The 57297-nt window shown below is 73.8% G+C and carries 50 protein-coding genes and 2 pseudogenes (1 of these 52 cut by a window edge); 22 read left to right on the plus strand and 30 right to left on the minus strand.

Annotated features, from left to right (window positions below; translation table 11 throughout):
- Positions 1 to 33: 33 nt before the first annotated feature.
- Positions 34 to 183 carry a hypothetical protein gene (locus tag ACFV0G_RS00605; RefSeq protein ID WP_380539222.1) on the minus strand — a complete coding sequence of 50 codons (150 nt, stop codon included), beginning with the start codon at positions 181 to 183 and terminating at the stop codon, positions 34 to 36.
- A 763-nt stretch (positions 184 to 946) separates the two neighbouring features.
- Positions 947 to 1480 (minus strand): ferritin-like domain-containing protein, encoded by a 534-nt coding sequence (locus tag ACFV0G_RS00610; RefSeq protein ID WP_380539225.1) that lies wholly within the window; start codon positions 1478 to 1480, stop codon positions 947 to 949.
- A 421-nt stretch (positions 1481 to 1901) separates the two neighbouring features.
- Between ACFV0G_RS00610 and ACFV0G_RS00615 the strand changes: the two genes are divergently transcribed.
- Positions 1902 to 2066, plus strand: a complete 165-nt coding sequence (locus tag ACFV0G_RS00615) for a hypothetical protein (RefSeq protein ID WP_380539228.1) — start codon at positions 1902 to 1904, stop codon at positions 2064 to 2066.
- 347 nt (positions 2067 to 2413) lie between these two features.
- On the opposite strand, the gene ACFV0G_RS00620 is transcribed toward ACFV0G_RS00615, so the two are convergent.
- Positions 2414 to 2647 carry a DUF6296 family protein gene (locus tag ACFV0G_RS00620; RefSeq protein WP_380539231.1) on the minus strand — a complete coding sequence of 78 codons (234 nt, stop codon included), beginning with the start codon at positions 2645 to 2647 and terminating at the stop codon, positions 2414 to 2416.
- Positions 2648 to 3006: 359 nt separating this feature from the next.
- Between ACFV0G_RS00620 and ACFV0G_RS00625 the strand changes: the two genes are divergently transcribed.
- From ACFV0G_RS00625 to ACFV0G_RS00645, 5 genes are all read left to right on the plus strand, one after another.
- Positions 3007 to 3501, plus strand: a complete 495-nt coding sequence (locus ACFV0G_RS00625) for a hemerythrin domain-containing protein (protein ID WP_380539234.1) — start codon at positions 3007 to 3009, stop codon at positions 3499 to 3501.
- A 1244-nt stretch (positions 3502 to 4745) separates the two neighbouring features.
- On the plus strand, positions 4746 to 5531 hold the full coding sequence (locus ACFV0G_RS00630; RefSeq protein ID WP_380539237.1) for a hypothetical protein: 786 nt from the start codon (positions 4746 to 4748) through the stop codon (positions 5529 to 5531).
- A gap of 133 nt (positions 5532 to 5664) precedes the next feature.
- A complete protein-coding gene (locus ACFV0G_RS00635) occupies positions 5665 to 6288 on the plus strand; it encodes a sigma-70 family RNA polymerase sigma factor (RefSeq protein ID WP_380539240.1) in 624 nt (207 codons plus the stop codon).
- A 132-nt stretch (positions 6289 to 6420) separates the two neighbouring features.
- On the plus strand, positions 6421 to 6630 hold the full coding sequence (locus ACFV0G_RS00640; RefSeq protein WP_380539243.1) for a heavy-metal-associated domain-containing protein: 210 nt from the start codon (positions 6421 to 6423) through the stop codon (positions 6628 to 6630).
- Between the two features lie 415 nt (positions 6631 to 7045).
- On the plus strand, positions 7046 to 7738 hold the full coding sequence (locus ACFV0G_RS00645) for a GNAT family N-acetyltransferase (RefSeq protein ID WP_380539246.1): 693 nt from the start codon (positions 7046 to 7048) through the stop codon (positions 7736 to 7738).
- Here ACFV0G_RS00645 and ACFV0G_RS00650 read toward each other — a convergent pair whose 3' ends face one another.
- The 12 genes from ACFV0G_RS00650 to ACFV0G_RS00705 are packed head-to-tail and all read right to left on the minus strand — an operon-like array spanning position 7739 to position 25118.
- On the minus strand, positions 7739 to 9778 hold the full coding sequence (locus ACFV0G_RS00650; RefSeq protein WP_380539249.1) for a hypothetical protein: 2040 nt from the start codon (positions 9776 to 9778) through the stop codon (positions 7739 to 7741).
- Positions 9779 to 9801: 23 nt separating this feature from the next.
- On the minus strand, positions 9802 to 11556 hold the full coding sequence (locus tag ACFV0G_RS00655) for a carbamoyltransferase (RefSeq protein ID WP_380539252.1): 1755 nt from the start codon (positions 11554 to 11556) through the stop codon (positions 9802 to 9804).
- Positions 11553 to 12947, minus strand: a complete 1395-nt coding sequence (locus ACFV0G_RS00660) for a hypothetical protein (protein ID WP_380539255.1) — start codon at positions 12945 to 12947, stop codon at positions 11553 to 11555. Before ACFV0G_RS00660 ends, ACFV0G_RS00655 begins: the two co-directional genes overlap by 4 nt.
- Complete coding sequence (locus ACFV0G_RS00665) at positions 12934 to 14592, minus strand: ABC-F family ATP-binding cassette domain-containing protein (protein ID WP_380539258.1); 1659 nt, start codon at positions 14590 to 14592, stop codon at positions 12934 to 12936. Before ACFV0G_RS00665 ends, ACFV0G_RS00660 begins: the two co-directional genes overlap by 14 nt.
- A gap of 31 nt (positions 14593 to 14623) precedes the next feature.
- Positions 14624 to 16006 (minus strand): hypothetical protein, encoded by a 1383-nt coding sequence (locus ACFV0G_RS00670; protein ID WP_380539261.1) that lies wholly within the window; start codon positions 16004 to 16006, stop codon positions 14624 to 14626.
- A gap of 39 nt (positions 16007 to 16045) precedes the next feature.
- Positions 16046 to 16609: a DUF5825 family protein gene (locus ACFV0G_RS00675; RefSeq protein ID WP_380539264.1), complete on the minus strand. Its 564-nt coding sequence runs from the start codon at positions 16607 to 16609 to the stop codon at positions 16046 to 16048.
- 11 nt (positions 16610 to 16620) lie between these two features.
- Positions 16621 to 18552: a RiPP maturation radical SAM C-methyltransferase gene (locus ACFV0G_RS00680; RefSeq protein ID WP_380539267.1), complete on the minus strand. Its 1932-nt coding sequence runs from the start codon at positions 18550 to 18552 to the stop codon at positions 16621 to 16623.
- On the minus strand, positions 18549 to 19853 hold the full coding sequence (locus ACFV0G_RS00685) for an MFS transporter (RefSeq protein ID WP_380539270.1): 1305 nt from the start codon (positions 19851 to 19853) through the stop codon (positions 18549 to 18551). Before ACFV0G_RS00685 ends, ACFV0G_RS00680 begins: the two co-directional genes overlap by 4 nt.
- Before the next feature lie 16 nt (positions 19854 to 19869).
- Positions 19870 to 20952: a ThiF family adenylyltransferase gene (locus tag ACFV0G_RS00690; protein ID WP_380539273.1), complete on the minus strand. Its 1083-nt coding sequence runs from the start codon at positions 20950 to 20952 to the stop codon at positions 19870 to 19872.
- A 23-nt stretch (positions 20953 to 20975) separates the two neighbouring features.
- Positions 20976 to 22904 carry a B12-binding domain-containing radical SAM protein gene (locus ACFV0G_RS00695; protein ID WP_380539276.1) on the minus strand — a complete coding sequence of 643 codons (1929 nt, stop codon included), beginning with the start codon at positions 22902 to 22904 and terminating at the stop codon, positions 20976 to 20978.
- 1 nt (position 22905) lies between these two features.
- Entirely contained in the window at positions 22906 to 23667 is a 762-nt protein-coding gene (locus ACFV0G_RS00700) for a 2OG-Fe(II) oxygenase (protein WP_380539279.1), read from the minus strand.
- Entirely contained in the window at positions 23664 to 25118 is a 1455-nt protein-coding gene (locus ACFV0G_RS00705; protein ID WP_380539282.1) for an ABC transporter substrate-binding protein, read from the minus strand. The genes ACFV0G_RS00700 and ACFV0G_RS00705 overlap by 4 nt, the downstream gene beginning before the upstream one ends.
- A gap of 540 nt (positions 25119 to 25658) precedes the next feature.
- Here ACFV0G_RS00705 and ACFV0G_RS00710 point away from each other — a divergent pair.
- Positions 25659 to 26048, plus strand: coding sequence for a hypothetical protein (locus ACFV0G_RS00710; protein ID WP_380539285.1), 390 nt, complete (start codon positions 25659 to 25661; stop codon positions 26046 to 26048).
- A gap of 21 nt (positions 26049 to 26069) precedes the next feature.
- Here ACFV0G_RS00710 and ACFV0G_RS00715 read toward each other — a convergent pair whose 3' ends face one another.
- On the minus strand, positions 26070 to 28589 hold the full coding sequence (locus tag ACFV0G_RS00715; protein ID WP_380539288.1) for a glycoside hydrolase family 65 protein: 2520 nt from the start codon (positions 28587 to 28589) through the stop codon (positions 26070 to 26072).
- 162 nt (positions 28590 to 28751) lie between these two features.
- On the opposite strand from ACFV0G_RS00715, the gene ACFV0G_RS00720 reads away from it, so the two are divergent.
- From ACFV0G_RS00720 to ACFV0G_RS00730, 3 genes are all read left to right on the plus strand, one after another.
- Positions 28752 to 31481: a GNAT family N-acetyltransferase gene (locus ACFV0G_RS00720; protein ID WP_380539291.1), complete on the plus strand. Its 2730-nt coding sequence runs from the start codon at positions 28752 to 28754 to the stop codon at positions 31479 to 31481.
- A gap of 117 nt (positions 31482 to 31598) precedes the next feature.
- Positions 31599 to 32294, plus strand: coding sequence for a CBS domain-containing protein (locus ACFV0G_RS00725; protein WP_380539294.1), 696 nt, complete (start codon positions 31599 to 31601; stop codon positions 32292 to 32294).
- A 168-nt stretch (positions 32295 to 32462) separates the two neighbouring features.
- Complete coding sequence (locus tag ACFV0G_RS00730) at positions 32463 to 33158, plus strand: response regulator (RefSeq protein ID WP_380539297.1); 696 nt, start codon at positions 32463 to 32465, stop codon at positions 33156 to 33158.
- 18 nt (positions 33159 to 33176) lie between these two features.
- Here the strand turns inward: ACFV0G_RS00730 and ACFV0G_RS00735 are convergent, their stop codons facing one another.
- Positions 33177 to 34892 carry a GAF domain-containing protein gene (locus tag ACFV0G_RS00735; protein ID WP_380539300.1) on the minus strand — a complete coding sequence of 572 codons (1716 nt, stop codon included), beginning with the start codon at positions 34890 to 34892 and terminating at the stop codon, positions 33177 to 33179.
- 211 nt (positions 34893 to 35103) lie between these two features.
- Here ACFV0G_RS00735 and ACFV0G_RS00740 point away from each other — a divergent pair, with 211 nt between their 5' ends.
- Positions 35104 to 36144, plus strand: a complete 1041-nt coding sequence (locus ACFV0G_RS00740) for a zinc-dependent alcohol dehydrogenase family protein (protein WP_380539303.1) — start codon at positions 35104 to 35106, stop codon at positions 36142 to 36144.
- A 25-nt stretch (positions 36145 to 36169) separates the two neighbouring features.
- A complete protein-coding gene (locus ACFV0G_RS00745; protein WP_380539306.1) occupies positions 36170 to 36850 on the plus strand; it encodes a helix-turn-helix domain-containing protein in 681 nt (226 codons plus the stop codon).
- A gap of 105 nt (positions 36851 to 36955) precedes the next feature.
- Here the strand turns inward: ACFV0G_RS00745 and ACFV0G_RS00750 are convergent, their stop codons facing one another.
- Entirely contained in the window at positions 36956 to 37636 is a 681-nt protein-coding gene (locus ACFV0G_RS00750; RefSeq protein WP_380539309.1) for a CBS domain-containing protein, read from the minus strand.
- A gap of 335 nt (positions 37637 to 37971) precedes the next feature.
- Here ACFV0G_RS00750 and ACFV0G_RS00755 point away from each other — a divergent pair, with 335 nt between their 5' ends.
- A complete protein-coding gene (locus ACFV0G_RS00755) occupies positions 37972 to 38640 on the plus strand; it encodes a DUF4389 domain-containing protein (RefSeq protein WP_380539312.1) in 669 nt (222 codons plus the stop codon).
- Between the two features lie 204 nt (positions 38641 to 38844).
- Entirely contained in the window at positions 38845 to 39858 is a 1014-nt protein-coding gene (locus ACFV0G_RS00760) for an Acg family FMN-binding oxidoreductase (RefSeq protein WP_380539315.1), read from the plus strand.
- 98 nt (positions 39859 to 39956) lie between these two features.
- Here the strand turns inward: ACFV0G_RS00760 and ACFV0G_RS00765 are convergent, their stop codons facing one another.
- Positions 39957 to 40517 (minus strand): hypothetical protein, encoded by a 561-nt coding sequence (locus ACFV0G_RS00765; protein WP_380539318.1) that lies wholly within the window; start codon positions 40515 to 40517, stop codon positions 39957 to 39959.
- A 197-nt stretch (positions 40518 to 40714) separates the two neighbouring features.
- Here ACFV0G_RS00765 and ACFV0G_RS00770 point away from each other — a divergent pair, with 197 nt between their 5' ends.
- The gene (locus ACFV0G_RS00770) at positions 40715 to 41338 is read left to right on the plus strand and encodes a hypothetical protein (protein WP_380539321.1); all 624 of its coding nucleotides are present in this window, start codon (positions 40715 to 40717) and stop codon (positions 41336 to 41338) included.
- Positions 41339 to 41397: 59 nt separating this feature from the next.
- Positions 41398 to 45243: a hydantoinase B/oxoprolinase family protein gene (locus ACFV0G_RS00775; RefSeq protein WP_380539324.1), complete on the plus strand. Its 3846-nt coding sequence runs from the start codon at positions 41398 to 41400 to the stop codon at positions 45241 to 45243.
- 42 nt (positions 45244 to 45285) lie between these two features.
- Here the strand turns inward: ACFV0G_RS00775 and ACFV0G_RS00780 are convergent.
- From ACFV0G_RS00780 to ACFV0G_RS00795, 4 genes and pseudogenes are all read right to left on the minus strand, one after another.
- Positions 45286 to 45822, minus strand: a pseudogene (locus ACFV0G_RS00780) (ABC transporter permease); the annotation flags it as partial.
- The gene (locus tag ACFV0G_RS00785; RefSeq protein WP_380539327.1) at positions 45819 to 46817 is read right to left on the minus strand and encodes an ABC transporter ATP-binding protein; all 999 of its coding nucleotides are present in this window, start codon (positions 46815 to 46817) and stop codon (positions 45819 to 45821) included. The pseudogene ACFV0G_RS00780 and the gene ACFV0G_RS00785, both read right to left, overlap by 4 nt.
- 49 nt (positions 46818 to 46866) lie before the next feature.
- Positions 46867 to 47094: a hypothetical protein gene (locus tag ACFV0G_RS00790; protein ID WP_380539330.1), complete on the minus strand. Its 228-nt coding sequence runs from the start codon at positions 47092 to 47094 to the stop codon at positions 46867 to 46869.
- A gap of 8 nt (positions 47095 to 47102) precedes the next feature.
- Positions 47103 to 48014 carry an SPFH domain-containing protein gene (locus tag ACFV0G_RS00795; RefSeq protein ID WP_380539333.1) on the minus strand — a complete coding sequence of 304 codons (912 nt, stop codon included), beginning with the start codon at positions 48012 to 48014 and terminating at the stop codon, positions 47103 to 47105.
- Between the two features lie 268 nt (positions 48015 to 48282).
- Between ACFV0G_RS00795 and ACFV0G_RS00800 the strand changes: the two genes are divergently transcribed.
- The 5 genes from ACFV0G_RS00800 to ACFV0G_RS00820 all read left to right on the plus strand — a co-directional run bounded on the left by ACFV0G_RS00800 (position 48283) and on the right by ACFV0G_RS00820 (position 51208).
- The gene (locus ACFV0G_RS00800; protein ID WP_380539336.1) at positions 48283 to 48729 is read left to right on the plus strand and encodes a universal stress protein; all 447 of its coding nucleotides are present in this window, start codon (positions 48283 to 48285) and stop codon (positions 48727 to 48729) included.
- Between the two features lie 209 nt (positions 48730 to 48938).
- Positions 48939 to 49388: a CBS domain-containing protein gene (locus ACFV0G_RS00805; RefSeq protein WP_380539339.1), complete on the plus strand. Its 450-nt coding sequence runs from the start codon at positions 48939 to 48941 to the stop codon at positions 49386 to 49388.
- A 12-nt stretch (positions 49389 to 49400) separates the two neighbouring features.
- The gene (locus ACFV0G_RS00810; protein WP_380539342.1) at positions 49401 to 50000 is read left to right on the plus strand and encodes a CBS domain-containing protein; all 600 of its coding nucleotides are present in this window, start codon (positions 49401 to 49403) and stop codon (positions 49998 to 50000) included.
- A gap of 95 nt (positions 50001 to 50095) precedes the next feature.
- Positions 50096 to 50800: a response regulator gene (locus ACFV0G_RS00815; RefSeq protein ID WP_380539345.1), complete on the plus strand. Its 705-nt coding sequence runs from the start codon at positions 50096 to 50098 to the stop codon at positions 50798 to 50800.
- 132 nt (positions 50801 to 50932) lie between these two features.
- Positions 50933 to 51208: an SHOCT domain-containing protein gene (locus ACFV0G_RS00820; RefSeq protein ID WP_380539348.1), complete on the plus strand. Its 276-nt coding sequence runs from the start codon at positions 50933 to 50935 to the stop codon at positions 51206 to 51208.
- A gap of 46 nt (positions 51209 to 51254) precedes the next feature.
- On the opposite strand, the gene ACFV0G_RS00825 is transcribed toward ACFV0G_RS00820, so the two are convergent.
- The 7 genes and pseudogenes from ACFV0G_RS00825 to ACFV0G_RS00855 all read right to left on the minus strand — a co-directional run.
- Positions 51255 to 51716 (minus strand): hydrogenase maturation protease, encoded by a 462-nt coding sequence (locus ACFV0G_RS00825; protein WP_380539350.1) that lies wholly within the window; start codon positions 51714 to 51716, stop codon positions 51255 to 51257.
- A complete protein-coding gene (locus tag ACFV0G_RS00830; RefSeq protein ID WP_380539353.1) occupies positions 51713 to 53059 on the minus strand; it encodes a Ni/Fe hydrogenase subunit alpha in 1347 nt (448 codons plus the stop codon). The genes ACFV0G_RS00825 and ACFV0G_RS00830 overlap by 4 nt, the downstream gene beginning before the upstream one ends.
- Entirely contained in the window at positions 53056 to 53889 is an 834-nt protein-coding gene (locus ACFV0G_RS00835) for an oxidoreductase (RefSeq protein WP_380539356.1), read from the minus strand. Before ACFV0G_RS00835 ends, ACFV0G_RS00830 begins: the two co-directional genes overlap by 4 nt.
- Before the next feature lie 2 nt (positions 53890 to 53891).
- Positions 53892 to 54689: an FAD/NAD(P)-binding protein gene (locus ACFV0G_RS00840; RefSeq protein ID WP_380539359.1), complete on the minus strand. Its 798-nt coding sequence runs from the start codon at positions 54687 to 54689 to the stop codon at positions 53892 to 53894.
- Positions 54686 to 55141: a Crp/Fnr family transcriptional regulator gene (locus tag ACFV0G_RS00845; protein WP_380539362.1), complete on the minus strand. Its 456-nt coding sequence runs from the start codon at positions 55139 to 55141 to the stop codon at positions 54686 to 54688. Before ACFV0G_RS00845 ends, ACFV0G_RS00840 begins: the two co-directional genes overlap by 4 nt.
- Positions 55138 to 56325 (minus strand): 4Fe-4S dicluster domain-containing protein, encoded by a 1188-nt coding sequence (locus tag ACFV0G_RS00850; RefSeq protein ID WP_380539498.1) that lies wholly within the window; start codon positions 56323 to 56325, stop codon positions 55138 to 55140. Before ACFV0G_RS00850 ends, ACFV0G_RS00845 begins: the two co-directional genes overlap by 4 nt.
- A gap of 222 nt (positions 56326 to 56547) precedes the next feature.
- Positions 56548 to 57153, minus strand: a pseudogene (locus tag ACFV0G_RS00855) (hypothetical protein); the annotation flags it as partial.
- Between ACFV0G_RS00855 and ACFV0G_RS00860 the strand changes: the two are divergent.
- Positions 57079 to 57297, plus strand: partial view of a DUF6092 family protein gene (locus tag ACFV0G_RS00860; protein WP_380539365.1) — the 5' portion only. The gene runs 105 nt beyond the window's last position; only the first 219 of its 324 coding nucleotides appear in the window; its start codon is at positions 57079 to 57081; its stop codon lies off the right edge, out of view. The pseudogene ACFV0G_RS00855 and the gene ACFV0G_RS00860 overlap by 75 nt on opposite strands.

The raw sequence follows: 57297 nt of genomic DNA on the forward strand, positions 1-57297 counted from the left end.
GGGGGCGCGCCCGGCGCCCCCCTCGAGGGGCACCTATTCTCGATACACCTGCACCACATGGGGGGCGGCCGCGCCGGCCGCCCCCGGGACCACGACGTTCACGCCGTCGCCGGCGTCGGGCCCGTTGCCGAGACTGTGGACGCCCGGAACCTCGCGCGCGGCCGTGCCCACGATCTTCGCCACGACCTGCTGCGAGAAGGTGGTGGCACCCGTTCCCCTGGCAACAGGGTCCCCCGCGACCTCCCGAGCCGCCGTGCCGGGGGACGACGGACGCGGTCGGCGGGTTGCCCCGGGCGGTTCGTTCGTGCTGCGGCCGGGCACGGCCCGGCCGGGGCGGTCGGCCTCCTCCGGCCGATGCGCGGATCCCGGAGGTGTCGTGTCCGGCGCTCTGCGGGGGCCCGTGAGGTCGGCGGGTTCGGTGGTCATCGTTCTCACCTGCCTGTGCTCGGGTGGCTGACCGCCCGGGTCAGCTGGGGAGCGCCTGCCCGGCGGCGGCGACACCACACCCGAACGAGGTGTCGGGGACGCGGCGCGCCGCGCCCGCGCCGGGGCCGGGGCGCGAGGGCCACGGGGGGCCCCGCCGCCCGGCGGCGGGGGGGCCGCCCGCCCGGGCGGCGCCCACCCCACACCCTCCCGGTGTGTGGGGGTCGCGGCGCGCCGCGCCCGGTCCGGGCCGGGCGCGATCGGCAACGGTTGGTCCGCGTCCTCCCGGGCACACCACCCACGCCCGACCGTGCTACCGCCCCCACCCGTCGAGCGGCTGGGCTGCCACCCTGCGTACTCCGGGCCGCGCGGGCTGCGTCTGCACGCCACCGGCCCCGCGTCGACCCGGCGGCGGCGACGTTGCGGCAGGGACGTGTACGCGGCCGGTCAACGAGGGGCCCGGCGGGGGAGTCAGTGATCGCTCACGCCGACCGTGCAGGCTCCAGGCACATGGGCGCCCGGGTCACGTGGCCAGCAGGTCGCTGAGGTCGTCGGCGTGCTCCTCCTCCTCTTCGAGGATCGTCTCGATCATGCGACGGGTGGTCGGGTCGTCGTCGCCGAGCCAGCGGGCGATCTCCTGGTAGGTCGAGATGACGATTCGCTCTGCCAGGAGGTTGTGCTCCAGCATCGCCTTCAGGTCCTTGCCGTCCGGCGTCGTGTAGTCGGTGTGGGCACGCGCGGCCAGCGAGGCCGGGTCGAAGTCGGGCTCGCCGCCGAGCTGCGAGATGCGCTCGGCGGCCCGCAGCGCGTGCTGCATCTCCTCGGCGGCGTGCTCGGTGAACTCCGCCGCGACCTGGGCCCGGTCGATGCCGGTGGCGGAGATGGCGTGCCGGGTGTAGCGCAGCCAGCACACCACCTCGGTCGCCACCACGTCGTTGAGGACGGCGATCACCTTCTGCGGGTCGAGGCCGTAGGTGTCGGTGACGGGGCCCTCCGACATCTTCTGGCGGGCCTCGTCGCGGATCCGGGTGACGTCGATGACGAAGTCGTCGGCCATGGCCGTTCCTCCAAACGGTCGGGAAGGGGATCTCGCCGCGCCTTCCCCACCCGCCGGACGGCACGCATGGAATCCACGTGCCAACCGGTTCGGACCGGCCTCGGGACATGGCCTGCCGTCGGGACATCGGCCCGCCGTCGGCCTCGTGTCGTCCGGCGCCGTTCGGGTGGCCGCGCCGGGATCGACCGGGCGCGACGGGTCGGGGCGGCCGGGTTCACCGCCCGCCTCGACCTCCGGCCGCTTCCGTCCCTGGAACGGTGCCCGGGCGGCAGTCCCTTCGTCCGGTCGGTGATCGGGGCGCTGTCACAGGCCGTCGACCGCGCCGAGGCGCAGCTCGGTACGTGACGCCCGATCCGCGGTTGCCGGCCGATGCACTGGGCAGGCGCGAGCGTGGCGACGGCCCGACGAAGGGAGCACTGCCGTGAGCACTCCGGAGAAGAAGGACGACCCGCAGCACGACGAGGAGGCCCGGGAGCGGTCCTCCGAGCAGCGGAACATCACCGCGCCGACCCCGCCCGATGTGCGGGCCAAGGCCGACCACGACGAGGAGCCCGAGCCGCCGGCGGCCGATGCCGCGGCACCGTGACGCCCGGGGCAGCGGGGTGCCGCCGGCGGGGTCGAGGGCCTCGCCGGCGGTCCGATGAACTGGAGGGAGAGCGAGGAGGGTGGAGACGGGTGGCGTCTCGGCAAGCCCGATCGGACGGCCGACGGGGGCTGCCCGCCACGTGGGCTTCCGGGCGGCAGACCGGGCCCGGACCACACATCCGGCGCCTGTTCGACCTCACCGGGGCCGGTGAGGTCTTCACCGTCCGCACCGACGGCCGCCCGGCCCTGGCCGGCGGATCCGGCTGAGACCGGCGCTCTGTGCGTGCCACTGCTGCGGCCCGGTACCCCGTACACGCGGGAGCGCCGTGCGGCAGGGAACAGCTCGCCCTACCGGCCGGTGACCGGATGGGCGTGCAGCAGGACGGCCCCGCCGGTCGGCAGGGCCATGTTCTCGGGCGTGATCTCCACGACCAGTTCCCCAGTGGCGTCCGCGAACAGTGGATGGCCGTGCGGGCCGGCCTCCCCGGTCGGCCGGACCTCGACGCGCCGCTGCGGCGCGTGGCAGCCCACCTGCCCCGGCAGGGTCACCAGGTAATGCGTCGTCCTCATCGTGGTGGCCATGCCGCACCTCCGTACACACCTCGGTGCTGCGGTCTCCAGCACCTGACGGGCTCCTGCCCAATCGCCGAGGCCTTGATCAGTGATCCTCGGGCCAGTCGCGGCCTGATCCTTCGGTGCTGCCGTGACCGGGGCAGACCCCCGGCGGAGCGGGTGAGCGGGATGATCGAGTCCTGTGCCTTCGGGCAGAGGCCGATTCGGCCAGCGCGTTCCGTGCATGGAACGACTCCGACCTGGGCAGCCGCCTGTGCGGGCGGACCGGTCGGCCCGCCCGGTCGTGCTCTCGCGGCTCCGCGCACTCCCGGCAGGCCGGGGCGACGCGGAGGCGGAGGGTACGGAGGTTCACCCAGCGGGAGGTAGCTGTGTCCACCGATGCGATCGTGCTGCTGAAAGAGGACCACAAGGAGATCAAGCGCCTGTTCCGGGAATTCGAGCGGGCTGACGACGCCCGGTCGCGCAGCGAGAAGGCCGACGAGATCGTGCGGGCCCTGACGGTCCACACCTACCTCGAGGACGAGGTCATGTACCCGCGCATCCGCGCAGAGGTACCCGACCTCGCCGAGGAGATGGACCAGGCGCACCAGGAGCACCACGTTGCCGACCTCCTGTGCGCGGAGATCGCCGACATGGACGGCGATCACCCCGAACTGGTCGCCAAGGTGGCCGTGCTCGCGGACGCGGTCACCCGACACATCGACACCGAGGAGCACGACTGGTTCCCCCGGGTCCGCGAGGCGCTGGGCCGCAAGCGCCTGCAGGACATCGGCGAGCGGCTCCTGACCGTCGGCCGGACCGCGCCCCGCAGGCCCGAGCGCCCCACCGTGCTGCAGAAGGTCGCCGACGCACTCAGCCAGTGACGCTCACCCGGGCCCCGACTCGACAGCGGATCCGGAGCGTCGGCGACGGCTCCGACGTGTCCGTCGGAGTGGAGTCCGGCAGGCGCGCTGCGGTGCGGCGCGCCCTTCCGGCAGTAATGCGGCGCGGCTGTCGTTCGCGGGTCCCCGTCTGCCGCGTTGGCCTTCGCGCAGGTCGGCACGGCGGCCCCGCGGGGGGGGGCAGGCGGGGGGGCGGCGCGGGGGGGGCGGGGCGGGGGTTGTATTGGGGGGGGGGGGGGGCGCGGGGGGTGTGTGGGGGGGAGCGGCCGCCCGCGCGGGCGGCGGGGGGGGGGCGGGGGGGGCGGGGGGGGGGGGGGGGGGGGCGGGGGGGGGGGGGGGGGGGGGTGGGGGGGGGGGGGCCCCCCCCCGACCTCGCGGCCCAGCAGGCCGGCGACCCACAGGATGAGGCCGATGACGGCGAGCACGATGCCGATCGTCCAAAGGATCGATATCCCGGTGACGAAGCCGATGATGAGCAGAATGACGCCGAGGATGATCACGGCGGCCTCCCTGGGATGTGCAGTGGTGCTGTGGAGGAGGACGGTCGGGGAGACGAGCGGTCCCGAACCGCCTCCGCAGAGGGTGTTCCGACCGGCGTTCCTCACCGCAGCAGCGCGTATACCGCCTGGTCAGTGCACCAAACGGGGGCTGAAGGATTCGTATGTCCCGGGCGCGGTTGCCCAGGTGGCGGTCCGGTTCTGCGCTGAACCGCGTCGGGGTGGCCGCGCCCGGCCGCTCGGCCCGGGAAGGTCGGGACCGTGCCACTCCCGGCAGGCGAGGTCGATCTGGACGGCGTGCTGTGGAGCTGCGTCCGTGTGGTGCGCCGCGGACGGTCGACACGGCGGGCGTGGACTTCCGCGAGTCCCCTGCTCTGAACGCCCTGCTGAAGGGGCGTACCCGCGCCGTCGTCCGGTGGGCAGGAGGGCGAGGCCGAGCCGGAGCACCGCCCCGGTCCTGCGGCTGAGCGCCGCCACGGCCGGCAGCGACGACGCGGCCGCGAGCGCCGTGGCGAGCGCCAGGGCCGACCCGGCCCCGCAGGGCACCGCGGCGGCCAAGTCCACCACCGGCAGCGACTCCACGGCACGGGGCACCGCCGGGATCCTCGCTCGGTCGGCGGGCGGTCCGAGTCCCGGCGAAACCATCCCGGTCACATGCCGTCCGATCGGTCGAAATCGTGGCGGCGGGCGTCGCTGAAGACCCGTCAGGGATGCGACGATGGGCCCGTCATGGGAACGGGACGAGCTGCACGGACGGGGCGGGCCGCGGTGTTCGCGGCTGCCTGTGTGGTGCTCGCGGCCATCGGCCACGTCCTGATGTCGGGCGAGCCCGTGCCCGGCTGGGCGCTGGCCGCCGCGTTCGCGGGCGTCGGGGGGCTCGCCTGGCCGGCGGCCGGCCGGGAGCGCGGACCGCTGCTGGTCGCCGGGCTGACCGTCGGCGTTCAGGCTGCCCTGCACGCCGTGTTCTCCTTCGGCCAGGCCGCGTCCGCGGCGCCCGCCCCCGGCGAATTCGCCACCCGATGGGCGCAGTTGCTGCTGTGCGGCTCCGGGCCGCTGACCGAGGCGCAGGCGGTGCAACTGGTCGAGGCCGCCGGCCTCGATCCGGGGTCGCCCCCCGGTGGCGGACCTGCCGTGCTCCCGCCGGACCTGCCCGACACCTCTGCGATGGCGGACCTGCCGCGCACGGTGATGCCCGGCACCGCGCTGCCGCACGACGCCCTGGCGATGACGGCGCACCAGCACGGCGGCGGCATGCTCGGCATGCTGGCCGCACACCTGCTGGCCGCCGTGCTGCTCGGCCTGTGGCTGGCGGCCGGCGAGCGCGCCGTTCACGGGCTGGCCCGCACGGTCGCGGCCCGCCTCTTCGCTCCCGTGCTCCTGGTGCTCGGGGTCGCCGGGCCGACGCAGCCGCCGCGGCGGCGTCGCCTGCGTTCGGTGCGGCGCCGCCCCCGGCGGTGGCTGCTCGTGCGCGCCCTCACCACGCGGGGACCGCCGGTGGTGACCGCCGTCCACTGACGGCCCGTCACACCGGGGCAGCCCCTCCGGCCGACGCCGTGCCCGCCCGGGCAGCGGTGCCGCCGCCGCGCGCCCCGGACCGGTCCCGCGGCCCGCCCGGCCGCCCCTGTCTCCCGAGCAAGGACACCCGGCGATGACCCCTGCCCTGCCGTCCTCGCGCACCGTCACCCGGAGCGCACGGCCCGATGACCCGACCGTGACCGCCTGGGCGCTGGCCGCCCGCGGCGGCGACCCGGTCGCGGTGGAACGCTTCGTCCGCGCCACCCGCGCCGATGTGTGGTGCTTCGTCGCCCACCTCAGCGGCGAGCCCCAGGCCGCCGACGACCTCACCCAGGACACCTACCTGCGGGCGCTGCGCAGCCTGCCCCGGTTCGAGGGCCGTTCCTCGGCCCGCACCTGGCTGAGGTCCATCGCCCGCCGCGCCGTCGTGGACCGGATCCGCCTCGCCGCGGCCCGGCCCCGCCTGATCGACACCGACGACTGGCAGAGCGCCGTCGAGAAGGGCCAGTACGGCGACCTGCCCGACTTCGTGGACGGCATCGCGCTGACCGGGCTGCTCGACGCGCTGCCCGCCGAACGCCGCGACGCCTTCCTGCTGACCGCCGTGCTCGGCCTGCCGTACGGGGAGGTCGCCGAGCTCACGGGCTGTCCGATCGGCACCGTCCGCTCCCGGGTGAACCGGGCCCGCGGCGCCCTCATCCGCCGGCTCGCCGACGCCGAACACGCCGACCGGGCCCCGGTCGGCCGGGCGGCCTGATCGGTTCCCCGTTCCATTCGAAAGGGGCACCGGGCGGCGCGTCCCGGTGCCCCGCCACCGATCGTGCGCTGTCGTGGACGCGCACCACGGTCCGTGCCGCGGGCCGTGCACCACCTTCCCGAGGAGTCAGACATGTCCAGCGCCACCGTCTTCGCCGTCGAGGGAATGAGCTGCGGCCACTGCGAGCGGACCGTCAGCGGCGAACTCTCCGCCCTTCCCGGTGTCACCGCCGTCACGGCCGACGCCGGGACCGGACGGGTGACCGTCACCGGTGAGGTCGACGAGGACCGGGTCCGGGCCGCGATCGACACGGCGGGCTTCACGATGACCGGCCGGCTCTGAGCGGTCGCCCCGACGGGGTTCGCCACCGGGTGGCTCCGGTCGGGCCGTCCGTTCGCGCCGGCCGGCCCGAGCCGTCCGGGTGGTGGCGACGCTCACGGCGGGAACTCGGCCACGGTCCGCCACGACCGGCGGGCCGTGACCACGGCCGGGCCCGTTCCCCGGCCCCTGCTCCTGGTAGGCCTGCCTGCAGTCCCGGACCGCGGGGAAGCTGCACACCGCCGTGCTCACCCTGCACGTCTCCTGACATCCCGGTGTGCGGCGGGGAGTGCGGCCAGCGCTCCGTCCGCCGCGAGGTCGCCCGGTGGCGCCTTGGTAGGCTGCCGCGGTGACAGCCACGACTCTTCGGCGTGTGTCGGCCTTCCGTTCGGCTCTGGCCCGACGGCAGGCAACCTCCGCGACGGACATCTCCGGCGGGGTGGTTGTGCTGGATCCGGCGTTCGCGGCCTCCCATGAGAACAACCAGGTCATCGTCGACGGCGAATCGATGCCTGCCGGGCTCGTCGAGGTCGCGGACCACTTCCTCGGTCACCTCCCTCATCGCCGGATCACCGTCCTCGACGACACCGTCGGCCGGGCCTGCGCCCCCCTGCTCGACGCGGCCGGGTACGTCCATGAGATCGAGTTGATCATGACCTACTCCGGTCCGGACACCGTGGTCGACGAGCGCGTGGGACCGGTCTCGCTCGACGACCTGCTCCCCGCGGTGGAGCACCAGCTCCGGCTGTGGATGCCCGATGCGGAGGAGACGGTGATTCGGCACCTGGCCGGTCGGCGAACGGCCCGGCTCCGCAGCGCCGATCAGGTCCACTTCCTCGCGGCACGGGACGAGAGCGGTGCGATCGCCTCCTGGGCCGATGTCTACCTCGACCCCGAGCGGCAGATTGCACAGATCGAGGACCTGGTCACCGCCGAGGCGCACACGCGCCGCGGCTACGCGGACGCCGTCCTCGCGGCCGCCCTGACCCGCGCCTCGACCTACGAGCTTCGGTTCCTCCTCGCCGCGGCCGCCGACTGGCCCCGGCAGTGGTACGCCCGAAGGGGATTCGTCGAGATCGGTCGCTCCCATGTGTTCACCCGTGTCGACGCGGCCGCCCGCGCCGAGCGGTGATCAGAGACGCACCTGCGCCCGGAAGATCTCACCGAACACCGGAAGCATGACGGGCGACCTGCCCGTCCTCAGCGCGTGAACCGACTCCTCGCGCCACGCGGACTCGCTCTGCTCGGCGGAGGGCCACCGCACTGCCACACTGTTGAGGTCCCGCGCGTCTGCGGTGACCGTCACCTTCGTCCAGGTCCTGCTCGGTGGGAGCGGAGCGGCGAACTGCCCGTTGACCTCCAGCCGGCCGAGCACGGGGGTCCGGGCCGGGTGGGGTGTCCGATAGTGCAGGTCGAGGCGGCACCTGCCGGGTGCCTTCGCACGGAAGCCGGCACGGAAGACCGGGGTCGCGGATCGGAAGAAGGAGGAACGCGCAGCCTGGCTCAGCTCCGCCGCGTCGTCCCGGCGTCCGGCCAACAGGTCGATCACGTCGTGCTGTTCGTCGGCGGTGCCGGCAGCTCCCTGTGGCATCGGGACCGCCAGCAGTTCCGCGAGCACCCTCGGGAGGGCGGTACGGGCGAGCGTCAGCGGGGCTCGGACCGCGTTGGGGCTCAGATACCGTTCGGCATGAGGGAAGTAGCAGAGATCACTGAACCGTCCGGTGGCCCAGCCGGGGATCGAGGTCGTGAGCCACCCGAGCAGTGATTCGGCCGGCTCACGGCCTCCGCCGAGCCGCAGGGCCGCGGAGATGTGCCGGCGAAGGGTCTCCTCGGGCTGGCCGTGCCAGGCGTTGTGACACGCGGCCAGCAGGTGTCCCACTGCCTCCTGCTCGGGTGCCGCGGCGGTGGCAGGGGCACCGCTCCTGCTGCCCCCGGCCGGGACGGACGGCAGGCTCTGCCGACTGTTCTCCGACGCCGGCGGGGCACCGGCGACGACCTGCTCCGCCACGGCATGGGCCAGGACCGTCATACCGGCCGTGCTCAGGTGGCAGTAGTCGAGGAAGTGGGCAGGGTCGGGCAGCCCGCTGTCAGGCGCGGCCAGCTCGCGCCGAAGGTCCACCAGCCCGTACTCGTTCTCCGCGGCGAAACGGCGGAGCGTCTCCTGCAGCCGTGCGGTCACCCGCGGTGTATGGGCCAGGAGCTGGCCGGTGACCGCGTCCCGTGACGCCTCCCAGCTCCGCCGGGCGCCGGCGTGATCGCCGAGGGCCGTGAGTGCGAGTCCGCGCAGCCGTCCGGGCTCCGGGCTGCTGCCGTCGTCGAGCTCGGCCATCCGGTCGCAGAGCTCGATGGCCCGCTGCCAGTGCCGCTTCCCGATCTCGGCGCGGGCCAGCGCGCCGAGCCGGTGCCACTCGGTGCTCCGCTCGCCGGGGAGCACGCCCACGGACCATGTCTCCTCCGGCGTCCACTCCACCAGGTTGAACTCGGGTACGACCACGACGACCTGCATGCCGCCCGACCGTGCCACCGACTGCACCCTGCGCAGCAGCGCCGCGACCGTCGGCCGAACGATCCGGTCCTCGAACACGGCGCGCAGGCCTGCGACGCCGCCCTCGGCCAGGGCGTCGGCGAGCAGATCCCCATCGGTCAGACTCAGCTGCTGCAGGCTCCAGTTGTTCCCGGCCAGCAGGACCAGGACATCGACCTCCAGCTGCGGCAGAGCGGAGACCACCCGGGCGAGGTCGAGCACCCCGGCGCCGGTCCGGGCAAGGTCCACGCACTGGTAGCTGCCGGCCCCGGCCATGTGGTCCAGTTGCTGCTGGAGCACGCCGGTGGGGGTCACCACGGGGTCGAGGAGGTACCCGCGTGCGGTGGACTCGCCGACCACCGCGACCCGGCGGGCCCCTGCCTTGCCCGGGACACGCTCGACGTCCGCCCACAGCCGACCGGTCTGCGGGTCGGCGGTCCGTGCGATCAGCTCGCACCCGGCGGGGCCGGGCACGGCCTCCCAGACACCGACGCGCCGGTCCTCGGGGGAGGACGCGACGGGTGCCGTGGCCGGCGTGCGTGCCCGGGCGACCTTCTGCACGGCGGCCAGAATCTGTGCACCCCGTTCGTCCGAGAGCAGTGCGGCGAGGTGGTCGGCCCGGTCGATCGAGTCCTTATCGATGGTCATGCGTGGGGCTTCCAATCGACATGTCAGAAGAAGGTGTAGACGGCTTCGCTGGCCGTGGGCGTCCGGTAGGGGGAACTGTTCAGGAGACGTTCCCTGAGCGGGGCGGGCACGTCCTCGCGGCGGATGATGCAGTCCTCGATCACCAGAACGTCGAGATCGGAGCGCACGAAGCACGCCAGTGCGTCCTCCGCCGAGTTGACGATCGGCTCGCCCCGCATGTTGAACGACGTGTTGAGCAGGACAGGGATACCGGTCCGCTCGCCGAAGGCGGTGAGCAGGGCGTGGAAGGCCGGGTCGTCGGAGCCGTCCACCGTCTGCACGCGGGCCGAGCCGTCGACGTGGGTGATCGCCGGCAGTCCGTCCACGATCACCTGGGCCGTCTCCAGCATGAACGGCGACGGGATGTCGAGGTCGAAGAACTCGGCGCAGCGCTCCGCCGCCACTGCGGGCGCGAACGGCCGGAACGCCTCGCGTTTCTTCACCAGCGCGTTGATCCGGTCGCGCATCCGGTCGTCGCGGGGATCGGCGAGGATGGACCGGCTTCCGAGCGCCCGGGGGCCGAATTCGGCGCGCCCCCGGAACCAGCCCACCACGGCCCCGCCGGCCAGCGCGGTCGCCGTGGTGGCGACCAGCCCTGCCCGATCACCGTCGAAGTCCCGGAAGGCGATGTCGCTCTCGGCGAGCAGCGCCCGGACGCGTGCCGGGCGTTCGGCGTATCCCAACCGGGCGTCACGCAGCCGCTGCCTCGGGAACTGCCCGGTCTGCCGGTGGTGGACCAGCGCCGCGGCCCCGATCGCGCCACCTGCGTCACCGGCCGCGGGTTGCACGAAGATCTCGTCGAACGGCCCCCGTCGGCGCAGAACGGAGTTGGCCACGCAGTTCAGCGCAACACCACCCGCATAGCACAGCCGGCCACTCGGCACGATCGTGCTCAGGTGGGTCAGGTTCTCCAACAGGACGGATTCCAGCAGGGACTGGAGGCTGGCCGCGATGTCCTCGTGGAGCGAGGAGAGGCTGCCTTCGGGCGACCGCGCAGGGATCCCCAGTAGGTCCGGCAGTGCATCGGTGAACATCCGCCGGCCGCCGCCGAAGTCGAAGTAACGCAGGTCCAGCCGGAACTGGCCCCCGCCTCGCCGAGCGAACAAGGACTCCAGGCGGTCGACGAACCGCGGCTTGCCGTAGGGTGCGAGCCCCATGACCTTGTACTCGTCGCTGTTGACCTCGAAGCCCAGATAGTTGGTCACTGCGCTGTAGAGCAGTCCGAGGGAGTGCGGGAACCTCACCTCCTCCACCAGGTGCAGGCCCTCGGCCGTCCCCGACCCGTAACTGGTGGTGGCCCACTCCCCGACCGCATCGGCGACGAACAGCGCAGACTCCTCGAAGCCGGAGCAGTAGAAGGCGCTCGCCGCGTGTGACTCGTGATGCGTGACGAAGTCCACCGGGCCCTCGTATCCAAGGAGTTGGCGGATCTCACGGAGCGGACGGGTGGCATCGAGCTTGAGCAGCGCCCCCCTGCTGCCCATCCCCCCGGTGGGCAGCAGCGTCCACAGCTGCCGAGCCAGCTTGGCGCTCGGGTCCTCGTAATAGGCAAGGCAGTCGATGTCGTCGATGCCCACGCCGGCCCGGTCCAGGCAGAACCGGAAGGCCTCCACGGGCATCCGGGCATCGTGGCGGCGACGGGTGAACCGCTCCTCGTGCGCGGCGGCCACCAGCTTGCCGTCCACGAGGAGGGCACAGGCCGAGTCGTGGTAGAGCGCGGACAGGCCGACGGTGATCATGCAGTCGCTCCAACCTCGTGACCGGCCGGCCGGCCGGGGCCGGGAGATCCCTGCAGGGGATCCCACTCGGCAATGAATCCAGCCATGGCAAGCGGCCTCGCAGCGGACAGGAGTTGGTCGCCGGACAGGAGTTCGTTGCACCGCTCGAACCAGATCCGGACCTTGTCCAGGGCGTTGCCGTCGAGCGGCGTCAGGCCCGCCAGCTCCCGGTACTGCACGTACTCGTTCAGCAGGAGTTCCACACAGCGCAGGCGGAGAACTGCCGTCACCTCGGCGGACAGGGGGGTTCCGGCCGCCGCCCGGCCACCGGCCGAGTCTCCTGGGGGAAACAGGTCGTCCACCGCGGCGGCGAGCTCGGTCCGTCGGTTGCTGGCCACCGGCACCTCTCGATAGCCCGCCGAGAGGGGGAAGGGCTGGAACCGGCCCAGTGCCGACCGGATGAAGACCCGGGGCCTGTCGGCCAACTGCGGATTGCAGATGATCCGGGCGAGTCCCAGGCTCCGGAAGACGGGATGCACAACCGTGCGCCGGGACACCGTCAGACTCTCGTTGACGTCCCGGAACGCCCGGAATCGCTCCCAGGAGCGGGGATACGGCGGCGACTGCACCTTCACGGCGGCCACCTTGCCGGCGACCTCCGCCACCTGGACGCTGAGGTCGAACGCGTCCGGGGGGACGTCCAGGCCACCCATGTAGTGGAAGCGAGACAGCTCGTCGTAGTCGGCCAGGGTGCCGCGGCGGACGGTGATCCGGTCCGCGAAGGGCGTGCGGGCACCCCGGTCGGGCCGCTCGCCGGTGTGCTGTCCGTTGTAGTCGAGCGTGATCAACAAGTCCGGGCCGAGTGCGTCGGCAAGATCCGCATGGGCGGTGGCGACCACGGCACTCACCTTGTTGCGCCGGCAGAACCGCTGAAATCCGTAGGCGGCGATCTGCGCACTCGTCCGGTCGAGGGTGGACAGGAACTCGTCGATCACCAGCAGCCGGTGGTCGCCCGCGTAGGCCAGAGCGATCCGTGCGCGCGTGCGCTGACCGTCCGAGAGCTGCCGGTACGGCGTCAGATAGCAGAACGCCTCGCCGAGTCCTACCTGACCCAGGAGATGGAGTGCCTCCGGCAGCGGCAGGTCGAAGAGCTCCAGCAACGGGCGATCGTCCGTCGGAGCGCTCGGAACGTGGGCCTCCGGATGGTCGGCGAGGAAGAGTTCCAGGAGCTTGCTCTTGCCCGCCCCCGAATATCCGGTGACATAGGTGAGACCACTGCTCGGTACGGAAACGCCGCTGAGCACGGGGACCGCCGCGAACGCCTCCGCCCCGAGGCCGAAGATCTCCTCGATGGAGCGGGAGGCCTGCCCGCCGCTCGACAATTGCGGCCGGGACCAGTCATACGCGCGCACTGGACTCCTCCCCCCAGTAGGGCTTGTCGGAAAGGGCGACCGTGCCGTCCGCGTGAACGATGAGGAAACGGTCGAAGCTGCGGGCGAACCAGCGGTCGTGTGTGACTGCCATGACCGTTCCCCGGAAATCCGCGAGGCCGTCCTCCAATGCCTGCGCACTGTGGAGGTCCAGGTTGTCGGTGGGCTCGTCGAGGAGCAGCAGGGTGGCGCCCTCCAACTCCAGCAACAGGATCTGGAAACGTGCCTGCTGACCGCCGGAGAGCTGCTGGAAGGTCTGGTCGGCCTGGGCCTGGAGCTCGTAGCGGCGCAGCGCCCCGATGGCGGGCCCTCGCTGCAGGCCCTCCCGGTTGTCATCCCCTCGGCCAAGGATCGCCACCAGGCTGCGGTCCGTGAGGTCCCGGCGCACGTGCGTCTGCGCGAACCATCCGGGTCGGACCCGCGCGCCCAGCCGGGCCGTGCCGGTGTGTGCAACGGCAGGACCGTGGACCACCTCGTCGTGGCGCGCGCCCGCGCTGCCGCCGGCGGCGAGCAGCCGGAGCAGGTGCGACTTGCCGGTCCCGTTCGCGCCGAGCACGGCGATCCGTTCCCCGTACTGGATCTCCAGGTCGAACTCCTTGGTGAGGCCGTCCAGTTCGAGCCGTTCGCAGATGATGGCCCGCTTGCCGGTGCGGCCTCCGGCCAGACGCATCCGCACCCGCTGCTCCTCCGGTCGCTCGGGCGGCGGACCGGCGGCCTCGTAGCGGGCCAGCCTGGTCTGGGTCGCGCGGTACTTGGCTGCCATGGCAGAGGAGATCTTCGCCTGCTGCTGAAGGGTCCGCACGAGGTCCTTGAGCCGCTGGTGTTCGTCCTCCCAGTCCCGGTGGCGCTGTTCGAGCACCTCGATCCGGCGCTGCCGGGCCTCGGGGTAGCTGCTGAAGCCCCCGCCGTGGACCCAGGCGCCGTGGCCCTCGATGGTGACGATGTGGGTCGCCGCCCGGGCCAGCAACTCCCGGTCGTGGCTGACCAGCAGGACGGTCTTCGAGCTGGCCCGCAGGGCCTCCTCCAGCCAGCGCTTTCCCGGTACGTCCAGGTAGTTGTCCGGCTCGTCGAGCAGCAGGACATCGGACGGACCGCGCAACAGGCTCTCCAGGGCGAGCCGCTTCTGCTCGCCGCCCGAGAGCGATCGGATCTCGCGGTGCTGCGCCTCCTGGAAGGGCAGGCCGAGCGCGGCGGAGCAGACGATGTCCCAGGTGATCTCGGTTTCGTAGCCGCCGAGTTCGCCCCATTCACAGATGGCGGCCGCATAGGCGAGCTGGGTCGGCTCGTGGTCGTGCCGGTGCAGGTCCCGTTCGGCCTTCTCCATGGCACGGAAGGCCGTGCGAAGGGCCGGTGGTTCAAGATCCGCCAGGAACTCGCGGATCGTGGTGGCGTCATTGATCGATCCGATGAACTGCCTCATCACACCGGGCGTGCCGCCGATCCCCGCCGATCCGGACTTGGCCTGCCGGACGCCGGCCAGAATCTCCAGCAAGGTCGTCTTGCCCGTTCCGTTGGCACCCACCAGTGCGGCCTTCGCGCCGTCGCCGACCCGGAACGAGGTGTCGGCGAACAGCCGTCGGCCTCCGGGCAGCGTGAACTCCAGGTTTGCTACTTCGATATGACCCACTGCGTCCTCCCCGCACGGCCCGCCTGCCCGCTCACCGTGGTCCGGGCCACGGTGCGCTTGTCTCGCCGATCCCCAGATTCCACTCGCGCTCCGCGATCCGACAGGCCAACGCCGCATCGGCTCCGATGATCCCGCCTCGGCCCGGAAAGGACGGCCCTGCTATCAGCAGCAGCTTGCCGGCGCCACCCGATGGCGTGTGGACCAGAGAGCCGACACTGCGGGATCTCGGCTCGGCCACCTGCAGCAGGCCGTCCTTGCGGGTCAGCCATCGGCTCCGGGTGCCGGAGGGCGGAGCGGCCGGTGTCTCCACCACCAGCACGGAGCCCCGATCACGCTCGACCGCGGCGGCCAGGACGGCCTCCAGCTCGGTCGGAGTCAGCTCGGGCGAGAAGCCGGAGATCAGGGCGGCATTCAGCAGTTCGAGGCAGAGTCCGGGAACCTTGGACTCGAAGAACGCATGGACGAGACCGCCGCCCAGGGCCAGGTCGACGGGGACGAATGCGTCCCCGACCAGCAGGCCGCTCATCCGGTACGGCCCCCGGTAGCCCAGCTTCCCGTCGAGCCGCTCGCCGATCGCGCGGGCCATCGCGACCATGCCCGAACGTGCCTCCGGGGACGGCTCGAAGAAGGTGGAGCACCCCAGGCTCGACACTTCTCCGTTCCGTTCAAGCACGATGTCCTCGTACGGGGGGAGCACCGCGGCGCCGCCGGGCAGCACGAACCCGGTGATGCCGACAGCCAGGCCGGGCACCACCGGCGAAACCCGAGCCCGTTCGCAGGTCGCCGAGAACCTCGACGCCGCCCGGACGGCATCCTGGCCACTGCGGACGAGATGGGTGTGTGCTGCCGGTGGCCCCTCGGGATCCCGAGCGATTCCCTGCCACAGGGTCCCGTACCCGAGATCGCGCCGCGCGGCGGCCTCGGCGAGCGCGGCGTGGCTGCAATCGACCGTGTCGTACGGCAGCCGGCGCGATCCGACGGCGTCCCAGAGCGCGTCGAGCTCGTCCAGAGTGCCGAGCATGCCGTGCCGGCGGTGGCCGCTGCCGGCCACCGCGCGGCCGTCCATGGTGGGCGGCACCGCGCCGGTCGGCGTGAGTACGAGTGCGGAACCCTCGGGGTCGTAACCTGCCAGAGCGGCGCGCACCGCGTTCGGCGGATCAGCGACGAGGCGGACCAGATCGCGCGTGTAGGTCCGTCGCGAGGCCATGTCCGCACGGACGACGTGGAAGCCTGCCAGACCCCGGGGCGGCCGTCCGGGCTCATTCGCCAGCAGGAACGGAGCCTCGGCACCCATCGCCAGCAGGGCCTCCACCAGTGGTCCCACCTGGCCGAGCGGTCGGCCGACCAGCACGACCCGGCGCCCCCGGTACCAGGGTGCCAGCGTGCGGTGGATCAGGTCGGCGCCGGTCAGCATGCGGCCCCCGCGGACCGGGCCGGCATCGGGGCCGGAATCTCAGGATGTGGCATGACGGAACCTCACCGGTAGCCGGACCCAGAGGTCGCCGACCGCTGTGAACAGCTGTCGCTCGGCGAGCGCCCCGACGGCGGCGGAGTCCTCGGGGGAGAGCCGATCGGCGGCCACGTACCCGAGGTCCGCTGTGGTGAGCATCCGTACCTGAGCGGGGTCGTCGAGGAAGACACGGCGCACCGCTCCTTCCCGCCGGTCCTCGACCAGCACGAAGCCGGGGCCGAGGCGCATCAGCAGCAGGGCGGTGCGCGGGATCGGCCACGCGGTGACGCCGTCGCGCCCGCGTGGTGGATCCAGGTGGCACAGGGGCTGCCACGGGATACCGGCGATCTCACCCCGCCAGGACACGCGCAGACCCACCCCGGCCGCCTCGCAGAGCATGGTCAGGTGCTGCGCGGCCGCCTTCGGGTCGCCCGAGTCGAGCGTCGTGAAGTCGGTCAGCCGCAGGCCCCGCAGTCCGGAGCGGGCGAGTGCGACGAGCCGGGCGCGGTCGCACGGCCGGCCCGCCTCCCAGGGCTCGAAGAGACCCCGGGCAGTCGGCACTGCCATCACGTCGGGTTTCACGACCACCCCATTCCGGTGGCCAGGGCCACGTAGTGCGCACCGTCCCGGAAGACGAGTCCGTCCTGGTGCCAGTCGGTGAGCAGCGCCTCGATGCGGCCACCGCCGGCGTCGCGATGCCCCGCGTCCGTCAACCGTCGGCGCAGCACATCGGCCGTCCGGCCCTTGAGGAGTTCGCGGTAGGCGGCACTCTCCATCGGTGTGTCCAACAGGTGTTCCCGGGGCGAACGTCGGTCGCGCTCATCGACGATCCGCAGCCGGTCGCCTTCCTCGAGCGCCACCAGTCGGGCGCCGACGTGCCGCTGCTGCCAGTCCCGGATCGCCAGGTCCAGGCCGGCACCGCCCTCGTCGTCGATGCCGGCCGGCGTGCTGTCGAAGACGTAGACCAGGTCGCGGAGTTCCTCGGTGGGAAGCCGGTAGATCGCGGAGAGCAGGGCGGACGGTCCCTGGTTGTCCAGCCCCAGTGTCGGGTCCGTGAAATACGGGCTGAACCGGGTGAGCCTGATCCTGGCACTGAGGTCGGGCGGCGTGAGGTGGGTCAGATGGCCGATCCGGTCGATGATCGGCCGGTAGTCGGACCAGGATTCGCCGGGGAAGCCGTAGAGGACGTTCCAGCTCGGAAGGATGCCGAGGGAACGGCAGTCGCGCAGCAGCCGGACGTTCTGCCAGCCGGTAACGCCCTTGCGCATGAGCTCCAGCACCCGAGTGCTCAGGTTCTCGATGCCGGGCTGAATCTGGGTGACGCCGCCGTCGGCCATCTGCAGCAGTTGCCGGTAGTTGAGGTTCGACTTCACCTCGAAGAAGAGCCGGAGATCCCACCCGAGCGCTCCCAGCCGCGGAAGGAGCGTGCTCAGGTACCTCATGTCCAGGATGTTGTCGGCGAACAGCAGGTCCAGCGTCCGATGCTTGCCGACGATGTCCACGATCTCGTCGAGAACCCGCTCCGGCGACTTGGATCGGAAGGTCATCAGGGTCCCGTTCAGGCCGCAGAACGTGCAGTGGTGCTTCTGGCCCCACCAGCATCCCCGGCCGCCTTCCAACGGCACCTTGGGCAGGAGGTGCCGGCACGCCTCGCTGGCCTCGAAACCCTCGAAGTAGGCGCTGAAGTCAGGTGTGGGGACCGCGTCCATGGTCACCGTGCCACCGCGCGCCGCATTGACCCGCGCACGGCCGCTCCCGTCCCGCCAACAGAGTCCGGCAATCTCGCGCAGTCGGCTCGCGCGGGCCTCGCCGTGCAGGCCGGCAGCGCACTCGGCCACGATCTGCAGGAGTTCGGACAGCGGCTGTTCGGCCTCCCCCCGGACCACGTAGTCGAGGAACGGGAAATTGCGGTGCAGCGCCGCGCCCTGCTCGCTGTCGCAGTTGGCGCCGCCGAGAACGGTGACGAGCTCGGGTTTCCGGAGCGACAGCTGGCGGAGAAGCGCGAGCGAGGCGATGTTCTGGTCGAAAGTGGTGGTCAGACCCACGAGATCGTAGTCACCACTCGCGATCGTCCGCGCCAGCTCTCGAACGAAGCCCGGAGCGAGCGAGTACATCTCGGCCGGCGCCGCCAACTCGGCACCCCGGGAGGCGGCCAGGCCGTAGAAGGGAGTGTCCTCGGGTGCCGTTGCCTCCTGCGGGGAGTCGTAGAGCGCGGAGGAGAACACCCATTCGCCGGTGCCGACGAAGTCACCACGGGCGATCCGGTTGAAGTCCGCCTCGCCGATGCGCCCTTCGGTGTGGGTGTACACGTAGTCCGCCCACTGCAGATTGGCGTAGAGCACATCGACCGACGCCACCGCCGCATGGTCGCGGACCAGCGGCGTGAGCGTGCTCAGCGCGAGCGAGGGCATGTCCAGAGATGCCCACGGCATGCTGACCAGGAGCACGCGCAGCGGCACGACCCGGCCGCTGCTGCTCGGTGGGGGCGGACCGATCTCGACGAACGTCACTGCGTGACCTCCTCTCGAGTGGACGGGGACGGCGATGCGGACATGCTGAGATCGGTCGGGACCGAGGCGACATCGCCCAGTTTCCGCACCCTGCTGAAGGCCACCCACAGGGCCGAGGGCACGATTCCGAGAGCAGCCAGCGTCATGGTGCCGCGCAGCCCGAGGGCGCTGGAACCGAGAAGTCCGCCGAGCAGTCCCCCCAGGGGCTCGATGCCCCACGCAATGAAACGGAACGTGGCGCTGACCCTCCCTCGGAACTCGTCGGGCACCAGCCGCTGCCGCAGCGACATTCCGGTGATCAGCAGGATGACCACGCAGAAGGACCAGAAGAAGGTGGACGCCGTGAGGCAGGCCACCGCGACCGGGGTGCCGAACGAGGCCGCGACCGGCACCAGCAGACCTGCCGTTCCCGGGATTGCGTAGGCAGCCATCATGGTGCGGCCCGCGCCGAATCGCCGCGAGAGCTTGCCGGCAGCGGTGGCGCCCAGGAGGCCGGCCACGCCCCCGACGGTCGTGACCAGACCGAGCAGGAACGGGCTGAAGTCGAGCACCTTGACGGCGTAGAGCACGAAGAGGGCGAAGAACATCGAGGTGAACAGATTGAAGTGGGCCGCTGCCACCGCGAGGGGGCGCAGGATCCGGTTGCTCCAGAGCAGCTTCAAGCCCTGCGCGATTGCCTGCCGGTGGGACTGGTCCGGACGGTCGTGGCCGGTCTCCGGTGGTGCGGCGGGGAGCGTGAGGAGCGAGATGCTGCTCACCAGGTAGCTGACGCTGTCCACCAGGATGGTCACCGGTGCGCCGAGCACCTGGACCACGATGCCGGCAAGTCCGGGGCCGCCCACGTCGCCGACCGACTCGGTGGCCTGGATCCAGGAGTTCGCGGCGGTGAGCTCCTTGTCGCCCACGAGACGGGGAAGGTAGGCCGACATGGCGCTGTCGAAGAGCAACGACATGGCACCGACCGTGAAGGAGACCACCAGCAGGACGGTCAGATCGAGTTCGTCGAACCAGTACAGCACCGGCACGGACAGCAGAACGACACCGCGTACCGCGTTTGCTCCGAGCATCACGGCGCGCCGATCGTACTGGTCGGCCCACACGCCCGCAGACAGCCCCAGGAGCAGCACCGCCAGCGAGGCCGATGCCGTGAGCAGTCCCATCTGCCAGGCGGACGCACGCAAGGTCAGCACGGCAACCAGCGGCAGGGCGAAGACAGTGATCTGTGATCCCACCATGGAGACCGATTCCGCCGTCCAGAGGCGGAAGAACCCTGTCGCGGCGAGGGCTGACTTACGGGACAAGGCAGTTCATCCTTTTCTAGTGCTGCTGTTCTGTGGTCGGCCGGGGGCTGTCCGCAGCCGTTTCGCGAAGAACCGTCCGGCACGTGCACGCGCTTCCCTCGAGGAAGGACGTCCTGCTGTCGGCGAAGCGGATGTGCCCACGTCGGTTGAGCACGGCGCAGGTGCCCACGGCGAGAAATCTGAGGAGCTCCTGGGCGCAGAGCGCCGAGACCGCCGTGTTCGCCGGGCCGAAGGAGTACGGCGTGGGCCGGTCGGCCGCTTCCTCCGCCGCTGCCTCCTCGGTGGAGAGCAAGGACCTCCTGCCGGCCTCGAAGCACTCCCAGCAGTGCCCCCGGTCGGGCACCAGTAACGGCCCCCAGAAGCCGACCCCGAGTCCGACAGCTGCCGTGCACACCGGAACACCCCGCGACCGCGCCCATTGCCAGGCGATGTCGACGATGTTCGAGGGAGTGTCGGCGGCGACCATCAGCAGATGGACCGGCCCGGTGAGCTGCTGGAGGTCGGTCGGCGAGGCCACGCGCAGGTCGAGGGGGTGGATCCGAAGGCCGGGGGCGAGCCGTGTCAACGAGTCCGCCGCGACGTCGATCTTGGCTCTGCCGACGTCCTGGCGGCCTCCCAGGAACTGGCGGTTCAGGTTGTGCAGGCTGAGCCGGTCGTGGTCGATGAGCCACAGTTCGCCCACCCCGGCCCCCGCCAAGTGCTGCGCGACGATGCCGCCGACGGCGCCGACACCGAGGACTGCGACCCGTGCCTTCGAGATCCGCTGCTGCATCGCGGCGGCGTCACTTCCGAAGAGCGTCAGATAGCCGATCTGCCGCTCGATCGGCGTGCCCCGGCCATACTCGGGATCGTGTCCGGCCAGCCAGCCCATGCTGCCGAGGCGCGCCACCAACTGCCGGAGGACGGAACGCGGCTGCCCGGCCGCGGCTTCCTCGCGGGACAGTCCCGTGCGCAGGCGTTCGACGTCGGTGAACAGCGACGCCGCCTCGCCGCGGACCCTGAGCACCTCATGCCCTCGAATCAGCCGAACGCCGTCGGCGTCCGCGACGGTCACCACCGACTCGACCAGGCGCAGTCGCTCCGGCTGATCGTCGCTCACGGTCGCCCCGTTGTCGGTCGGCCTCACCTCCCCGACCGTTCCACGGGCGGTGCCTCGACGAGCAGCCGGACGGACAGCAGCTGCCGGACCGCGTCCGGCACCCCGTTGCGGTCCCCGGGGGAGGCCGCACCCGCGGCGAACGGTCGTCCGTCGAGGTACGGACGGATGATCGGTGCTGCGGAGGGCGGGACGGTGAGTCGCTGCCTGGTGCCCATGTGCGTGCAGACCAGCCTGTCCCCGAGGTCCATCACATCGAGGTTCTCAACGGGCAGCCGAAGCATGGTGTCCGGCGCCGGGGCAGGTTGCTCGTCGGGCTGCGGGGCGTGCACGGCCTCCACGTGGCGGGCGAACTCCCGATACCTGCGATGGGCGTCCCGGCGCTCCTCGGGTGTCATCGCGGGGTCCGAGTTGTGGAGGTGGTTCAGCGCGTACTGGGACTGACCCACGGCATTCGAGTCGAGCAGGGTGAGCAGGCCGAATTTGTCCGGAGCCCGGCCCACGTTCGACGAGCGGGTGGCCTCGAACGGGAAGACCGACACCGAGTCCAGGCAGTGGGCGAGTGCTTCCATGTCCTCCAGGGCCCGGAGTGATTCCTCGTAGGTGGTCGAGGGGAGGTCCGGGATGAGGTTGACCTTCAGGCGCATCCCTGCCTGATGGGCCTCGGTCAGGAACCGGATGTTCTCCTCCCGGTCCGCGGACTTGTGCACCAGCTTCAGGACCCGGGTGATCATGGTTTCGAGGCCGATCACCAGGAACTCGCAGCCTGCCTGCACCATGAGGTCGAGCACCTCGCGGTCGAAGCGCCGGTCGACCATGGCGAAGGAGCTCCAGGTCACCTTGAGCTCGCGCTCCAGGAACAGCCGGCTCATCCGTCGCGCGAAGGCGGGCGGTATCGACTCGGTGACGAAGCTGAACCGGTTGATGCCGAACTCCGCCGCCAGCCACTCGACTTCGTCGGTGAAGGCGTCCGGGTGACGCCCCCTGAACGGTGCACTGCCCTCGTACAGCTCCACGAAGTCGCAGTAGTCGCACTTGCCCCAGTAACAGCCGCGCGCCTGAGTGATGCTCAGGGTCGGGCTCGCCAGTCGGTCGAGCAGTTCCTTGACGTAGCGGGGACGCGGCAGTCGGTTGAGGTTCGGGCCGGCGCCCGGTGGAACGTGCCGGGCACCGCCGGCCGTACGCGTCGACACGCCGGGAACGCGCTCCGGGTGCCACTCCTTCCGCAGGGCCTGTTCGGCCAGCGCCAGCAGCGGGTGTTCACCGTCGTAGCGCACCACGCCGTCGACCGCTCGGTGCGAGCTCAGCAGCAGGTCGAGTTCCGGTTCCGCCATGAGGCTCACTGCCGGGCCGCCGAGCACCACGCGCACTCCGGGAAGCGCACGCTTCACGTGGTGCGCGAGGGCGAGTGCCGGCAGGAGCTGCGGACCCATGGCCGTGGAGATGCCGACCAGGCGGGCCTCCCCGATCCGGGCGGCGATCCCGATCCGCTCGTAGAAGTCCAGGTAGTACGCGACCTCTCGGGAGGTCCGGTCCAGTGGCTGCAGGACGGCGGCGTCCGGGTCGACCGCGAACGGCTGCGCAAGGATCTCCATGACCCAGCCGTACTGGCTGTCCGGGCCCAGGAGGTGCCGGCCGTCGTCGTCGATCAGCTGCGACCGATGGAGGGACACCCAGCGCGCGACCGCCGCGCACCGGGAGTCGGCCGGAACACCGGGGACGGCGCCTGCCCCGAGGGCGGAGCAGATGTCCCTCTCCAACAGGTACTCCGCGAACTCCTCGTTGAGGTCGTGCTGCCCGCAGTCGACCCCGTTCGCCTCCAGATAGCCCGCGAGCACCGCCGGAGCGGGGTAGACACTCCCGAAGTTGGACTCGACCAGCGGCGGGAAGAGCAACTGCACCGGCCGGCCGCCCGCTTCGGTGCCGGGGGAGGTCCTGCTGTCCGGTCGGTCCACGTCACGACACCCGGTGCAGGCCGATGCTGACCGTGTAGCGCCCGATCGTCTCCGGCTCGAACGGCTCGACCCAGTGGTAGCCGTCGGCACGGATCTGGAAGAGCGAGAGGGTGTTGAAGAGCGGATCCACCAAGGTCTCCGCTCCGCCGTCGACGCGGTAGCCCAGCCGGCCGCCCTGGCCGACCCGGTAGTCCTGGTCGAGGTAGAAGTTGCCTCCCAGCACCCGGTTCGGGAAGAGATCCTGATGTGGCCTGATCTGGTCGCCGCGTCCGTAGGCGGCGAGTTCGACACTTGCCTCCTTCGGGTTGAGCGGGACGCCCGTGGCGAGGGAGATCCAGTCACGGAACCGGTTGGTGATCACCGCGAACGAGAGGAACCGGCGCAGGCTGTCCTGGTGCTCCGCCGCCATCGCGCCGGGCTCCAGAGCCGCGGTGAGCGGCTGGGCAACGAAGTGACACGCCGCCCGCTCGGGGTGCCCCGGCCAGTCCCGCTCGTCGATGGCCTCGGTCTCGGTGAGGTTGCGGTACGCCGTGACGTGGCGCGCCCATACCGGCAGCGCCCGCATCGCGGCCGCCGTGGCCTCTGCGGCCTCCTGGCGCAGGAAGTTCCGGAACACCATCGGCCGGTCGGACGGCTCGCTCAGCCACGTGGAGACCGACTCCAGGGTCTGCGCGGTCAGGTGCTCCGGTGCGATGAGGGCAGCGGCACGGGAGAGGACCTCGGCGCGGTACGTCTCGTCGGAGAACACGGTTTGCTCTGTCATGGTGCGACTGCCTCGTTTCCGTGGGGCGCTGCGGGAGGAGAGTGCGGGGAGAGGGCCAGCCGGCCGAAGTCGATGAGGCCACCGGCCGAGAGCCGGACATCCGAGACCCGGTCGCTGTGGACGCAGTGGGCGCGGACCTGGACGAGCGGGACGCGCGGCATCAGGGTGAGCCAGCGGAGATCGGCCAGCCGCCAGAGCTCGTCGGCCCGGTCGATGGCTGCTGATGCCTCGTCAATTGCTCCGTCCAGAGCAGAATCCGCAAATCCGGACCGCCGTGCATGCGGGCTGTCGGAGCGCCAGGGCAACAGCAGCGCCGCGGGATGGGGAAAGTCGGCGGTGGTGAGCGTGTAGAGCAACGAGTGCCGCTGCGACAGGACGGTCCTCACGTACGTGCGATAGCTCACCGGCCGGGGGGCGGCGGTGATGCCGAAGAGGTCCGCGAGTTGTCGGCAGACCTCCGAGACGATGGCACCGTTCGGGCTGAAGTCGGCGTAGGGAATCTCGAGCTCGCGGCCCAGGGCCGCGCGTATCCCGTCCACCTGTGCGCCGGACGGCACCACGGGCGCGCCGGGGGAGACGACCTCGGCGGGACGCTTCCACGGTCCCGTCTGCTCCCAGAACTCGCTGACCAGGCCGGGGCACGACTCCACGAGGCGCCGGCGGTCCAGGGCCGCACCGAGGGCGTGGCGCAGGTCGGGCCGGCTCGCCAGCCCCGGAGCCTCTGCGCCGAACTCGAGGCTGCCGAATATCGAGATGTTCCTCGACAGCAGATTCTTGTGACTCCCGAACGCGGCCAGCTCCGCCCGGCCGAAGCTGGTGGTCGGGGAAATGTCCACGAGACCTCGGGAAAAGGCGCCCATGGCGTCGGCGAGCTGCGGGTGGACCCGGAATTCAAGGGACTCCGGATTCCTCCCGGAAGGTTCCTGGGCATATGCGTGGCGAGTGACCCGAATGATGTTCTCGGTCATCGCCGCCAGCTCGTAGTCCCCGAGCGAGGGAGCCCCGATCTGCCCGCCCGCCGAATGGACGGGAGCCAGCTGCGGGAGCGTGAGGAGTTCTCTGGCGAAGGAGAGCGGACGGGCGAACGTGAATTCCAGAGTGGCATCGTCAACGGCCTGCACCGGGAAATCCCGGTCGGCGCCTCCGAACAGGAGTCGGAACGCGGTTGAACGTGGATGTTCCGCAATCCGGGAGGCCGAGCGGAGGACGTCCGCCGCCGACAGCCCGGTCCCGTCCGACCAGTGCAGGGACTCGTCGAGGCGGACGCGCCAGCAGCCGTCACGGTTCAGTCGCTCCACGGCTGTGGCCGATCCGCCGGTAGGAATGCCGACCTGTCCGGGGTCGCTCGCCGCAGGGACCAGGGTGCGGATGAGTGACTCGCCCACGAGGCGGGCATCGTAGTCCGCCGGCCAGTGCCTGTCGCTGCTCAGCGGTGCCGAGTCGAGCGCCACGATTGCACCGGAATGCATAGAGTCCGTCCGTCCCAGCAGGAGTGGAACCGGTATGCCCCGGCAAGGCGCACCGGAGCATACCGGCGATTTCAGCAGCGGTGCGAGATTGCCAGGTAGTCGCTCAGAAGCTCCTGGTCGAACTCGAGCTCCTCGACCTCCAGGGCCTCCTGGACGTCCTGCGCGGACGCGGTGGTTTCCTGCATGTCTAACCTCCCCTCAGGTGTCGACTGGCATGGACGCTACCTGTGCCAACCAGTGGGGGCAAGGGATGTGCACGACTTTCCGTCGGCGACCCACGAGCCGGAATGCCGAGTTCCGGGTCGGGCCGCAACGATGGTTTGTGGGAATATTTTCCCCTTGTTTGCCGATAATGGCAGGAGATGTGCGACCTAATTGGCTTTGGTTGATATGTCCAGGTCACGTGCGGTTCGCGCGTCGGACGGACGGTGGCCGGAGCCGGCGCGGCCTCCCGAGTGTTTCTCGTGTGACCGGGTTCACAGTGGCGGTGCCCTCGGAACCACCGAACACACGGGAGATGCCATGAACCCCACGGCGCTGGACCTCGTCACGGAGCTCGGCGGGGTCGACTACCTCGCCTTCACCGCCCCCGGCCCCGCCCCGCACGCCGGCCCCCGACCCGACCTGCGCGCCGAGCAGCTGCGCCGGGCCGTGGCGCTGCAGCGCCTGCGCCGGTGGGTGGAGGACCGCCAGGTCGACCCTGCGCACCGTCAGGAGGTACGCGAACTCGCGGACGAGAGCGCCGAGCGCCTGCGTGATCACGATGCCGTGCACCGCACCGGACGCGGCCCCGTGCCGGCCCTCGACGAACGCTGGCGGGGCAGCGCCGGCGCCGCGGCGTACGTCCGGCAGGAGCGGGCGCAGGACCTCGGCAGCCTCCGCCGGAGCCTGCGGGCCGGAACCCGGGTGTGATCCGCGGCCGCCCGGCGCGGCTCACAGCGAGAAGTACCGGGTCTCGCCGGGCCGGACGGTGGTCGTCGTGCCCCGGAAGCGGACGGCGATCGGGTCCTGGCGGCTCTCCTGAAGGCCGACCGAGACCGACCGCCGGTCGACCGAGACGACCACGCCCCAGTGCCCCCGGTAGCGGAGGTCCAGTTCCAGTCTGCCGAGTGCGGACGGCAGCCGCGGCTCGAGCCAGAGCGCGTCCTCGCGGATCTCCAGCCCGGTGTAGCACCGCTGCAGGAGGTCGACCGCGCCGGCCATCGCGCCGAGGTGGATGCCCTCGGGCGTGGTGCCGCCCTGGACGTCGTGCAGGTCGCCGTCGAGCGCGTCCCGGAAGAACCGCCAGGAGGCGCGGCGGTCGGTGCGGGTCAGCACCCAGGCGTGCACCACCGAGCTGAGCGTCGATCCGTGCACGGTGCGCCGCAGGTAGTGGTCCACGGTGCGGTGCAGCAGGTCGTGGCCGGCCGGGTAGCCCAGGCGGCGCAGCAGGTCCCGCACCTCGCGGGCGGAGAACAGGTAGAGCAGCATCAGGACGTCCGCCTGCTTGGACGCCCGGTACCGGTTGACGGTGTCGCCCTCGGCCTCCAGGATCCGGTCGAGGCGGCGCAGGTCGCGGTGGCGGGCGCGGTACCGGTCCCAGTCGAGTTCGGCGAGGCGCTCGTAGCCCTCGAACTGGGAGATCACCCCGTCGTGGAACGGGACGTGCAGCCGCCGGCCGATCTCCTGCCAGGCGTCCGTCTCGGCGGCGTCCAGGGCCAGGCGGTCGGCGAGTTCGTCCCGGCGGGGCGGCGGCAGCAGGTCCAGGGTGTCCAGCGCGCGGGCCAGCACCCAGGAGGCGAGGACGTTGGTGTAGGCGTTGTCGTCGAGGCCGGGCCGGTCGGACCAGGGGTAGGCGTCGTGGTACTCGTCGGGACCGACGACGCCGCGGATCGAGTACCGCTCCCGGGCCGGGTCCCAGCGGGCCAGCGACGCCCAGAACCGGGCGATCTCCAGCAGCATCTCCGCCCCCGTCGAGGCGAGGAACTCCACGTCCCCGGTGGCCTGGTAGTGCTGCCAGACGTTGTAGGCGACCGCCGAGCCGACGTGCCTCTGGAGGTGGCTGTGGTCGGGCAGCCAACGGCCGGACAGCGGGTTGAGATGCCGCTGCTGGGACTCCTCGCGGCCGTCGCTCGCGCTCTGCCACGGGTACATCGCGCCGCGGAGCCCGGCCTGCCGGGCCGCGTGCCGGGCCGCGTCCAGTCGGCGGTGGCGGTAGCCGAGGACGGCGCGGGCCAGCTCGGGGAAGCGCAGGTTCAGCAGGTGCAGCACGAAGAGCTCGTCCCAGAAGACGTGGCCGCGGTAGGCCTCGCCGTGCAGTCCGCGGGCCGGGACGCCGACGTCGAGGTCGGCGGAGTGCTCGGAGTAGGTCTGCAGGAGGTGGAACAGGTCGAGGTTCACCGCCGCGGCGCCCCCGAAGTCGGCCTCGATCCGCATCCGCCGCCAGAGCGCGGCCCAGCGCGCCGCGTGCCGGTGGGCGAGGGCGTCGAACGATCCCGCCCGGCGAGCCAGCCGGCGCGAGGCGGTCAGCGGGTCGCCGATCGCCCGGTCGCGGCCGGTGTGCACGGCGACGGTCTTCTCGACGGTGACGGGCACGCCCCGGGCTGCGTCCACCGCGAGGACCTGCTCGGGCCGGCCGTCGCCGAGGTCCTCGCGGCGGTCGGCGGCGAGCGGGCCGTCGCGGCCGCGCAGCCTGGTCCGGGCGGCCATCGCGATGTGCAGCGGCGACCCGGCGCAGCGGACCACGAGCCACAGGATGCCGTCGGCGTCGGCTCCCTGCCCGACCGGGAGGAGGTGGCGGGCGGCCAGGTGCCGGTAGCGGGCGACGCCGGTGTTGGCCACCGTCCCGTCCAGCGCGGAGCGGACCTCCAGGCGGCCGTCCCAGTTCTCGGGTGTCAGGGTGGTCTCCAGGGCCAGCAGGTGCGGCTGGTCCTGGCTGGCGAGCCGGCGCTGGACGATCCCGGTGCGGCGGCCGTCCGGGTCGACGGCCGTCCCGCGCCGGGTCAGCACGCCGCGCCGCAGGTCGAGCACGAGCTCCTCGTCCTCGGCCGGGCCGTGCCACCACGCGCCGCCCTCCGCACGGAAGGTGAGCGGGAGCCAGTTGGGGCAGTTGACCAGGTCCTCGTTCTCCACGGTGCCGCCGGGCACCGCCGACACGGCCCGGTCGTAGACGCCGGCCAGGTAGGTGCCCGGGTAGTGCACGCCGTCGGCCCGCGACTCCGGCGCCGCGGCCCGGCTCACCAGGTACCCGTTCCCGACCGCGCAGAGCACCTCGCGCAGGCCCTCCTCGGCCGCGTCGAAGCCGCGGTAGCGGAGCGTCCAGGCGTCGTCCCGGTGGCCGCTGCCGCGCCGGTCGGCACGGGCACGGTCCGCCGGTGCCGCCGCGGCACCGGTCGGGCCCGCCCCGCGGGGGCCGGCCGCGGGCGGCCCGGAGCCGCCGTCCGGCCCGTCCGCCGTCCCGGGGGTCCTCGTCACCGGTGACGCCTCCCGTCCGCCGCGTGCCGCGGCCCGGCACACGCTTCCACTGTCCATGGTCGGCCGGACCCGGTGCCCGCGGCAGGGCCGACCGGCCCTGGCCCGCCGCCGGGCTCCGGCCGATGGTGGGAGTGAGCCCACCCACGCCGCGAGGAGCAGACGATGCCGGCCACGGAACGCCCCACCACGGTCGAGGCCCTGCTGGCCGACGGGACCACCGCGGCCATCCGCCGGCTCGGCCCGGCGGACCGCGACGCGGTCTTCGGCCTGTACACCACCCACCTGTCCGCCGACAGCCTCCGACTGCGCTTCTTCGGTGCCAGCCGACGGGCGCCCGCCCTGGCCGCCGACCGGCTCTGCGCCCCGCCCCGCCCCGATCTGATCGGACTCGGCGCCTGGGTCGACGGCGAACTGGTCGGCGAGGCCGACTGCGAGCTCGTCGACCCGGCCGCCGGGGACGCGGAACTCGCCCTCGCCGTTGCCGACGCCTGGCAGCACCGAGGCGTCGCCACCCTCCTCATCGAGCACCTCGCGCACGCCGCCCGCGACCGGGGCATCGCCGCGCTGGTCGCCGACACCCTGGCCGAGAACCGGGCCGTCCACCAGGTCCTCACCGATCTCGGCCTGCCCGTGCACCGCAGGTTCCGGCAGGGCGAGGTCCTCGTCCGGGTGCCGCTCGACGAGAACGACCCGCACTACCGGGACGCCGTCGAGACCCGGGGCCGCGCCGCCGGCATCGCCAGCCTCGCCGCGCTGCTGCGCCCGCGCGCCGTCGCGGTGGTCGGGGCCTCCCGCCGGCCCGGCTCGGTCGGGCAGGCAGTGCTCCGCAAGATCAGGCAGAACGGCTTCACCGGGCCGGTCTGGGCCGTCAACCCGCACGCCGCAACCGTCGCCGGGGAGCCCGCCCACGCCTCGGTCGCGGCCCTGCCCGGCGTGCCCGACCTGGCCGTCCTCGCCGTCCCGCCCGCCGCCGTCCCCGGCGCCGCCGAGGAGTGCGGACTGGCCGGCGTACGGGCCCTGGTGGTGCTCACCTCCGGCCTGACCGCCGACCAGGGCCGCCGGCTCCTGCACGCCTGCCGACGGCACAGCATGCGGATGGTCGGCCCGAACAGCCTCGGCATCGCCCACACCGACCCGGCCGTCCGGCTGGACGCCGAGTTCGGCGGGGCGCATCCGCTGCCCGGGACGGCCGCGGTGGCCGTCCAGTCCGGCGGCGTCGGCATCGCCCTCATGGAACGCCTCGCCTGGCTCGGCACCGGCGTGTCGGCGTTCGTGTCCCTCGGCGACAAGTACGACGTCAGCGGCAACGACCTCCTCCAGTGGTGGGAGGCCGACGGGCGCACCGACCTCGTCCTGCTCCACCTCGAATCGTTCGGCAACCCGCGCGCCTTCGCCCGCACCGCCCGCCGGGTGACCCGGACGATCCCGGTCCTGACCGTCGACGCGGGCCGTTCGGCGGCCGGACGCCGCGGCGCCGCCTCGCACACCGCCGCGGCCGCCACCCCGACCGTCACCCGGCAGGCCCTGTTCCGGCAGGCCGGCATCACCGCGACCCGCAGCATCGCCGAACTCGTCGACACCGCCGCCCTGCTGCGCGCCCAGCCGCTGCCGGGCGCCCGCGGGTCGGTGGCGGTCGTGTCCAACGCGGGCGGGATCGGCATCCTCGCCGCCGACGCCTGCACGGAGGCCGGGCTGCACGTCCCGGCCCTGCCCGACGACCTCGCCCGGGCCCTGCGGGAGGTGCTCCCCGCGGCGGCGGCCACCGCCAACCCGGTCGACACCACCGCCGCCGCCACACCGGCAGAACTGCGCGCCTGCATCGACCTGCTGGCCGACCACCCGGCCGTGGACGCGCTGCTCGTCTGTCTCGTCCCGACGGCCCTGGTCGACCGCCCGGACCGGGCCCCGCTGCAGGCCCTCGTCGACGGGCCCGCGCACCGCCGCGTGCCGATCGCCGCCGTCCTGCTCGACCAGGAGACACCGGTGCGCCACCTGGCCGCCCACCACGGGCTGCTGCCCTCCTACGCCGACCCCGCCGCCGCCGCGCACGCCCTCGCCCACGCCGTCGACCGGGCCCGCCACCTCGCCCGGCCCGACACGCCCGTGGCCGTCCCCGCCACCGCCGACACCGGGACGGCCCGCGGCCTCGTCGACGCCTTCCTGGCCGAGCGGCCCGACGGCGGCTGGCTCGACCCGGCCCGCACCGCCGACCTCCTCGGCTGCTACGGACTGCCGCTCACCACGACGCTCTGGGAGCGCGACGAGCCCGGCATCCTCGCCGCCGCCCGGACCCTCTGCGGCACGGGCCACGACGGGCAGGTCGTCCTCAAGGCCTACTGGCCCGACCAGGTCCACAAGAGCGCGGCCGGCGCCGTCCGGACGGGCCTGCGGACCGACGACGACGTCCGGGACGCCCTGCACGACCTGCGCGGCCGGCTCGGCGACCGGATGGCCGGCGCGGTGGTCCAGCCGATGGCCGCGCCCGGCCTCGAACTGCTCGCCGGCGTCGTCCAGGACGAGGTCTTCGGGCCGCTCGTCGTACTCGGCCTCGGCGGCACCGCCACCGAGGCCCTGGACGACCGCTGCGCGCGGCTCGCCCCGTTGACCGAGCTCGACCACGACTACCTCCCCGCCGAACTCCGCGCCGCACCGCTGCTCCGCGGGGCGGCCGGCGACCCGCCGGTCGACCGGGGCGCCCTGCACCAGGTCCTCGCCGGCCTCTCCCGGCTGGCCCTCGACCTGCCGCAGCTGGCCGAGGCCGAGCTCAACCCGCTCATCGCGGGCAGGGGCGGCCGGACCGCCGTCGACGCGCGCGTCCGGCTGGAACCGCGGACGGCCTTCGACCCGCACCTGCGGCAGCTGCGCCGGTGGCCCGGCACGGACGCGCCGTGAACCCCGGCCGGCCGGGGCCGCGTCGGCCCCCGACACCGGGACCGAACGGCCCTCCCCGGCGGCCGGCCCCGGCGTGACAGTGGGATCGACAGCAGCCGGCCGGGAGGAGTGAGGACCATGCAGCACCGCCGTGTGCACGAGGTGATGACCCGCGAGGTCGTGTCGGCCCGGCCGGACACCCCGTTCAAGGAGATCGTGGCGCTGTTCCACCGCAACGACGTCACCGCCATCCCCGTGGTCGACGACCAGGACCGGCCGATCGGCGTGGTCTCCGAGGCCGACCTGATCCGCAAGGAGGCCGTGCTGGCCGACCCCGAGGGGCGGTCACCGGGCCGCTGGCTCGGCGCGCACGACCGGGCCCGGGCCGAGGCCGAGACCGCCGGCGGGCTGATGACCAGCCCGGCCGTCACCGCGCGGCCCTCGTGGTCGATCCCCGAGGCGGCCCGGGCGATGGACCGCCACCGGGTGAAGCGGCTCGCCGTGGTCGACGAGGCCGGACGCCTGGTCGGGGTGGTCAGCCGCCGCGACCTGCTCCAGATCTTCCTGCGCCACGACGCCGCCATCCGCGAGGAGATCATCCACGACGTGCTCGGCGCGACGCTCTGGCTGCCGTCCGACCGGGTCGAGGTCGCGGTGGACGAGGGCGTGGTGACGCTGACCGGCCGGGTGCCGCGCCGCAGCATGATCCCGATCGTCGAGCAGCTCTGCCGCTCGGTCGACGGAGTGGTCGCCCTCCACCACACCCTGGACTGGACCGAGGACGACACGGACGTCCGCCTGGAGCACCCGAAGGCCTACCGCGCCGGCGCCTGACGGCGCCGGCCGGCCGACCGCTTGCCCCGGCGGCGGCCCGGGCCGGGCGACCGGGCCCGGTCCGCAGGGCCGACCGGTGCACCCCGAGGGGCTGAAGGCCCCTGTGCCGGCCGCGGCCCGCCCGCACAGAATCGGAGCATTCCTCGCCCACCGCGGAGGAGCCCTGCGATGACCAGTACCGAGCCCGGCAACAGCCCGCCGCCCGTCCGGGTGTACCTGCTCGACGACCACGACGTCGTCCGGCAGGGGGTCCGGGACCTGCTGGAGGCGGAGCCGGACATCGAGGTCGTGGGCGAGGCCGGCACCGGCGCCCGGGCCGTCGCCGAGGTGCCGGACCTCCGCCCCGACGTCGCCGTCCTGGAGGTGCGGCTGCGCGACGGCGACGGCGTCAGCGTCTGCCGGGAGCTCCGCGACCGCGCCGACGGGCCGGCCTGCCTGATCCTGACCTCGCTCGACGACGACGACGCCCTCCTGGACGCGGTCCTGGCAGGGGCCGCCGGCTACCTGGTCAAGCAGATCAAGAGCGCGCACCTGGTGTACGCCGTCCGCACGGTTGCCGCGGGGCGGCCCATGCTGGACGCCGTGACCAGGCGCACCGTCACGGAGAACGCGCTCCGCCGCGACGGGGCCCCGACGCGGCCGGCCCTGGAGCGGCTGACGGTGCGGGAGCGGGAGGTCCTGGTGCTGATCGGCGAGGGCCTGACCGACCGGCAGATCGGTGCCGCGCTCTGCCTGGCCGATCTGACGGTGAAGGGGCACGTCGCCCGGGTGCTCGCCAAGGTGGGGTCCGAGCAGCGGCTGCGCACCTCCGTCCTGTCCGTGCGGGCCGCTCCCGCCGACGGACCCGGGCGACCGCCCGGCTGACCCGCGCCGACGCCGCGTTCAGCGGCCGAGCGGGACCCGCCAGACCAGGCGCGTCCCGCCGCTCTCGCGGGCCTCGGCGCTGAAGCTGCCGCCGTGCGCGTCGGCACGCGCAGCAAGATTGGCCAGCCCGCTGCGGCGCCCGTTCGCCGGCAGGCCGACGCCGTTGTCCGTCAAGGCCACCACCAGGTCCTCGCCGGCATCGATCGACACCTCGACCTCGGTGGCGCGGGCGTGCCGGGCCGCGTTGGACAGCCCCTCGCGGAGGACGGCGACGGCGTCCTCCGCGATGTCCGCGGGCACCCGGACATCCAGCAGGCCGCTCATCCGCAGCGCCGGCGCGAAGCCGAACAGGCCGGCGGACTCGTCCACGGCGTCGACCGCCCGCGACCGCAGCCCGGTGCGCTGCGGACCCTCCGTCCGGCTGCGGAGGCCGAAGATGCTGGCCCGGATGGTCCGGGCGGTCTCGTCCAGGTCGTCGATCGCCTGCAGGACCCGCCTGGACGCCTCCGGGTGGTCGATGAACCGGGTCGCGCCCTGCAGCGTCATCCCGGTGGCGAACAGCCGCTGGATCGCGAGGTCGTGCAGGTCGCGGGCGATCCGGTCGCGTTCCCGGAGCAGGGTCATCTTTTCGGCGTCGCGCCGCCGTTCTGCCAGCTCCATCGCCACGGCGGCCTGGCCGGCGAAGCCCTCCAGGGGGGCCGACTCGTCCGCGTCGAACAGGGGCTTGCCGGCGGCCCGTGCGAGCATCAGCACGCCGCGGATCCCTCCTTCGGGGGTGCCGATCGGGACGGCCACGGCCGGTCCCAGGCCGCGCCACCGCGGCGGCCCGACGGTGATCCGCGCGTCCGTCTGCACGTCCGCGCTGACGACCAGGCCGCCACCGAGCGCCGCCGTGCCCATGAACGTGCCCTTGAGCGGCAGGATGAGCCCGGCGTGGTCGTCGGCGTCCAGACCCACCGCCCGCTGCACCTCCAGCTCCCGGCCGTCCTCCACGGGCAGCGCGACCACCACCAGGTCCGCGCCGGCGATATCGCCGGCCCGCGACACCAGCAGATCGAGCACCTCGATCTCGTCGCTGCCGGACAGCAGGCTGCCGGTGATCTCGGCACTCGCCGCCATCCACTGTGCACGCAGCCGGGTCTGCGCGTACAGGCGGGCGTTGTCGATCGCCACGCCCGCCGCCGCGGCGAGCGTCACCAGCAGCGACTCGTCCTCCTGGTCGAAGTCCCGGCCGCCGCGCTTCTCGGTCAGGTACAGGTTGCCGAACACCTTGTCGCGCACCCGGATCGGGACCCCGAGGAAGCCGTGCATCGGCGGGTGGTTCGGCGGGAACCCGTACGACGCCGGGTGTTCGGCCAGTTCCGGCAGCCGCAGGACCTCCGGCCGCCGGATCAGTTCGCCGAGCAGGCCGTGCCCGGAGGGCAACGGGCCGATCCGGTGGATCTCCTCCTCGGTGAGGCCGACCGGGATGAACTGGGTCAGACGCCGGTCCTCGCCGATCACCCCGAGCGCCCCGTACCGGGCGTCCACCAGGGCCACCGCGGCCTCGACGATGTGCCGCAGCACCTGCGTCAGCTCCAGCTCCCGGCCGACGGAGAGCACCGCCTCCAGCAGGCTGTGCACCCGGTCCCGGGTCGCGCGCGCCGCATCGAGTCGCGCCTGCAGCTCGTCCAGCAGCTCGTCGAGCCGGAGCTGGGGGAGGGGGACGGGGCTGTCCTCCGATGCACCGCTCACGCTGCACCCTCCGCGGCTCGACGGCCCGCCCACCGGTCCTCAGCGTAGTCGGCAGCGCCGAGGCGCGCCGCGGCGCACGGGGGCGGCCCGACCGGCCCGGACGGGGGCCCGACCGGCCCATGTCCCCGGCCCCCACGCGCGGCGCAGGCTGGAGGTGCGGGGCCGTGCGGACCGTGCGGCCGCGCCGCCGACGCACCGGGGAGTGAGGACGATGAGGGCCCTGACCTACCACGGACCAGGGCGGCGCACCTGGGGCGATGTCCCCGATCCCGTGATCCGGGAGCCGGAGGACGCCGTCGTCCGGGTGGACGCCGTCACCATCTGCGGCACCGACCTGCACATCCTCAAGGGCGACGTACCGGAGGTCACCGAGGGGCGGATCCTGGGGCACGAGGCCGTCGGAACGGTGGTGCAGACCGGTTCGGCCGTCCGGACGGTCACCGCCGGCGACCGGGTCCTGGTGTCCTGCATCTCCGCCTGCGGCCGCTGCGCCGACTGCCGCGCCGCGGCGTACGGGCAGTGCACCGGCGGGGGCGGCTGGATCCTCGGCCACCTGGTCGACGGCACCCAGGCGGAGTTCGTCCGCACCCCGTTCGCCGACAACTCCCTGCACCGGCTGCCGGCCACGGTGAGCGACGACCGGGCCTTGCTGCTGGCCGACATCCTGCCGACCGCCTACGAGGTCGGCGTCCGCAACGGCCGGGTGGCACCGGGCGACACCGTCGCCGTGCTGGGAGCCGGGCCGATCGGGCTGGCCGCCGTCCTGACCGCCCGTCTCTACAGCCCCGGGCGGATCATCGCCGTCGACACCGACCGCAACCGCCTCGACGCCGCCGAGCAGGCCGGTGCCACCGACGTGCTCGACGCGGCCGCGACCGACGACGAGATCCGCCGGCTGACCCCGGACGGCCGCGGCGTCGACGTGGCCGTCGAGGCGGTCGGCATCCCCGAGACCTTCGAACGCTGCACCCGGATCGTCCGGCCCGGCGGCCGCGTCGCCAACGTCGGCGTGCACGGCCGGCCCGCCGTCCTGCACCTCGAGGACCTGTGGATCAGGAACCTGACCATCACCACCGGCCTGGTCGACACCAGCACCACACCGCTCCTGCTGCGCATGCTCGCCGCGGGATCGCTCGACGTGGGAGGCCTGATCACGCACCGGTTCGGCCTCGACGAGATGCAGGACGCCTACGACGTCTTCTCCGAGGCCGCGGCCAGCGGTGCGCTCAAGGTCGCCCTCTTCCGCACCTGACCCCCGCACCCGAGGAGCCACCGCCATGGACACGCGCCGGCGCCGCCTCCCCCCGGTCGACGACCGGTGGGACACCGCGGAGCTCCTCCGCCGGATCGCCGCGCGGCGGACGCAGCTCGACCTCACCGAGGCGGAACTGGCCCGCCGGGCCGGCATGTCGCCCCGCTACCTCGGCCACCTGCTGCGGACCGACACCGCCTTCGACCCCGACGCGCTGCTCCGGCTGGCCGCCGTCCTCGGCATGACCTACCGGGAACTCGCGGGCGACGATCCGGCCGGACCGCCCTCGCCGGAGCCCGCCGTGGCCCACCCGGTACTGGTACGCCTCACCGAGGCCGAGTGCTGGGACCGGCTCGACACCCACGGCATCGGCCGGGTGGCCCTGGCCGAGGCCGCGGCACCGGGCGTCTACCCGGTCAACTACGCGGTGGACGGCGGCACGGTCGTGTACCGGACCGCCACGGCCGGGGCCGCCGCCGCGCCGACCGGCACCGCGGTCTCCTTCGAGGCCGACCGGCTGGACAGCCGCCACCGCAACGGGTGGAGCGTGCTGCTCACCGGTACCGCCCGGCAGGTGACGGACGGGGAGGAGGACCGGCGCCTGGCCGCCCTCGTCCCGAGCCGCCCGTGGGCGGGCGGGGACCGGAACCTCTGGATCAGGATCGTCCCCGCCACCGTGACCGGCCGTCTGATCCGCACCCCGTGACGGCCGGTCACCGGCGGCGGCGTGCCATCGCGCACGGAGCGCGTCCGTGCGTCGACACGTCACTGCAACGCGTCACTGCAACGCGTCACGCATCACTGCAACGCGTCACTGCGAGGTGAACGCCGAGGTCGGGGACGGGCTGTCGTCGACCTCGAAGGCCAGCTCCTGGTGGACGGCCACGACACCGTCCACGGAGGCGCAGAGCCGCTCGACGACCGGCACCAGGCTCCGCTGCCGCACCGTTCCGCGGAGCCGGACCACGCCGTCGTCCACGGTGACCGCCACGCTGCCCGGCGCCAGCCACAGGGCCTCGCCGAGGACGTCCCCCTCGATCTCCGCGGCGATCTCGGCGTCGCTCCGCAGGAACGGGCTCAGCAGGTCGATCCGGCTCACCACACCGGCCAGCCGACCGCTGTCGTCGACCACCGGGAGGCGCTTCAGACCGCGCTGCGCCATGAGCCGGGCGGCCCTGACGATGCTCCACTGCGGCCTGGCGGTGACCGCCGGGGCCGACATCAGCCCGCCCGCGGTCTCCGCGGCCGGCGCGTTCCCGTCCGCCGGCCCGGTGTGCCGCGAGAGGTCGTGACGACCGGTCGGCTTGCCCGCCTCGGTGCGGACCAGGTCAGCCTCCGACACCACCCCGACCGGCCTGCCGTCCCCGTCGGTCACCGGGACGCCGGCGACGCCGGTGCTGCGCAGGACGGCGACGATCTCCTTGAACGGGGTGTCGGGCCGTACCGTGACCACGTCCCTGGTCATCACGTCTTCCACGGTGCGGTGCAGCATCGCTCTCACCCTTCCTGCGCCCGTCGGCCGGACCGGCCGGCCGGGAGGACCCCCATCTCCACGGTGCGCGGGGCCGTCCGGACCGGCCAGGGTCGGCCGTCCGTGCCGACGGGGCCGAACGGTCCTGCCGGGCGCCGCGCCCGGACGGGACCCGTCCCGCCCGCGCGCCCGACGGCGGACGGGGACCCCGGGGCCGACCGGCCGCCACGGCGGGGCCCGGCGGCCCTCGCGCGGCCGGCGGCGGCCCGCGGAGGGTTGAGGTGTCCCGCAGGTGTGCGAACCGCCCGGCCGGCGGCTCCCCGGCCGCGGGACCCGTCGCCCCGGAGGTGATCGCCGTGACCACCACGGCTTCCGCGCCCGTACGGCTGGACGCCACGCTGGACCGCCCGCTGTCGCGCTGGCTCTGGCTGGTCAAGTGGCTCCTGGCGCTACCGCACTGGATCGTGCTGTGCTTCCTGTGGATCGCCTTCGTGCTGCTCACCGTCGTGGCCTTCTTCGCGATCCTCTTCACCGGCCGCTACCCGCGCGGGATCTTCGACTTCAACCTGGGCGTGCTGCGCTGGACCTGGCGGGTCTCCTACTACGCCTACGGAGGCCTCGGCACCGACCGCTACCCGCCGTTCAGCCTCGGCGCGGAGCCCGATTACCCGGCCCGCCTGGACATCCCCTACCCCGGGCAGCTCTCCCGCGGGCTGGTGCTGGTCAAGTGGTGGCTGCTGGCGCTGCCGCACTACGCCGTGCTCGGCGTGTTCCTCGGCGGCGTCGGCCGGGACGGCGGCGGCGGGCTGATCGGCCTGCTGGTCCTGTTCGCCGGTGTGGCGCTGCTGGTCACCACCCGCTACCCGGCCGGTCTCTTCGACCTGGTCATCGGCCTGGACCGCTGGGTACTGCGGGTCACCGCGTACGCGGCGCTGATGACCGACGACTACCCGCCCTTCCGCCTGGACCAGGGCGGCGGCGACCCGGCGGGTCCGGCGGCGGCACCGCCGGTGAAGTCCCTCTGACCGGGGCCGGAAGTCCCGGGCGGACCGGCCGGTGTGCCCGCGCCCGATGGAGCGGGTCGGCCCCGGCTCCCGGGACCGGCGCCCCTCGGCCCGGGCCCGTCCCGCGACCAGGCTGGAGACAGGCCGCAGACCTGGGCCGCGGCGGCCGCCACCGCCGCGGCCCCTCCCGCGGCCGCTCCCACCCGGCGCGAGGAGGAACCCGCCATGTTCGACCAGCCGATCACCGCGGCCGAGTTCGAAGGCCTCGCCGCCGCCGCGGGGGCGGCGCCCTCGCTGCACAACAGCCAGCCCTGGCGGTTCAGGCCCACCCCGGACGCCCGCGGCCTCCAGGTGTACGCCGACCCCGCCCGGGCCGTGCCGCTCGCGGACCCCGAGGGCCGGGCCCGCACGGTGTCGGTCGGCGCGGCCGTCCTCAACCTGCGCGTGGCGGCGGGCCGCCTCGGGCGCGCCGCCGACGTCCGGCTGCTGCCGGAGCCCGCCGAGCCCGACCTGATGGCCGTCCTCGACCTCTCCGCACCCGGGCCCGCCCTCGACCCCGACCTGAGCGCCGCGATCCCGCACCGCCACTCGGGCCGCCGGCCGTTCGCCAACCGCGACGTGCCGGAGGCCGTGATCGAGGAGCTGATCGCCGCGGCCGCCGCCGAGGGCGCCGTCCTCACCTCGCTGGAGGAGGCCGGTGTACGCAGCGTGCTGACGCTCACCGCGCAGGCCGAGCGGCGGATCGCCGCGGACCCGGCGCGCCGCGCCGAGCACCGGTCCTGGATCCGCACGGACGCGCCGGCCGACGAGGGGATCCCGGCCTCGGCGCTCGGCCCGATGGACCGTGACGACCGGGTGCCGATGCGGGACTTCGCCGGCGACTCGGGTCCGCTGCCGCCGGAGCGGTTCGAGGCGCTGCCGCAGCTCTGCACCCTCACCACCCCCGGCGACGGTCCGGTCGACTGGCTGCGGGCCGGCCAGGCGCTGGAGCACCTCTGGCTGCTCGCCACCGTCCGCGGCGTCCGGGCCAACGTCCTGCACCAGGCCGTCGAGTTCCCCGACACCCGGCTGATGCTGCGCGACCCGGCGGACAGTCCCGGCCACGTCCAACTCGTCCTGCGGCTCGGCTACGGCCCGCCCGGGGCCCCGACCCCGCGCCGACCCGTCCGGGAGATCCTCGACCTGTCGACGCTCCCCGGTGGCCCGCAGCTCCGTACCGCGGCGCCGATGGCGTCGTGACGCTCCGCGCGGATCGGGCCCGACCCCGGCGGGGCCGAGACACTGGGCGCCCGGGGGACCCGGCGCCGGGCCGGGCGCGCTCGGCGGTCCGACGGCGGTCAGCCGGACGACCGCTGGGTCCAGCGGGGCTCGATCCGCGCCCACTCCGCGTCCCACTGGGCGTAGCGGCGGTGGTCGAGGAACCGTACCGAGCCCTTCCACACCACCAGGCACAGGGCCGCGCCGGCCGTTCCCGCGGCAGTGGCCACGGTCACGGCGGTGGTCAGCGCCCGGCCCGGGGTGGCCGGAGCGGGGACGACCGAGCCCTGCGCGTCGAGCCACAGCCGGACGGGGGTGCCCGCCCGGGTGCCCGGCAGCACGGCGATCCGTACCGAGTGGCGGCTGCCGTCCGCGGCGGTCCAGGCGACCGTACCCGGGACGGCGGTCCGGCCCGGCGGGGCGACGCCCGGGACGTCCTCGGTCAGCCGGGCGGTGACGGCGTGCCGGGTGACGTGTTGCACCTGGACGGCGTGCAGCTGCGCCCGGTAGCTCGACACGCCGGTGGTCACGGCGGCGGCCGGGACGCCGACGAGGACGCAGACCAGCAGCAGCCGGGCGAGCCGGCGCTGGACGCGGTCGGACGTCCGCTGCATCGGGTTCCGCCCTGCTGGTGCGCTCATCGCGTCCGCCTCCCACACGATCGCCGGGTCGGCTCCTCCCATCGTCCGCCGGACCGCCGCGCCGGGCATGGTCCGACCGGCCCACACCCGGCCGGGCGATGGTCACCCGCGGCGGCCCGAGCGGCGGCGAGGGGAGCGCGCCACGGATACCCGCGTTTCCATGGAGGGGGAGCCGACCGCCGGAACGGGAGCAGGCCATGTCGCAGAGCCCTTCGCAGCACAACGCCCACCTCGCGCGGCTGGTCAGGCTGTCCGGTGCGGCCCTGGAACGGGCGGCCCGCGCCGCACTGGCCGCTCCCGGCGCTCCGGTCGAGCAGGAGCTGGACGCCGCGGGGCGGGCGCTCGGCCCGCTGTACGAGGAGGTCGAGGCCGAGGCGGCGGCGCTGCTCGACGCGGCACGGGTGCCCGTCGGACCCAGGACCGTGGTGGCCGAGGTCCACGTCGCCTCCGACGTGCAGCGGCTGGCGGAGCTGGCCCGCGGGGTGGGAGACATCGCCTGGGTCCGGCGCGGGCGCGACCCGCTCCCGGAGCGCCTGCGGACTCCGCTGGCCGGGATGGCCGGACTCGCCGTGTCGATGGTCGCCGCAGCCGGCGACCTCCTGGCGGATCCGCGACCGGCGGCGTCCGCGGACCTCCACGACGGCCTCAACGAGATGGCCCAGCGGCAGCGGCTGCTCTACGACCGGCTGCTCGCCGACGGGTCCGGGCCCGCCCGGCTGGACATGGTCGACGCCGTGCTGCTGAGCGGCTCCTTCGACCGCTGCGCGGCCCATGCCGTGTCGGCGGCCCGGCACACGGCGCTCTTCTCCGGGCCGCCGTGAGACGCGCCCCTTCCCTCGGCCCGGTGTGATTGCGGCCCGGATGGCCCGGCCGGACACTCGTGGGGACGGCGCTGCGGCGGACCCTGCTCGAACAGGAGGCGCTGGTGGCGGACGGCGGATGGCAGTTCTGGGTGGACCGCGGCGGGACGTTCACCGATGTCGTCGCACGCCGCCCGGACGGCCGCATCGTGGTGCACAAGCTGCTGTCCCAGGATCCGCACCGCCGCGGGGACCCGGCCCTCGCCGGCATCCGGCACCTCCTCGGGCTCCCGCCGGGGGCCCCGCTCGCCGGGGCGGGCATCGACTCCGTGCGGATGGGCACCACGGTCGCGACCAACGCCCTCCTGGAGCGCACCGGCGAGCCGACCGCCCTGGTGATCACCCGCGGCTTCGGCGACGCGCTGCGGATCGGGTACCAGAACCGGCCCGACATCTTCGCCCGGGAGATCCGGCTGCCCGACCCCCTGTACGAGCGGGTGATCGAGGCCGACGAGCGGATCACCGCGGACGGCACCGTCCTCCGGCCGCCCGACGTCGACGGCCTCGCGGACGCGTTCGCGGCGGCGCGCCGCGACGGGGTCTCGGCCGCTGCCGTGGTCTGCCTGCACAGCCACCTCCACCCGGAGCACGAGCGGGTGATCGGCGCAGCGGCCCGGGCCGCCGGGTTCGCGCAGGTCTCGCTGTCGAGCGAGGTCAGTCCGCTGATGAAGGTCGTCCCCCGGGGCGACACCACCGTCGTGGACGCCTACCTGTCCCCGGTGCTGCGCCGGTACGTCGAGGGCGTGGCCGCCGACCTGCACGGGGCGCGGCTGATGTTCATGCAGTCGAACGGCGGCCTCACCGAGGCGGACCGGTTCCGGGGCAAGGACGCGGTGCTCTCCGGGCCCGCCGGGGGCATCGTCGGCATGGCGCGGCTCTCGGAACTCGCCGGCCACCGCCGGGTCATCGGGTTCGACATGGGCGGTACCTCGACCGACGTGTCCCACTACGCCGGCGCCTACGAACGCGTCTTCTCGGCACAGGTCGCCGGGGTGCGCCTGCGGGCACCGATGCTGGCGATCCACACCGTCGCGGCGGGCGGCGGGTCGGTGCTCCACTTCGACGGCAGCCGCTACCGGGTCGGCCCCGACTCCGCGGGGGCCGACCCCGGGCCGACCTGCTACCGCAACGGCGGGCCGCTGACCGTGACCGACGCCAATCTGATGCTGGGCCGGATCCAGGCGGCGCACTTCCCCCGGGTGTTCGGCCCGGACGGCGATGCGCCCCTCGACGCGGATGCCGTCCGGGGCGCGTTCGCCGACCTGGCCGCGGAGATCGGGGAGCGGACGGGTGACGACCGGTCGCCGGAGGACGTCGCCGAGGGCTACCTGCGCATCGCGGTCGACAACATCGCCCACGCGGTGAAGCGGGTGTCGGTGCAGCAGGGCCACGACGTCACCCGGTACGCGCTGACCACCTTCGGCGGGGCCGGCGGCCAGCACGCCTGCGCCGTCGCGGACGCCCTCGGCATCGGCACCGTCCTCGTCCCGCCCATGGCCGGACTGCTGTCCGCCCTGGGCATGGGGCTGGCGGACGTGACCGCGATGCGCGAACAGGCGGTCGAACTCCCACTGGAGGAGGCCTCGATGGGCCGCGTCCGGACGGTGGCCGGGGCGCTCGGCGAGGCGGCCCGGCGGGAGCTCGCGGCGGAGGGCGTACCGCCCGAGCGGATCCGCACGGTGCTCCGCGCCCACCTGCGGTACGACGGCACCGACACGGTGCTGCCGGTCGGGCTCGGCGGGGCGGCCGCGATGGCGGCGGAGTTCGAGGCGGCGCACCGCGCGCTCTACTCGTTCCTGATGGACCGCCGGATCGTGGTGGAGGCGGTGGCGGCCGAGGCGGTGGGCGCGAGCGAGCAGCCCGACCTGTCCTCGCTCGGAGCGGCCGGGGCGCAGCAGCCGGCGGAGCCCGAGGAGGTCCCGATGTACGCGGGCGGCGCCTGGCGCCGTGCGACGCTGCTGCGGCGGGACGCCCTGCGGGCCGGCGACACGGTGCGGGGCCCGGCGGTCCTGACCGAGGACGGCGCCACGACCGTGGTGGACGACGGCTGGCGGGCCACCGCCGGGCCACTCGGCCACTTGGTGCTGGAACGCGAAACCGCCCGCCCGCCGGCGGATGTCGCCACCCGTGCGGACCCGGTCCTGCTGGAGGTCTTCAACAACCTCTTCATGTCGGTCGCCCGGCAGATGGGCGCCCGTCTGGAGGCCACCGCGCAGTCGGTGAACATCAAGGAGCGGCTCGACTTCTCCTGTGCCGTCTTCGACCCGGACGGCAACCTGGTCGCCAACGCGCCGCACATCCCGGTGCACCTCGGCTCGATGGGGACGACGGTCAAGGAGGTGGTCGCCCGCCGCCGCGGCGCCCTGCGGCCGGGCGATGCGTACGCGGTGAACGACCCGTACCACGGCGGCACCCACCTGCCGGACGTCACCGTGGTGAGCCCGGTGTTCGACAGCGGCGGGGACGAGCTGCTGTTCTTCGTCGCCTCCCGCGGTCACCATGCGGAGATCGGCGGCATCACGCCCGGGTCGATGCCGGCGGGCAGCCGCCGGATCGAGGAGGAGGGCGTGCTGTTCGACAACTGGCTCCTGGTCGAGGGCGGCCGTCTGCGGGAGGCCGAAACGCTCGCCCTGCTCAGGGACGCCCCGTACCCCTCGCGCGGCCCGGAGGTGAACCTGGCCGACCTGCGGGCCCAGATCGCCGCCAACCGCAAGGGGATCGAGGAGATCGGCGTGATGGTCGACACCTACGGGGTGGAGGTGGTGCAGGCCTACATGCGGCACGTGCAGGACAACGCGGAGGAGGCCGTGCGGCGGGTCGTCGACCGGCTGGAGGGCGGGCAGTGCCGCTACGAGACCGACTCCGGGGCGGTGATCCGGGTGAGGGTGGACGTCGACCGGCGGCACCGGTCCGCCACCGTCGACTTCACCGGCACCTCGCCGCAGCTGGCGGGCAACCTCAACGCGCCGTCGTCGGTCGTCACCGCGGCCGTGCTGTACGTCTTCCGGACCCTGGTCGCCGACGACATCCCGCTCAACGACGGCTGCCTGAGGCCCCTTCACCTAGTGGTGCCGCCCGGGTCGATGCTGTCCCCGCGCCCCCCGGCGGCCGTGGTGGCGGGGAACGTCGAGACCTCGCAGGCGATCGTCGGGGCGCTCTACCGGGCGCTGGGGGTCCAGGCGGAGGGCTCGGGCACGATGAACAACGTCAGCTTCGGCAACGACCGCCACCAGTACTACGAGACGCTCGGCTCGGGTTCGGGGGCGGGCCCGGGCTTCGCCGGGGCGTCCGTGGTGCAGACCCACATGACCAACTCGCGCCTGACCGATCCGGAGGTCCTGGAGACCCGCCTCCCGGTGGTCGTCGAGTCGTTCGCGGTCCGGACCGGCAGCGGAGGTGCTGGCCGGTACCGCGGGGGCGACGGGGCCGTGCGGCGCCTGCGCTTCCTGGAGCGGATGACGGTGAGCGTCGTCTCCGGCCACCGCCGGGTCGGGCCGTACGGACTGGCGGGCGGTGGGCCCGGGGCGCTCGGCGTCAACCGGATCGAGGGCCCGGACGGCGGCCGCGCCCTGGCCGGCTGCGACTCCGTCGACGTGGAGCCCGGGGACGTCCTGGTGGTGGAGACCCCGGGCGGCGGCGGGTACGGCTCCCCGGCGGAGGACGGCGGCCTGGTCGCGGCGCGTTCCTCAGGCCCTGGCACCGGTGACGAGGCGCTCCCGGTCGAACAGGGCGGACACCAGCCGCCAGGCGAGCACGTCGATGAGCAGCAGGCCGGCGCCGAGGGCCGCGGTGACGGCGACGGTGGGCCGGATGACGTTGAAGCCGATCAGCGCCGTCACCGCGATCGGCGGCAGGGCGGCCAGTGAGCTGAGCTGCTGGGCGACGCGGACGTCGCCGGTGCGGGTCGAGATGGCGATGCCCGCCCAGATCGACCACATCGCCAGCAGCGGGGTGAACAGCAGTTGGGCGAGCACCCGGGGAGCCCGGAGGACGTCGTCCGCCACGTTCTGGTGCGCGAAGAGCGCGACGGCGGTCAGGAAGACCCCGTACATCGCGTACGAGATGAGCAGGGTCGGCAGGAGGGCCGCCAGCGCCTTGCCGACGAGGAACTCGGCCGGGCGGACCGGAGTGGTCAGCACCGGTTCGAGCGTGCCCTGTTCGCGTTCGCCGACCACCGCGTAGGAGGAGACCACGGCGGGCACCAGCGCGGGGATCATCAGCAGGTAGAGCAGGGAGACGCCGAGCAGGGCGTCGAGCTTCTCCGCCGGGGCGTTCGCGGGCAGGCTGAAGACCGTGGTGATCGGCAGGACGATGAACGCCACCGGCATGACCGCCATCGTCGTGGCGATGAAGCGGTTGCGCCGGTAGTCGTTCAGCTCCTTGCCCACCAGGGCGCGGATCCGGGTCCGGTTCAGCCCGGTCGGTGCGTCGGGTGCCCTCGTCATCGTGTCCGCGCCTCCACGTCCTCGTCGATCAGCTGGAGGTAGACGTCCTCCAGCGAGTGCCGTGACGGGCTCAGCACGAGCAGGTCGGCGCCGGCGGTGACCACGGCGCGTGCGACGGCGGGTGCCACGTCCGGTCCGGTGACGGCCAGCAGGTAGCCGGCGCCGTCCCCGTCGTGGGTGCCGGGGTGCCATCCCTCGACCCCCGGCAGGCCCGCGAAGACCCGGTCGGGCTCGGCCAGCGGGGCCCGCGTCGTGACCTGCAGGGTCTGGGCGAAGAGGCGCTCGCGCAGCTCGTCGGGGCGGCCGATGGTGCGCAGTGTGGTGTTCATGATGCCGACGCGGTCGCACAGCGCCTCGGCCTCGGCGAGGCGGTGGGTGGTCAGGAAGATCGTGACGCCGCGGTGGCGCAGGCCGTCGATGAGGCCGTGCACGTCGCGGGCGGCCAGCGGGTCGAGCCCGGAGGTCGGTTCGTCCAGGAACAGGATCTGCGGGTCGCTCAGCAGCGCGCGGGCCAGCCCGACCCGCTGGCGCAGGCCCTTGGAGAGCGAGCGGCACGGATCGTCCGCGCGGTCGAGCAGGTTGACGGCCCGCAGGGCGCGCTCGATGCGGCCGCGCCGGTCGTCGAGCTCGTACAGGCCCGCGAAGAAGGAGAGGTTCTCCGCCACGCTGAGGCGCTGGTAGAGGCCGGGCGACTCGGGCATGACGGCGATCCGGCGGCGGATCTCGACGCCGTTGGCGGCGTTCAGCGGCAGGCCGGCCACGGTCGCCGAGCCGGCCGTGGGGGCCAGCAGCGTGCCGAGCGTCCTGACGATGGTGGTCTTCCCGGCCCCGTTCGGCCCGAGGAAGCCGAACACCTCGCCGTGGTCGACGCCGAAGGTCACGTCGGTGAACGCGGTGCGCTCACCGAAGCGCTTGGTCAGCCCGTCGACGACGACGGCGGGCCCGCCGAGCGGCGCCGGGGCGGGTGTCGCGGCACTGTCTCGTCTCGCCTTCACCATTTAAGTGATATCACTTTGAATGCCCGGGGCCCACCCCTGTGACGGGTCATTCCGGGCCGGGACCGTCCTCCTCCGGGCGCGGGTGCTTGGGCGGGCGTCCGCGCCGGGGCAGGCTGCCGACGTTGCCCGGCAGCCTGCCGGCGTCCGCCAGGGCGTGGCGCAGCAGCAGCTCGATCTGGGCGGTGGTGCTGCGCAGCTCGTCGCCGGCCCAGCGGGCCAGGGCGTCGTGCACGGCCGGATCCAGCCGCAGCAGGATGCTCTTGCGCTCGGCCACGGTGCGGCCTACTGGTAGAGGGTGCCGGTGTTGATCACCGGCTGGGTGGCGCTCTCACTGCACAGCACCACCAGCAGGTTGCTCACCATGGTGGCCTTGCGCTCCTCGTCGAGGTCGACCAGCTCCTCGGCGGCCAGCTGCTCGAGCGCGAGGTGCACCATGCCGACCGCGCCCTCCACGAGCCGGCGCCGCGCGTCGACCACGGCGTCCGCCTGCTGGCGGCGGAGCATGACCTGCGCGATCTCCGGTGCGTAGGACAGGCGCGAGATGCGCGACTCGACCACGAACACGCCGGCCGGGGCCACCCGGTCGGTGATCTCGGCGGTCATCCGGGAGGTGATCTCCTCGGCGTTCTCGCGCAGGGACAGGCGCCGGGTGCCCCGGGCGTCGTACGGATAGCTGCCGGCGACGTGGCGCACGGCCGTCTCGGTCTGCGTGGCGACGAACGCGACGACGTCCTCGACGGCGTACACGGCCCGGGCCGTGTCCTCGACCTGCCAGACCACCACGGCGGCCATCTCGACCGGATTGCCGTCCGCGTCGTTGACCTTCAGCACCTGGGTCTCGTGGTTGCGGATGCGCGTGGAGACCCGCTGACGCCGGGTCAGCGGGGCCACCCACTGGAGGCCCGTCGTCCGTACCGTGCCCAGGTACCGGCCGAACAGCGCCACCACCTGGGCCTGCCCGGGCGAGACCGCGGTCAGTCCGGACAGCGCGACCACGCCGGCCACCAGCAGCGCGATGCCCGCGGCCGGTGCCGCGCCCAGGGCCGCCGCGCCGCCCCCGACCAGCGCCAGACCGACCACCAGCGCCAGAACGCCGGGCAGGCTGCGGGCCGTGCGTTCCACGATGCCTCCGCCGGCCGCCCGCGGCCGCTCTGCGGGCGCCTGCTGCGCCCCGTCCGGAGTCCACTGGTTCATCCGGCCACCTCGCCCCTGTGCGGGAACACCCTGCGCGCCCGCGGAACTCGAGTATAGAGATATCACTTAAAGGCGGAAAGCCGCCGCAGGCCGGAGCGGGCGGCCGTTCGGCCCGGCCCCGGACCGGCGAGCCAGCCACCGGGCCGAACGGCCCAACCGCCCGGGCGCGGTCGGCCCTGGTGCCTGCCGCGGACATGCGGTGGGCTGGGTGGCCACGGCACCGGAGCCCGGCGGGGATCGGCCCGGGCCGGTCGGAGAGGAGCAGCAGATGACACAGGGGACACCGGCCCGGCGGATCGTGGTGGGGGTCGACGGATCCCCGTCGTCCAACGCGGCGCTGCGGTGGGCCGCACGCCAGGCCGAGCTCACCGGCGCCACCCTGGACGCGGTGATCGCCTGGGAGTACCCGGCGAGCTACGGCTGGAGCGGCACACTGGCCGACGGCGACTTCGGCGTGTGGGCCGGCAAGGCCCTGTCGGACGCCGTCGCCGCCGAACTCGGAGCGGAGCCGGCGGTCGTGGTCCGCGAGCGCGTCCTGGGCGGCAATGCGGCCACCGTCCTGCTCGACGCCGCCGAAGGGGCCGACCTGCTGGTGCTCGGCAACCGCGGGCGCGGCGGCTTCCGCCAGGCGCTGCTCGGCTCGGTCGGGCAGCACTGCGTCCAGCACGCGGACTGCCCCGTGGTGATCGTCCGCGGCAAGCACCAGGACACCTGAGAGGGCCCCGCCGGGCCCTCCGCCGGCCGCCGGAGGGCCGAACGACCCCGCGCCGCCGGCACCGACGGCGGCGCCGGACAGTGCCGGGCAGCCCTCCCGGCGCCGGCGCCCGCCGGGTGTGCTGGAGGCGACAGATCCGACCGCCACTCGGCCGGTCCCCGCGGCGGTCGCCGCCCCGGGGCGCCGGGCACCCGGAGGAGTCCGCACAGATGCGCGTCGCCGACCTCATGACCACGCCGCCGGTCACGGTCACCCCGTCGACCGCGGCCCGTGACGCCGCCCGGCTGATGGCGGGGCAGGCCGTCGGCTCCGTCCTGGTGGCCGAGCACGGCACCCTGCACGGCGTCCTCACCGACCGCGACCTGGTCGTCCGGCTGCTGGCCCGGGACACACCGCCCGACACCCCGGTCTCCGCACTGATGACCGAGCGGACGGTGACGGTCGGAGCGGACGAGGACCTCACCGCCGCCTACCGCGTCTTCCGCCGCACCGGGGTACGGCGCCTGCCGGTCCTCGACGGCACCCGCCTGGTCGGCGTCCTCACCATCGACGACCTCTTCCTCGACGTCCTGCAACGCCTCGCCGACCTACTCGGACCCGTCTCCTCCAGCGCCCTGCGCGAGGGAGGCCCGACGCCCGCACCGAACCCCGTCGTCTGAAGGAGGACCACCATGGCCACCTACGAGACCGTCCGCGACGTCATGACCCACGCCGTCACCGCGGTCGGACGCGACGAGGGCTTCCGGGACATCGCCCGGACCCTCCAGCACTGGGGGGTGTCCGCCGTCCCCGTCCTCACCGGCGACGGCCGGGTGATCGGCGTCGTCTCCGAGGCCGACCTGCTGCTCGCCCGGGAACACGAACCGGAGACGTACACCGGTCTCACCGCCGGCGCCCTGATGTCCGCGCCCGCCGTCACCGTGCACCCCGACAGCCCGCTCGCCGAGGCCGGCCGGGCGATGGCCCGCCGCCACTTCAAGCGGCTGCCGGTCGTCGACGACGAGGACTGCCTGGTCGGCATCGTCAGCCGCGGCGACCTGCTCAAGGTCCACCTCCGCGACGACGACGACCTCGCCGGCCAGGTGCGCTTCGAACTGATCGCCGCCCTCAGCCCGCCGGACCCGGCGGCGATCGACGTCCGGGCCCAGGACGGCCGCATCGTGCTGTCCGGCACGCTCCCCGACACCACGGCCGCCGCTCTGCTGCAGAAGCTCGTCCGCGCCGTGCCCGGCGTGGTGGACGTCGAGGTCAGGCTCGCCGCCCCGGCCTGAGACCGGGCCCGCGACCGGCCGGCCGGACGCTGCGCCGGGCGCGCCGCTCGCGCAGAATCGAGGAAGAACGAGGGCGCACCCCCCAGGAGTCGGCCATGGACACGACGGAGCCCGACCAGGCCCGGCAGACCGTACGGGTCTTCCTGCTGGACGACCACGAGGTCGTCCGCAGGGGCGTGCGCGACCTGCTGGAGGCCGAACCCGACATCGAGGTCGTCGGCGAGGCCGGCAGCTGCGCGCAGGCGCTCGCCAGGGTGCCCGCGCTGCGCCCGCAGGTGGCCGTGCTCGACGTGCGGCTGCCGGACGGCGACGGCGTCGGCGTCTGCCGGGAACTGCGGGACCGGATGCCGGACCTGGCCTGCCTGATGCTCACCTCCTTCGACGACGACGACGCCCTGCTGGACGCGATCATGGCGGGGGCCGCCGGATACGTCCTCAAGCAGGTCAAGGGCGCGGACCTGGTGAGCGCGGTGCGGACGGTCTCCTCCGGCCAGTCCATGCTGGACCCCGCCACCACCCGCACCCTGATGGAGAGCCTCCGCCATCCGCACGAGGAGACCGGCACCGACGCCGCCCTCGCCCAGCTGACCCCGCGCGAGCGCGAGATCCTGGCCCTGGTCGGCGAGGGCAAGACCAACCGGCAGATCGGCAAGGAGCTGTACCTCGCCGAGAAGACCGTGAAGAACCACGTCTCGCGCCTGCTGGCCAAACTTGGCGTCGAACGGCGCCTCCAGGCGGCCGTGCTGGCCGCCCACACCGAGCACCCCGAACCCGGACACCGGCCGACCCGGCCGTACTGAGCCGCCACCGCGGGCCGCGCCGGGCCCGGACCGGGACCGAAGGTCCCTCCCGATCGGGCCCGGAAGCCCGGTGCCGCCGGTGCCCGGACGGTACGAGCCTGGAGGGAGAGAACAGTCCGGGAGGTGTTCGTCATGATGGACTGGCACGACGGCATGACCGGCTGGGGCTGGTTCGGCATGGGCCTCGGCATGCTGCTGGTGATCGGGCTGCTGGTGGTCGCGGGCGCTGCCCTGTTCCGCGCCCTCGACCGGTCGCCGACCGGGCCGCCGCCGTCCCCCGAGGGCCGTCGCACGGCCGAGGAGACCCTGGCCGACCGGTTCGCCCGCGGCGAGATCGACGAGCAGGACTACCACGCGCGGATGGCCGCGCTCCGCGACACGGACCGGTCCGCCGGGCCCGGCTCGTGAGGGGTCGCGCGGCCGGCACCCGGGCCGTGCACGTGGCGGGCCCGGGTCACTGCGCCGCCCGAACCGAGTCGGCCACCAGGCGGACCAGGGACGGGAGCGCGTCCCGGACGGGCGCACTGAGCCCGATCCCGACGGTGAAGTCCGCGCCCTCGACGGCGTGCACGACCAGGGCACGCGGCAGCCGGCCGAGGGCCCCCGCCAGGGCGACGGTCTCCGCGAGGCCGAGCCCGTGGGTGCTGGCCGACCCGGTCGCCAGCCGGGCGGCGCGGTCGGCACGGACGGTGTGCAGCCGGCCGGGGCGTCCCGGACCGGAGCGCACCGCCTCGGCGACGACGACGGTGTCGGCCGGGCACCAGAGCTCCAGGAGCCGGCCCGGGTCGCCGTCGCTCACGGCGAGTACCGCGGTCGGCGCGCCACGGGCCCTCAGCATCTCGATCGCGGCCGGTCCCGCGCCGTCGTCGCGGCGGAAGGCATTGCCGACACCGATGACCACGATGCGTCCGGTCACGACCGCTCCACGGTCAGGTCCAGGAAGTGGGCGGCACAGGAGATGCACGGGTCGTGGTTGCGGACGGCCCGCTCGCACAGCCGGGCCAGCTCCTCGTCGCCGACGTCCCCCGTGCGCCGCGCCAGCCGTTCCTGCACCTGCCGGCGGACGTCCTGCTCGATGGCGGCCTGGTTCTGCGCGGTGGGCGGCACGATCCGTGCCGCCCGGACCGTGCCGTCCCGGTCCAGGGCGTAGCGGTGGTACAGCAGACCGCGGGGAGCCTCGGTCGCCGCGCAGCCGACGGCCTCCCGCGCGGGCACGTCGACGTGCGGCCGGGGCGGCGGGAGGTAGTCCTCGATGATGCCCAGCGCCTCCTCCAGGGCGTGCACCACCTCGACCGCCCGGACGACGATGCTGCGGTACGGGTTGCGGCACGCCTCTCCCGCCGCGGGGTCGCCCAGGCCCGCGGCCCGCGCGGCCCCGGCCGCCACCGGGTGCAGCCAGCGGCCGTTGAGGGCGTAGCGGGCGAGCGAACCGGTGAGGTGGGGCCGGCCGTCCAGCCGTGACTGGAGGGCGGTGGAGTACGGGACCTGCTCCTCGACGACGTGCCGGTCGAAGGCGTCCACCGGGAAGCCCCGGACGCGGTCGGGGCCGCCTCCTGCGGAGAGCACGGCGGGCGACCCCGAGTCGATCGCGTAGCTGCCCGGGTCGTGCAGCGCCAGGAACTCGCCGTCGAAGGACGCCGCGGGGAAGTCCAGGGCGGCGACCCAGCGCACGGCCTCCAGCGCATCGTCCCGGGCACGGCGCAGGCGGTCGGCGAGCGGGGCGAGCTCGGTCCTCGACGGCGTCCGGTAGAAGCCGCCGATCCGGACGTTGACGGGGTGGACGGCCCGGCCGCCGAGCAGCTCCACCACGGCGTTGCCCGCCTGTTTGATCCGCAGCCCGCGCTCGACGGCCGGCCGGTGCCCGCGGGCGAGCTCGACGGCGTCCGCACAGCCGAGGAAGTCCGGGGCGTGCAGCAGGTGGACGTGCAGGGCCTGGCTCTCGATCCACTCGCCGTAGTACAGCAGGTGGCGCAGCTGCCCGATCGGTCCGTCGACGTGCACCCCGCACGCGGCCTCGATCGCCCGGCAGGCCGTCATCTGGTAGGCGACCGGGCAGATCCCGCAGATCCGGGCGGTGAGGTCGGGCGGCTCGGTGTGGCCGCGGCCGACCAGGAAGGCCTCGAAGAAGCGCGGTGGTTCGTAGATCCGCAGCTCGGCCGCGGTGACCTCGCCGTCTCGGAGCCGCAGCCGCAGGGCCGCCTCGCCCTCGACGCGGGCCAGGGCGTCCAGCCGCACGGTGCGCGATGCCTCGTGGCTCACTGCGGCTCCTCCGGCGCGGGGCCCGCGGCGAGGTCCGGGACCGGCCCGTACTCGGGCGCGCCGGCGTTGAAGGTGCGGAAGACCCGGACGATGTCCCGCTCGGACATTCCGTCCCGCTCCAGCTGGTGCACCATCGACCGCAGGTTGGGTTCCGCCACGGGACCGAAGCACCCGTAGCAGCCGCGCCGGTGGGCGGGGCAGATGGCGCCGCAGCCGGCGTGGGTGACCGGGCCCAGGCACGGGGTGCCGTGGGCGACGGTCACGCAGACCGTGCCGCGGATCTTGCACTCGTAGCAGACGCTGTGGGCCGGGATGCCGGGCTTGCGGCCGGCCAGGTGGGCCGTGATCACCTCGAGCAGCTGGCGGCGGTCGATCGGGCAGCCGCGGAGTTCGAAATCGACCGGGACGTGGGCCGAGATCGGGGTCGAGGTGGCCAGGGTGGCGACGTACTCGGGACGTGCGTACACGGCGGCTCGGAACTCGGCGACGTCCGCGAAGTTGCGCAGCGCCTGGACGCCGCCGGCGGTCGCGCACGCGCCGATGGTGACCAGGCGGCGCGAGACGCTGCGGATGTGGTGGATCCGCCGGACGTCCTCGGCCGTGGTGACGGAGCCCTCGACCAGCGACAGGTCGTACGGCCCGACCCCGTCCGGGGTCGCCCGGACGGGGGCGCCGTCGCCCTCCGCGCTGCTCATCTCCAGGAAGTGGCTGATCCTCACTCGGCCGGCGAGCGCCAGCAGTTCGTCCTCGCAGTCGAGGAGCGTCAGCTGGCAGCCGTCGCAGGAGGCGAACTTCCACACTGCCAGGGTCGGCAGGCCGTGACCGTCCACTGCTACAACTCCTTCACCGAAAGCAGCCGTCGGGACATCCGGTAGTCGACGACCGGGCCGTCGCGGCACAGCAGCAGCGGACCGAGCTGGCAGTGGCCGCAGTGCCCCGTCCCGCAGCGCATGTTCCGCTCCAGCGAGAGCTGGATGCGACCGGCGGGTACGCCCCGGTCCAGCAGCGCCTCGGCGGTGCGGCGCATCATCACCTCGGGCCCGCAGACCAGGGCGTGCCCGGTGCGGGGGCCGGGACCGACGCGGTCCAGCAGGGCGGTCACCACCCCGACGCTGCCGGGCCAGTCCGGATCGGGCCGGTCCACCGTCACCGCCACCCGGGCCCGGCCGTGCCAGGCCGACACCTCCTCGGCGAACAGGAGGTCGGCCGGCGTCCGGGTGCCCACCAGGACGCAGAGGCGGCCGGCCCGGCCGAGCAGGCGGTGCACGACCGGGCGCAGCGGGGCCATTCCGACGCCGCCGGCGACGACCAGGACATCGGCGCCGACCGCCCCGTCCAGATTCCAGCCGGCACCGTACGGGCCGCGCAGCCCCACGACGTCGCCCGGTCCGAGCCCGCACAGGGCCGCCGAGACGGCGCCGACCGAGCGGACGGTGAACGTCACCGTGCCGCTGCCGATCGCGCTGACGGAGATCGGCACCTCCCCGACGCCGAAGGCGTACACCATCGCGAACTGCCCCGGCGCGAAGGCGGGCAACGGCGCTGCGTCCGCGACGAGTTCGAGTGAAACGCTGTCGGCGTTCTCCGGCCGCGCGGAGGCCACCCGGTACGGTACGGGTACCGTGCTCACGAGGGGCCGCCGCCGTCCGGTGCGTACAGGTCCACCAGCCGCAGCCGCGTGGCCTGCAGCCGCTCGGCGATGACGGCGGCGCAGTGCAGCACCACCTCGTGGCCGAACTCCGGATCGGCCCGGCACAGGGCGCGCACCTCGGCCGCGGGGAACTCCCGTGCGGTGACCGGTCCGAGCGCCCGGGCGCCCAGGTGCCAGCGGTGCGGTGGGAACAGCCAGGACCAGCCGAGCAGTTGGCCGGGCCCCACGGTCTCGACCACCGGGGACCGCCGCCCGGGCACGTGGAGGTCGAGGGCGACCTCGCCGGAGCGGAGGAGCCAGAACCGGTCGGCCGTCCCGCCCTCGTCGAACAGCCGGGTGCCGGCGGGGAACTCCCGATCGCGGGCGAGCGCGAGGAGCCGGTCCCGGTGGGACTGCGACAGGCCGTCCAGCAGCCGCGGCGGTGCCGTCACGGACGGTCGCCCCCGCACGCGTCGCCGCCCTCGGCCGCCGGCCGTGCCGCCCACTCGTGCAGGGCCGCGGCCTCCTCGGTGATGTCGATCGCGACGGGGCACCACACGATGCACCGCCCGCATCCCACGCAGCCGGAGGAGCCGAACTGGTCCCACCAGGTGCCGAGCTTGTGGGTCAGCCACTGCCGGTAGCGGCTCGGCGCGGACCCGCGCACCGGGCCGCCGTGCAGGTACGAGTGGTCGAGGTCGAAGCAGGAGTCCCAGACCCGCCATCGCTCGGCGTGGTCGCCGGTCAGGTCGGTGACGTCCTCGGTGGTCGTGCAGAAGCAGGTCGGGCAGACCATGGTGCAGTTCCCGCAGGTCAGGCAGCGCTCCGCGACCTCGTCCCAGCGCGGTGCATCCAGGGTCCCGGCCATCAGCCGGTGCAGGTCGACCTCCGGCATGCTGCGGCCCATCCGGTCGGCGGCGGAGGCGACGCCGCTGCGGGCGGCCTCGACGGTCTGCGGGTCCGTGGCCCGCACCGGGAGCTCGGCGAGGATCTCGGCGCCCTCCGGGCTGCCGCTGCGGACCCAGAACCGGTGGTCCCCGGCGTCCGCCACCTCGGTCAGCACCAGGTCGTACCCGGGACCTGCCGCCGGACCGGAGCCCATCGACACGCAGAAGCAGGTACCGCCCGGCTCGGTGCACTCGACCGCGATCAGGAAGGCACCGGCCCGCCTGCCCCGGTAGACCGGGTCGCGGTGGGCTCCGCCGACCAGGACGCGGTCCTGGACGGCGATGGCCCGCAGGTCGCACGGGCGGACGCCGAGGAAGGCGTAGCGGACGGGCCCGGGCTCGTCCGCCGTGACCAGCAGCCGGCCCGCGGAGCGGTCCGCCTGCCACTGGCGGACCCGCGACGGGTGCAGGTAGTTCTTCCAGGAGTGCGGACCGGCGGCGTTGGCGAAGGCCGCGCGGTCGGCCCGCGCGCGCAGGCGGTACGTTCCGGCCTCCAGCTCGACGCCCCAGCCGAAGGGCAGCTGCTCGGCGGAGGCGAGCTCGTCCAGGACGATCGCGCCGTCCCGCACGGTCGGTCCCACCACCGTGAGGCCGCGGGCCAGCAGGACGTCCACCAGCGCCGCCAGACCGTCGGTGCCGATCACACCGCCCTCGCCCGCCGGCCCCGGCGCGCCGTCGCCCACCGCCATGCCGCGCACCCTCCTCGCCGACCGTCCGTCCCATCTCTCGCACGGCACGGCTCCGCCCGGCAGGAGCCACGCCCCGGACACCGGCCCGGTACGCCTGGATGGGTGCACTCCCGTCCGGGCGGGGGCCCGGGAGGGCGGGTCGAGGGATCGGCCGACGGGGACGGTGCGCAGCCGGCCGTCGATGACCGGGCCCGCACCGACACCAGTGGAGACCACCAGGCAGAGGGCGTTGCGGTGGTGCCGGGCGGCGCCGCGCCAGTGCTGGGCCGCGGTCATGGCGATGGCGTCGCCGCCCAGGGCGACCGGCAGGTCCGCGACCGCCGGGTGGGCGGCGACCTCCGAGCGAAGCGGAAAGGCGTGCCAGGCCGGGATGCTGACCGGACTGACGGCGCCGGCCTGGATGTCGACCGGTCCGGCGCTGCCGATGCCCGCGGCCCTTGCCGGCCGGTGTCCTCCTGGGCCACCGTGGACGGCGACGGCCCGCGTACGAGGTCGCCGTCCAGCCGGTGGAGGGCACCGACGACGCCGTCGACGTCGCGGCCCGGGCGGCGTCGGCGGTGGCGGCTCCGCAGCCGGTGACCCGGACGCGGACGATCGGCGCGCGCCGGGAGTGTCAGCGGACCGGCGGCCCCGGCCCCGACCTATGATCGCTGCACCCGGCGCAGCGGCGCCCGCCCGGCGGCACGGGCGGCGCCGGCCGCATCCCCGAGCCCGGCCCGACGGGCCGCCGCCGGTCCACGAGAGGAGAAGCCGGTGCCACCGCTGGTGCTGGACCAGGACGACGCCGTGGAACTCCTCTCCTACCTGGTCACGGCCGCCCGCACCCAGGTCGACGAGGCCGCCGAGTACGCCCCGCTGCGGCTGCTGACCGCCGCCGGCCGCCTGGCCGCCATGGTCGGGCCGCACGCGGGCCCCGAGCTCCACCCGCTGCTGCACGAGATCACCACGGGCCTGGCGGAGACCTCGGTCGCG

Source organism: Kitasatospora sp. NPDC059571, assembly GCF_042735675.1.
GTDB lineage: Bacteria > Actinomycetota > Actinomycetes > Streptomycetales > Streptomycetaceae > Kitasatospora.

Excerpts from the sequence above, each read along its gene's own strand:
- ACFV0G_RS00610 (WP_380539225.1), bottom strand. The coding sequence starts at position 1,480 with ATGGCCGACGACTTCGTCATCGACGTCACCCGGATCCGCGACGAGGCC.
- ACFV0G_RS00620 (WP_380539231.1), bottom strand. The coding sequence starts at position 2,647 with ATGGCCACCACGATGAGGACGACGCATTACCTGGTGACCCTGCCGGGG.
- ACFV0G_RS00630 (WP_380539237.1), top strand. The coding sequence starts at position 4,746 with ATGGGAACGGGACGAGCTGCACGGACGGGGCGGGCCGCGGTGTTCGCG.
- ACFV0G_RS00635 (WP_380539240.1), top strand. The coding sequence starts at position 5,665 with ATGACCCCTGCCCTGCCGTCCTCGCGCACCGTCACCCGGAGCGCACGG.
- ACFV0G_RS00640 (WP_380539243.1), top strand. The coding sequence starts at position 6,421 with ATGTCCAGCGCCACCGTCTTCGCCGTCGAGGGAATGAGCTGCGGCCAC.
- ACFV0G_RS00650 (WP_380539249.1), bottom strand. The coding sequence starts at position 9,778 with ATGACCATCGATAAGGACTCGATCGACCGGGCCGACCACCTCGCCGCA.
- ACFV0G_RS00655 (WP_380539252.1), bottom strand. The coding sequence starts at position 11,556 with ATGATCACCGTCGGCCTGTCCGCGCTCTACCACGACTCGGCCTGTGCC.
- ACFV0G_RS00670 (WP_380539261.1), bottom strand. The coding sequence starts at position 16,006 with ATGCTGACCGGCGCCGACCTGATCCACCGCACGCTGGCACCCTGGTAC.
- ACFV0G_RS00675 (WP_380539264.1), bottom strand. The coding sequence starts at position 16,609 with ATGGCAGTGCCGACTGCCCGGGGTCTCTTCGAGCCCTGGGAGGCGGGC.
- ACFV0G_RS00700 (WP_380539279.1), bottom strand. The coding sequence starts at position 23,667 with ATGACAGAGCAAACCGTGTTCTCCGACGAGACGTACCGCGCCGAGGTC.
- ACFV0G_RS00710 (WP_380539285.1), top strand. The coding sequence starts at position 25,659 with ATGAACCCCACGGCGCTGGACCTCGTCACGGAGCTCGGCGGGGTCGAC.
- ACFV0G_RS00720 (WP_380539291.1), top strand. The coding sequence starts at position 28,752 with ATGCCGGCCACGGAACGCCCCACCACGGTCGAGGCCCTGCTGGCCGAC.
- ACFV0G_RS00725 (WP_380539294.1), top strand. The coding sequence starts at position 31,599 with ATGCAGCACCGCCGTGTGCACGAGGTGATGACCCGCGAGGTCGTGTCG.
- ACFV0G_RS00730 (WP_380539297.1), top strand. The coding sequence starts at position 32,463 with ATGACCAGTACCGAGCCCGGCAACAGCCCGCCGCCCGTCCGGGTGTAC.
- ACFV0G_RS00740 (WP_380539303.1), top strand. The coding sequence starts at position 35,104 with ATGAGGGCCCTGACCTACCACGGACCAGGGCGGCGCACCTGGGGCGAT.
- ACFV0G_RS00745 (WP_380539306.1), top strand. The coding sequence starts at position 36,170 with ATGGACACGCGCCGGCGCCGCCTCCCCCCGGTCGACGACCGGTGGGAC.
- ACFV0G_RS00750 (WP_380539309.1), bottom strand. The coding sequence starts at position 37,636 with ATGCTGCACCGCACCGTGGAAGACGTGATGACCAGGGACGTGGTCACG.
- ACFV0G_RS00760 (WP_380539315.1), top strand. The coding sequence starts at position 38,845 with ATGTTCGACCAGCCGATCACCGCGGCCGAGTTCGAAGGCCTCGCCGCC.
- ACFV0G_RS00765 (WP_380539318.1), bottom strand. The coding sequence starts at position 40,517 with ATGAGCGCACCAGCAGGGCGGAACCCGATGCAGCGGACGTCCGACCGC.
- ACFV0G_RS00770 (WP_380539321.1), top strand. The coding sequence starts at position 40,715 with ATGTCGCAGAGCCCTTCGCAGCACAACGCCCACCTCGCGCGGCTGGTC.
- ACFV0G_RS00795 (WP_380539333.1), bottom strand. The coding sequence starts at position 48,014 with ATGAACCAGTGGACTCCGGACGGGGCGCAGCAGGCGCCCGCAGAGCGG.
- ACFV0G_RS00800 (WP_380539336.1), top strand. The coding sequence starts at position 48,283 with ATGACACAGGGGACACCGGCCCGGCGGATCGTGGTGGGGGTCGACGGA.
- ACFV0G_RS00805 (WP_380539339.1), top strand. The coding sequence starts at position 48,939 with ATGCGCGTCGCCGACCTCATGACCACGCCGCCGGTCACGGTCACCCCG.
- ACFV0G_RS00810 (WP_380539342.1), top strand. The coding sequence starts at position 49,401 with ATGGCCACCTACGAGACCGTCCGCGACGTCATGACCCACGCCGTCACC.
- ACFV0G_RS00815 (WP_380539345.1), top strand. The coding sequence starts at position 50,096 with ATGGACACGACGGAGCCCGACCAGGCCCGGCAGACCGTACGGGTCTTC.
- ACFV0G_RS00820 (WP_380539348.1), top strand. The coding sequence starts at position 50,933 with ATGATGGACTGGCACGACGGCATGACCGGCTGGGGCTGGTTCGGCATG.
- ACFV0G_RS00850 (WP_380539498.1), bottom strand. The coding sequence starts at position 56,325 with ATGGCGGTGGGCGACGGCGCGCCGGGGCCGGCGGGCGAGGGCGGTGTG.